The sequence below is a fragment of the Mesorhizobium shangrilense genome, assembly GCF_040537815.1.
Lineage (GTDB): Bacteria > Pseudomonadota > Alphaproteobacteria > Rhizobiales > Rhizobiaceae > Mesorhizobium > Mesorhizobium shangrilense.
Map to the genome: position 1 here is coordinate 56,299 of NZ_JBEWSZ010000009.1, position 56,291 is coordinate 112,589.

Genomic DNA, 56,291 nt, shown 5'->3' on the forward strand with positions numbered 1-56,291 from the left:
CGCACGGCAAAAGCGTCCTGGTCGGCGCGCGAGATGGAAAAATCCTCGGCGACATTCTCGCCGGTTTCCGGCATTGAATCGACGCCATACTGCTTCTTCATCAGCGGATTGACGAAGCGCCAGCCGATGGTGGTGTCGTAAATCTCGGCATTGCGCGAAAACGCGGTGTCGGCCTTGGGCATGACGAAGGGCGCGCGGCTCATCGATTCGACGCCGCCGGCGATCATCAGTTCCGCTTCGCCGGCCTTGATGGCGCGCGCCGCGATGGTCAGCGCATCCATGCCGGAGCCGCACAGGCGATTGACGGTCGAGCCCGGAATCTCCTTGGGCAGGCCGGCCAGCAGCAGCGCCATGCGCGCCACGTTGCGGTTGTCCTCGCCGGCCTGGTTGGCGCAGCCATAGACGAGATCATCGATCCCCTGCCAGTCGATGCCGGCATTGCGCTCGACCAGCGCCTTCAGCGGGACGGCACCGAGATCGTCGGCGCGCACCGAGGACAGCGAGCCGCCGAAGCGGCCGATGGGCGTGCGGATGTAGTCGCAGATATAGGCTTCGGCCATTAGGCAGCTTTCTCTTTTCCGGTCCCCTCATGCGCCGCCTTGGTGCGGGCCTGCAGGTCGCGCAATGTCTTGAGTTCGAGTTCGCTTGGCGCCGGTGTTTCGTCAAGCGCCTCCGCGAACTTTACCACCCAGCCACAGGTCTCCTGCACCTGTTGCCGCGAGACGCCCGGATGCAACGACACGACGGTGAACTCCTTGGTCACAGGATCCGGCTTCCAGATGGCGAGATCGGTGATCAGCAAGGTCGGGCCAGCGGTGTCGATGCCCAGACGCTTGCGATGATCGCCACCGTTGCCATGACCGAAGGAGGTGAAGAAGTCGATCTTCTCGACCATGCCGCGCCTGGTCTGCGCCATGGTGATGTAGACCTCCTTCGACGATGTCGCGATCTCCGGCGCGCCGCCGCCGCCGGGCAGCCTGGTCTTGGGATGGAAATAGTCGCCAATGACCGTGGTGTTGATGTTGCCGAACTTGTCGAGTTGGGCCGCACCCAGGAAGCCGATCGAGATGCGGCCGCCCTGCAGCCAGTAGCGGAACATTTCCGGCACCGCGACTGTGGTGACGGCGGTCTCGCACAATTCGCCATCGCCGATCGACAGTGGCAGCACGTCGGGCGCGGTGCCGATCGTGCCGCTTTCATAGATCAAGGTGATATCCGGCGCGTGCGTCAGCCGCGCCACATTGCAGGCTGCGGACGGCGCGCCGATGCCGACGAAGCAGACATCGTCATTTCTAAGCGCGCGGCTGGCGGCGATCGTCATCATCTCGTTGGGTGTGAAGCCCAAGGGGCTCTGGTTATCGCTCATGCCGCTTTCCTCAGATGCTCGACTCTATCAGCGAAATCGTCGGCGCTCTTTTCGATGACGTTGGCCTGCATCCACGCCTGGAATTTTTCACGGTCGGCGGCGATCTCGTCCCATTCCAGATAGGCGGCATTGTCGCGCGCATAATAGCCATGTGCGTAGGACGGATGCGATCCGCCGGGCACGACGGAGATCGCTGCTATCGTCCAGCGCGGCAGCACGGTCAGGTTGGGGTGGAGATCGTCGAAATTGTCGACCACTTCCTCCACCGTCACCACGGCGCGCTTGGCTGCCAGCACCGCTTCCTTCTGGATGCCGATGATGCCTTCGACCAGCACATTGCCTTTTCTGTCGGCTTTCTGCGCATGGATGAAGGTGACATCCGGCCGGATCGCGGGAACGGCGGCCAGCACCTCACCGGTGAACGGGCAGGTGATCGATTTGATGTTGGGATTGACCGCCGCGAGCCCCGCGCCGCGATAGCCGCGGAACACCGCGCATGGCAGGCCGGCAGCGCCCGCCTCATAGGCATTGGCCATGCCGGCATGGCTGTGTTCCTCGACCTCGATCGGCCGCGGAAAGCCGTTCTCGATGGCGTCGCGGGCGCGCCGCAACAGGCCGACGCCGGGATTGCCGACATAGGAGAAGACGATCTTCTTCGCCATGCCCATGCCGATCATCTGGTCGTAGATCAGGTCCGGCGTCATGCGGATCAGGGTCAGGTCGCGAAATCCCTGGCGGATCGCCTCATGCGCCGCTGCAGTCGGGATCAGATGGGTGAAGCCCTCGAAGGCAACCGTGTCGCCGTCCTTGAGATTCTCGGCGACGGCCTCTTTGAGCGGCAGGAACTTGACCATCCAACATGCTCCGGGATTCAAAATGTTCGTATTGCGAACATATGTTTTATATGCGATACTTTCTACATCGAATGAAAGTGCGGAGTCAATCCTGGCGACGATGCCGCTCCGAGGAGGTGAGATGGACGAAGAAGCCGCTTCCCGTGACCATGTCGGCTCGCTTGAGCGCGGTCTTGCCGTCATGGAGATTCTGGCCCGCCATCCCGCGGGCATGACGCTGACCGAAATGGCTGACGAAGCCGGCCTGACCCGCGCCGGCGCCCGCCGCTTCCTGTTGACGCTCGTCGCCACCGGCTACGCGACTCAAGCCGGCCGCGTATTCTCCCTGTCACCACGCCTGCTGACCGTTGCCCGCACCTGGCTCGGCGGCGGCTCGCTGTGGAGCTTCGCCGCGCCCATCATGCGCACGGTTGCCGCGCAGTTGAACGAGGCCTGCTCGGCGGCCATTCTTTCAGGTCAGGATGTCGTCTATGTCGCCCGCATTCCCGGCCGCCGCATCCTCAGCGTCTCGCTGGATATCGGCACCAGGCTGCCGGCCTATTGCACCTCTATGGGACGCATCCTGCTTGCCGGGCTGACGCCGGGGGAACTCGACGCATTCCTCGACCAGGCGACGATCGAGAGGCGAACGCCGAAGACGATCACCGACATCAGGCTGCTGGCCGATGCCATCGGCAGGGCGAAGGCTGACGGTTTCGCCATCGTCGACGAGGAACTGGAGCTCGGCCTGCGCTCGATCGCCGTGCCGATCCGCGACCGGGCGGAACGCACGGTCGCGGCCATCAACGTCTCGACGCAGTCGGCGCGGTTTTCGGTTGCGGAGATGGAGCGGGAAATCCTGCCGGCGCTGCTTGAGGCCAGGCAGCGCATAGAGGATTTCTTTGTCGTCTAGCAATCGCACATGAGCAAGTGTCCCCTCACCCGGATTGCCAACCGAATTGCAAAGGGCAATTCGGGACAATCCGACCTCTCCCCTCGGGAGAGGAGATCGCCAGCGTTGATGACAGCCTCTTCTCCCTTCGGGGGAGAAGGTGGACGCGAAGCGGCCGGATGAGGGGGCCTCTCATACGCGATAGCCCAGCTGACGAATGCTCCTCTAATGCTTGATGCGGTCCCGCATCGCGTACCACAACATCCCCAGCACATAGAGCGGACCGCGCAACGCGGTACCACCGGGGAACGGCATCGGGGTCAGCGTCGAGAACAGGTCGAGCCTTGAGGCATCTCCCGTGATCGCTTCGGCCAGCAGCTTGCCCGACAGCGTCGACAGGATGACGCCCTTGCCGGAATAGCCATGCGCGAAATAGACCTCGCCATAGTGCCCGACATGCGGCAGCCGCGATGTCGTCACCGACACCAGCCCGCCCCAGGCATGGTCGATGCGGCAGCCCTTGAGTTGCGGAAAGGTGGCTTCCATGTGCGGCCGCACGAAGCCGGCGATGTCGACCGGTGGCGATGGCGTGTAGCGCTCGCCACCGCCGAACAGCAGGCGGCCATCCGCCGACATGCGGTAGTAGTTGACGACGAAGCGCGTGTCGGACACGGCGACATTGGCCGGGATGACATTGCGCTTGCCTTCCAGCGGCTCGGTGGCGACGATGTAGTTGCCAACGGGCATGATGCGGCTGTTGACGCGCGGCTCCAGCCCATTGAGCAGCGCATCGCCCGCCAGCACGACATGCTCGGCCCGCACCGACCCCTTGGCCGTCGAGACCCGGATGGAAGGCTCGCGCTCCAGCCGCGTGGCAACCGAATTCTCGTAAATGGTAACGCCGGCGGCGACCGCAGCGCGGGCAAGGCCCAGCGTGTAGTTGAGCGGATGCATGTGGCCGCCAAGTGGCTCATACATCGCGCCGTGATAGGGCGTGTCGACCTTGGCTCGCGCGTCTCCCGCCGACAGGATCTCGACGTCCCGAAATTTCATCACGCTTTCCAGGCACCTGGCCTCGTCTTCCAGATCCTTGAGATCGGAGCCGTTGACCGCGCCGACCAGATGGCCGGTCTGCCGGAGATCGCAATCGATGGCATGGCGCTCGATGATATCGAGCACCAGCCCGCGCGCCTCGAAGGCAAGATCGAACAGCGCCTTCGCCCGTTCGGGTCCGTAGAGCTTGACCAGCCCCTGGGCGCCCTTGCGCAGGCCGGGGATCATCTGGCCGCCATTGCGGCCTGATGCGCCCCAGCCGATCTTGCCGCCTTCGAGCAGCACCACCTTCAGGCCGCGCTCGGCGGCGTGGAGGGCGGCGGACAGGCCGGTACAGCCGCCGCCGACCACCACCAGGTCGGCGTCGACATCGCCCTGCAAGGCGGGATGGTCCGGCGCCGGATTGGCGGTGGCGACATAGTAGGATTTGCCGATATTGAGGCCCGAATTGAAACCCGTTGAACTGGAAGCCATGATCACACCTTCAGCAGCAGGTGGTCGCGTTCCCAGCTCGTCACCACGCCCTGGAACAGGTCGAGTTCGACGCTCTTGACGCGCAGATAGGTCTGGAAGAAGTCCTCGCCGAGCAGTTTTCGCACCGGGTCGCAAGCCTCGAAACGATCGAGCGCCTCTTCCATGGTCTTCGGCAGCGTGCTCTTGATCTTGTAGGCATTGCCCGACGCCTCGGCCGACCTCGCCAGCTTCTGTTCGACGCCGAGATAGCCGGCGAGCAGCGAGCCGGCGATCGCCAGATAGGGGTTGGAATCGGCACCCGGCAAACGGTTCTCCACCCGCCGCGCCGCACGACCGCCGGCCGGCACGCGCAGGCCGCAGGAGCGGTTGTCATGCGACCATTCGATGTTGGCCGGCGCGCTGTGGTTCGGCCGGATGCGGCGGTACGAATTCACGTTGGGCGCGAACAGCGGCATGATTTCCGGCACATATTTCTGCAGGCCGCCGATGAAATGGCCGAACATCTCGGTGTCGGCATCGTCAGCGCCGGCAAACAGCGTGTTGCCGGCATCGTCGATGACCGACATATGCAGGTGCATCGAGCTGCCGGCCTGTGCGGCGATCGGCTTGGCCATGAAGGTGGCGTGCATGCCGCATTGCTGCGCGGCCTGGCGCGTAAATCGCTTGAACAGCAGCACCTGGTCGGCAAGCGGCAGCGCATCGCCGTGCAGCAGATTGATCTCAAGCTGTGCCGTGCCCGACTCATGGATCAGCGTGTCGAGCGGCAGGCCGGCCGCAGCGGCATAGTCGTAGATACGCCGGATCACCGGCTCGAACTCCTCGAGCGCGGCCATGTCGTAGGGATGCTGCACCCCCTCGGCGCGACCATTGGCGCCGATCGGAGCCGTCAGCGGCTGGTCCGGATCGGGATTGGGCGCGGTGAGATAGAATTCGAGCTCAGGCGCCACCACCGCGCGCCAGCCACGCTGACGGTAGAGATCGAGCACGGCGCGCAGCACATGGCGCGGCGAGGCCATCCACGGCCGGTCGTCCATATGGAGCGCATCGGCGAAGACATAGGCCTTGCCCACAGCGGCGGGCGCCAGACAGAGTGTCGAGACATCAGGCACCATGCGCATGTCCGGGTCCGAATAAGCGAAACCCTCGTCGATCGAGCCGGAATAGCGGCCGTCGATGCTGACCAGGAAGGCGCTGCTCGGCAGATAGAGCGCGCGGTCTTCCAGCGCTTTGAGGAATTTTGCCGTCGGCAAGGCCTTGCCACGCAGCACGCCGTTCATGTCCGGCACCAGGCACTCGACCTCGTTGATGCCGTGCTGGGCCAGCCAGGCCTTGGGGTCGGTGCCGTTGAAGAGAGACGTATTTATGTGCTTATCGAGCATTTCGTTCATGTCCGTATCAAAGAGAGTATGGCCTGCGCGGCCACATCCGTTCCGGGTTTCAGCGCCATCTGGGCTGCATTGTCCCTGAGGCGGGCGCGCATGGCATCGTCGGCCAGCAGGCCGAGAATGGCTCTCTCCAATACTCCTTCGGTCCAGGCGTCCCGGCCGATATGGTCGCCGACGCCGGTTTCTCCAGCACGTTGCGCGTTGTCGTGCCCGTCCCAGCAATAGGGCATGATCAGCGACGGCACGCCGAAGCGCAGCGCTTCGCAAAAACTGTTGTTGCCGCCGTGATGGATGAACAGGTCGGATTTCGCCACCACCGACGGCTGCGGAAACCAGGCGTCGAGATAGACATTGTCGGGCACCGCGCGATAGGCGTCGCGCAGGCCGCCGGCATTGACGATGAAGCGAGCCGGAAGCCTGTCGAAGACCGCAAGCATGCGCTTGATCAGCCCGACATCCATGGCGCCGAGGCTGCCGAAGCTCATATAGACCAGCGGCCCCTTGTTGCGCGGAAACACCGGCACTTCGAACGGCCCTTCCGAGCGCACGCAGCCTTCGAGATAGACGAAGCGATCCGGGTCGAGCGGCGCGGCGCGCTCGCGGCGCACGATCGACGGCGTCAGCAGCAGATTGAGGTCGGGCGATGTTTCGAGGAACAGGCCCTTCGGCAACGTCGCCAGGCCGGCATCCGTCCGAAAACGGTTGAAGCGGTCATGCGCCGGCGCCGACGCCGCCAGATAGCGGGCCTCGAACGTCGCGCGTTGCGGATCATCAGCGCCAAGCCCCGACAGATAGGGCGGCACTTGCATGTCCGGCAGTTCCGTTTCGGCGCAGGAGACGACGCGCACCCATGGGCAGCTTGCGGCGGCGATCGCCGGGAACATGATGACATTGTCCAACACCACCGCGTCCGGCTTCAGCCGCGCCAGCAATTGGCGCAGCGGCGCCTCGGCATTGATGGCGGTGTCGACGATCGCTTGCCAGGTCGGCGCGACATAGGTTTCCAGCTGGTCGATCGGGCTAAGCCTGAAATGCGGCAGGTGCCGGCGCACGAAGGCCTGCCAGTAGCTCTGGCGCTCGCTGTCGCTCAGCGGCTCGTCGGTCGGCAGCTGGTATTCCTGGAAACCATAGTCGGCAAAGACGCCGGAAAAACCGGCATGGCAGATGAAGACGGGCCGGGCGCCCTGGGTGCGCAACGCCTGCGCGATACCGACGCAATTCAACGCCGCGCCGAAGCTTGCTTCGGGAAACAGCGCGATGGTCGGGCTGGCTTTACGCGTCAATTATTTCCTCTTCAATCGGGCCGGCTGATCATGCCGAACAGTGCGGGGGCGCCGCGGCTGGCCGCTTGCGGTCGCTGGCTGCGGGACAGCCGCAGGTGGATACGAAGCAGATCGGCAGCCACCTCATACTGCCGGTTTTCGAGATGGTCGAGTATGTTCAGGTGTTCGCGCAAAGATTGCTTCAGGCGGAACACATTGACCCCGGCATAGATGCCCGGCAGCCGGCGCAACCTTAGATGATCCGACAGCGCGTCGGTGAGGAAACGATTGGCACAGCCGTCGGCGATCATGCCGTGAAAATCGATGTCCAACCGCTGGAACTCGCGCGTGTCGAACGCGGCGTCCGGCAGCGCCGCCAGCGCCTCCATGCCCTGGCGCAACGCCACTGCCCGCGCGCCGTCCAGCCGGAAGCCGGGCGCCAGGATGGCGGCGGGTTCCAGCAGCAGCCGGAACTCATAGCTTTCGCCCTGCGCCTCCGGATCATCGGGCGCCCGCCGAAAAAGCCAGGATTGACCGGGTGCACGGTCCAGCAGATTCTCTTCAGCCAGTTTATTCAGCGCTTTTAGTACCGTCTTTCGCTCAGCGCTGTACCGCCGCATCAATCCCGCGACGGTTACCGTCTGGTCCAGCCGCCGCGCCGACCGGTCGCGCAGGATCGCTTCGGCAAGTTCGTCTTCCTCGGCAGCAGGCAGTTCGGCGGCAACAGAAGGCTGCGCGGTTAGGTCGATGGCAAGATGGTATCCAGTATCCGCCTCCCAGCGCACGACGCCCTGCTCCGCGAGCAGGCTGAGCGCCGCCCGCACCGGTGTGCGCGAAACATTGCAAAGCGAAGCGATCTGCTGCTCGGGGAGGTGCGCGCCGGGCTCGAAGCCGCGCTGCCGCGCCACATCCAGGATGCGCTGCGCCAGGTCGAGATGGTTGGTGCGAGGTCGTCGGGCTGCGGTTTGCATGACTGGTCTCGTGAACGGCGTGACCTTCATCGTTGACCGATCAGCCTCACGGACGCAATCGGCCAGATTCCTCGGCCAGTTTTCAAATTATGGATTGACGTACTTTTTTCTGCAATAGTACTGTCTGCGCAATCGGCAATAAAAAGACCGAGGGAACAGGATCGGAGCTGCGGCACATGTCGCGCCGGTCCAACAAGAATTCGACGATCAACCGAATGGGAGTCTGTCATGACCGCTACCAGCCTGCCGCGCCGTACGCTGAGAACGTCTTCTATCGCTCTCGGGCTTGCGCTCACGCTGTCCGCGCCGGCGATGGCCGCCGACCTCGTCATTTCCAACTGGGACGGCTACATGGCGCCCGACGCCATGGCCGCCTTCAAGACCGCGACCGGCGTGTCCGGCGAAGTGGTCGTGCACGCCACCAATGAAGAGATCATGGGCAAGCTCATCGCCGCCGGCGGCAAGGGCTATGACGTGGTCTTCGTCTCCTCGCCCTTCGCCGAGGTGCTGAACAAGCTTGGCCTGACCGAGCCGATGGACCACGCCAAGATCCCCAATCTCGCCAACCTCTATCCGGAAGCGACCAAGCTGCCGCATGATGTCGGCAACACCTTCTCCGTGCCCTACACCTGGGGCACGACAGGCCTTTGCTACCGCTCAGACCTGGTGAAGGTGGCGCCGACGAGCTGGAGCGACCTGCTGGCGCCTTCCGACGAGTTGAAAGGCAAGACCACCATGCTGGCGACCGACCGCTGGCTACTGGCCGCCGGCCAGCTCGACAAGGGCTTTTCGGTCAACGAGACCGATCCGGCCAAGCTCGCCGAGGTCAAGGACCTGCTGATATCCGCCAAGAAAACCCTGCTCGCCTATGACGACACCACCTTCTATTCGAAGCTGGTTTCCGGCGAGGCGCTGATGGTGCAGGCCTGGGACGGGTGGTGCAATTACGGCATCGCCGAAAAGCCCGAGATCAAATACGTCATCCCCAAGGAAGGTTCGGACCTCTGGGTCGACACGATGGTGGTGATGAAGGCATCCGAGCATAAGGACGACGCCTTCAAGTTCATCAACTTCATGCTCGACGCCAAGAACCATGCCTGGGCGGCGCAGAACATCGACTACAAGGTGCCGAACAAGCCGGCGATGGAAAGCCTTCCCGCCGATTTCCTGGCCAAATTCCCCAACATGGCAATGCCGGTGGCGGACCTTGTCAAGTTCGAGCAGTTGCGCGACGTCGGCGAGGCCCAGCGCGACTATTCGAAGATCGTCAGCGAGATCAAGGCCGCGCAGTAGGCACAGTTCCAACAGCATCTTGGAAGCAAGCGTGCGTTCCGTCGCGCCCCCCTCTGGCCTGCCAAGCCCCGGCCCTTCGCTGTCGTTCCGGGCGGCGTTCGTCGTTCGGAAAGCCAAGCAATTGGCTTTCCGTCCGCTACGCGGACCACGCCTCACCCCCCTCATCCGGCCGCTTCGCGGCCACCTTCTCCCGGTGGGGGAGAAGAGGCTGGCGTCAGCGCTGCCCACCTCCTCTCCCCTAGGGGAGAGGTCGGATTGCCCCGAATTGCCCTTTGCAATTCGGTTGGCAATCCGGGTGAGGGGGCAACTGCCGAGACCCCATTTCGTTGAGATGCCCGGCGGGCCAGAGGGCGGTACTTCGTGAAATACGTCCCCTCCCGCTCTTCCCTGCTGATGGCCCCGGCGCTGGTCTGGTTGGCCGCGCTGATGGTGATCCCATGCGCGCTGGTGCTGGCGCTCGCCTTCTTCCGGCGCGGCATCTATGGCGGCATCGACTACACCTTCACGCTGGAGAATTTCGGGCTGGTCTTCGACCCGCTCTATGCCGGCATCTTCCTCAAATCGGCGCGCATCGCCGGCACCGCCACGCTGATCGCGGTGGTGATCGGCTATGCCGCCGCCTATGCCATCGCCGCCGCGCCGCGCCGCTGGCAGCCGGTGTTCCTGTTCTTCGCCGTGCTGCCTTTCTGGTCCAACTATTTGATCCGCACCTATGCCTGGATCGTGCTGCTCAACCGTGAGGGCCTGATCACCCAGCTCTTGCGCTGGTTCGGCTACACCGGCGAGCCGCCATCGATGCTCTACACCGAAGGCGCGGTCATCGCCGGCCTCGTCTACAACTACCTGCCCTTCGTCATCCTGGCCTGCTACGCGCCGCTGTCGCGCCTCAACCCGGAATTGGCGGAGGCCTCGCGCGACCTCGGCGCTTCGGCCATCACCACATTCCGCCGTGTCATCCTGCCGCTGACCGTACCCGGCATCGCCGCCGGCGCCGTTTTCGTCTTCGTGCTGTCGATCGGCAATTTCGTCACGCCCGCCCTGCTCGGCGGCGGCCGCTTCCAGATGATCGGCAACCTCGTCTACGACCAGTTCCTGACCGCCAATGACTGGCCGTTCGGCGCGGCACTGGCCATGGCGCTGATCGCCATCATGCTTTTGGTGCTGATGGCACAGGCGATGGCTGCCAATCGCGCCTCGGGGCGGGCGGCAGGAGGCGCCAATGGCTGAGCGTAAGCTTTCTTCCTTCTCCCCGTTTACGGGGAGAAGGTGCCCCGAAGGGGCGGATGAGGGGCGGCGCCAACCTTTGCGACGCTTAGCGCTGCCCCTCATCTGCCTGCCGGCATCTTCTCCCCGTGAACGGGGAGAAGGACGCTGGTCGCCGGTTTGCCCTTCACTCACCGGAGCGCAGCGATGAACCAGCCTCTTGCCCGCACCCTCGGCATGCGAACGATCCTCACCCTCGTCTTCGCCTTCCTCTACATCCCCATCGCCGTTCTGGTGGCGCTGTCCTTCAATGAAGGCGGATTGCCGACGGCATGGTCCGGCTTTTCGCTGAAATGGTATGTCTCGCTGGCCCACAATTCCGCCATCCTTTCCGCCGCGCTCAACACGCTGATCGTGGCTGTTGTTTCGACAGCCATCGCCACCCTGCTCGGCACGCTGCTGGCGATCGGCGTCGAGATGCGCCGGCAGTATGGCAGGGGGATCGAGGCGCTGATCTTCGCGCCGATGATCATTCCCGACATCGTGCTGGCGATCGCCCTGCTGTCGTTCTTCTCCATGCTCAACCTGACCATGGGCCTGCACACCATCATCCTCGCCCATGTCGTCTTCAACCTTGCCTTCGTCTGTTCGGTGGTGCGCGCTCGGCTGAAGAGTTTCGACTGGTCGATCGTCGAGGCATCCGCCGATCTCGGCGCTTCCGCCGTCACCACCTTCCGGCGCGTGACCTTGCCAGTCATCCTGCCGGCGGTCATCGCCGGCGCGCTGCTTGCCTTCACGCTGTCGGTCGACGAATTCATCATCGCCTTCTTCACATCCGGCGCCGGCCGCGCCTCGACCACGCTGCCGATGCAGATCTACTCGATGATCCGCTTCGGCATCACGCCGGAGATCAATGCCCTGGCGACCATCGTCATGGCGGTCTCCATCACCGCGCTAACCCTGTCGCAGCGGCTCAATCGAGGGATCATCGGCCAATGAGCGAACCACGCACGCTGCTGGCCATCGACAAGGTGTCGAAGAATTTCGGCCGGGTCACCGCCGTCGACGGCATCTCGCTCGATATCCGCGAGAATGAGTTCTTCGCTTTGCTCGGCCCTTCGGGATGCGGCAAGACCACGCTCTTGCGCATGCTCGCGGGCTTCGAGACTCCGAATGCCGGCCGCATCCTGCTCGATGGCCGAGACATCGCCCGGACCCCACCCAACAAGCGGCCGGTCAATCTGATGTTCCAGTCCTACGCGCTGTTCCCGCATATGAGCGTCAGGGCCAATGTGTCCTACGGCCTTGAGATGGAGAGTTTGCCGACTAAGGAAATCCGCTCGCGCGTCGATGCGATCCTGGCAACGACTGAACTCGTCAACTTCGCGCACCGCAAGCCGGAGCAATTGTCGGGCGGCCAGAAGCAGCGTGTCGCGCTGGCCCGGGCATTGGTCAAGCGGCCACGGCTGCTGCTGCTCGACGAGCCGCTCGGCGCGCTCGACAAGAAGCTGCGCGGCGCCATGCAGCTGGAGCTGAAGCGCCTGCAGCACGAGGTCGGCATCACCTTCGTCATCGTCACCCACGACCAGGAAGAATCGCTGGTCATGGCCGACCGCATGGCGGTGCTGAAAGACGGCAAGCTCTTGCAATGCGACACGCCGCACGCGGTCTACGAACATCCCGCCGACCGCTTCGTCGCCGACTTCATCGGCGTGATGAATTTCGTGCCGGGCAAAGCCGCCGCCGATGGCGTGTTGGCCGCAAATGGCACTCGGATCGCCGGCAAGGTTCCCGCCGCGCTGTCAGCCGGAGCGCCCGCCGTCGCGTCGGTGCGGCCCGAGCGCATCCGGCTGTTCCCTTCGGCTGAGACTGCCAACCGCACCACAGGCACGGTCGAGGCACTGGCCTATCAGGGGCTTGACCTGCAACTGCATGTCCGCACCGCTCTGTCGCCAAAACCGTTCCTGGTGCGCGTCACCGCCGATGCCGCCGACCGCCGGCCGGTCGCCGCTGGCGATGCCGTCGAGCTCGGTTGGGACGCCGCCGACACCCGTATTTTCGCAGATTGATTGGAAGGAGAAGCTAGATGGCGCAGAAGACGATCGCGTTTTTTCCGGAAGCGGCCTACGGCCCGGCGCTCAATTCCGTCGGCATCGCCCAGGCGGTCGAGGCGCGCGGCCACAAGGCCGTGTTCCTGTCCGATCCCGGCTTTGTCGAGGTCTACAGGGGTTACGGTTTCGAGGCCCATCCGGTGAACCTGTCCGAGCCTATGCCGCCCGAGCAGATGGCCAAGTTCTGGGAGGACTTCATCAACGGCCACATCCCGAATTTTCGCAAGTCGCCCTACGACCAGGTCGACAATTACGTCAGGGATTGCTGGACCGCGATCGTCGACAGCGCCAAATGGGCGCAGAAGGATCTGCCGCGCGTTCTGGCTGCCATCAAGCCGGACGTCATCTGCGTCGACAACGTCATCCTGTTCCCGGCGATCAAGCAGTATGGCAAGCCCTGGGTGCGCGTCATCTCCTGCTCGGAAAACGAGATCGAGGACGAGGACATCCCGCCGCACCTCTCGGGCTGCGGCGAGAGCGACCATGCCGGACACCAGCGCTACCGCGACCATTTCAACGCGGTGATCAAACCGATCCATGACGACTTCAACGGCTTCCTTACGGCCAACAACGAGGCGGCCTATCCGGTCGGTCAGTTCTTCGAGGCCTCGCCCCATCTCAATTTGCTGCTCTATCCGGAAGCAGCGAAATTCAAGCGCCGCCAGGCGCTCGATCCCGCAAAATTCCAGTATCTGGAAGGCTGCGTGCGGCAGGAGAAGCCCTACACGGTGCCGACCTTCGCTGGGAATAATGACGGGCCACTGCTCTACGTCTCCTTCGGCAGCCTGGGTGCCGGCGATGTCGACCTGCTGAAGCGCATCGTCGCGACGCTGGGCAAGACGCGCTATCGGGCGCTGGTCAATGTCGGCGGCTACAAGGACCAATACACCGACGTGCCCGGCAACGTCATCGTCGACAGCTGGTTTCCGCAGCCTTCGGTCATCCCGCAGGTCGATGCCGTCATCCACCATGGCGGCAACAACTCGTTCACCGAGTGCCTCTATTTCGGCAAGCCGGCCATCATCATGCCCTATGTCTGGGATGGCCACGACAACGCCACCCGCGTCGAGGAAACCGGCCACGGCTTCGGCATGCCGCGCTACGACTGGAGCGATGCCGAGCTGGTGGCCAGGATCGAAGCCTGCCTGACGGACCCGAAGATGAAGGCCAAGCTGGCGAAGACATCGGCACAGATGCGCGCGCAGAACGGCCCGGAGAAGGCGGCGGGTTTGCTGGAGACGCTGCTGTGATCGAGTTGGTAGGCATGGCATTCCTTCGCGCGCCCCTCTGTCCTGCCGGACATCTCCCCCACTTGGGGGGGAGATCGGATGTCGCGACCGCCTTCGCCAATTTTCAACGCAGAAGAATGGGCGCCGAAGCCGAAACTGCCAATCTCCCCCCAAGTGGGGGAGATGTCCGGCAAAACAGAGGGGGGCGCCGTAGAGCGAAGCCTTATCAACCGTCACACCATCAGAGCCTCAGCATGACCTCTTCCGCCCCGCATCTCCACCAGGCCTCCACCCGCACTGACCTCGTCGACTGGGGCGTCCAGCCGGATGCACTGGAAGGCGCTTCGCATTCCACCGGCAAACTCGTGCACAAGGGACCGAACAACCAGCCGGAATCGGGTATCTGGGTGTGCACGCCCGGCCGCTGGCGGCTCTCGATCCCGCGCGATGAACTGTGTCATTTCGTTGCCGGCCGGGCGACCTACCGGTCGGATGTCGGCGAGGTGATAGAAGTTTCCACCGGAACCGTGGTCATGTTCCCCGCCGGCTGGACGGGCGAATGCACGGTGCATGAGAGCATGCGCAACGTCTACATGCTGGCCTGAGAGCATGATCCCGAAAAGTGGGAACCGGTTTTCGGACAAGATCATGCTCAAGCAGGACCACACCAACGGAGCTACACGACATGTCGACACCACACTGGCCGAAAGCCTCGGCCATGGAACTGGAGGATTGGGGCGCGGGCAGCAACACGCTCGCTGGCTCACCGCGCGCCTCGGGCAAGATCCTGTTCCAGCATCCCGACGGATCGAGCGAATGCGGCCTGTGGTCGTGCACGCCGGGCACGCGCAAGGTCACCTTCCAAGCCGACGAGTTCTGCCATTTCCTGTCGGGACGCGGCAGCTATGTCCACGACAATGGCGAGCAGATCCCGGTCGAGGCCGGCACGCTCGTCTTCTTCCCCGCCGGCTGGACCGGCACCTCCATAATCACCGAAACGCTGACCAAGGCCTTCATGTGCCGGTGAGCACTTTTCCAAGGAAATCCATATGACCACGCCGATCATGCAATCGCCGCTCGCCATCACCGACCTCGTCGACTGGGGCGTCATCCCCACCATGATCGAGGGCCAGTCCCACACCTCGGGCAAACTGCTGCACAAAGGCTCGGAAGGCCGTTCCGAATGCGGCCTGTGGGTCTGCACGCCGGGCAAGTGGCACTGCCATGTCACCCGCGACGAATTCTGCCACTTCCTCGAAGGCCGCTGCACCTATGTGCATGAATCCGGCGAAGTGATCGAGATCGAGCCGGACACGGCGGCGTTCTTCCCGCAGGACTGGAAGGGCGTCTGCACCGTCCATGAGACCATCAAGAAGGTCTACATGATCCGCTGATCGGATCTGAGAGGATATCCATGCACTTCTCCCCTGACCGGCCGACCTTCTTCGTCAATCCGGACTACCGGCCGATGGCCTGCGCAAACAAACTGGTGGTCGATCCGGCGACGCTGGAAACCGTCGGCGCGATCGCATCGGCCAGCGACGGTGAGATCGACGCCGTGCTCACCGCGGCGATCAAGGCACAGGTCGCCTGGAAAAAGCTCGACGCCAAGAGCCGGGCAAAACAGCTCCATGCCGTCGCCAACGCGATCGAGGCAGCGGACTTCACACGTTGCGCCGAACTGATGGTGCGCGAGATGGGCAAGCCCTACCCGGAAGCTATCGGCGAGATCGCCAATTGCGCGCCGATCTTCCGCTACTATGCCGAAATGGCGCGTGACGATGCCGGCAAGGTCGCCGGCACGACGCAGGCCGGTTCGTTCCAGTATGCGCGCTACGAGCCCTATGGCGTCTCCGTCCACATCATGCCCTACAATTTTCCGATCCTGTTGATGTGCTGGACCGTCGCGGCCTCGCTTGCCGCCGGCAATGCCTGCATCATCAAGCCGGCGGAGGCGACGACGCTGTCGACGCTCGACTACATGAGCGTGTTCCGCTCGCTGCCGGAAGGGCTGGTCTCCTGCCTCCCCGGCGGCGCGGCGACGGCACAGGCACTGATCACCTCCGATCGCACCCATGCGGTTGCCTTCACCGGCTCTGTCGCCGCCGGCAAGGCGGTGGCGGTGGCCTGCGCCGAACGGATGAAGCCTTGCGTCATCGAGGCTGGCGGCAGCGATCCGCTGATCATCAGCCAACACGCCCCGCTCGACGTCGCTGCCGCTGGCAGCGTCACCGCCGCCTTCCACCTCACCGGCCAGGTTTGCACCTCGGCCGAGCGCTTCTTCGTGGTTGATTCGGTGCATGATCCCTTCGTCGAACTGTTCGCGGCGAGGACACGCGCGCTGCGCATCGGCAACGGCATGGACAAGACCGAGATCGGCCCGCTGGTCAGCGAGGCGGCGCGAGCCAAGGTGATGCGGCTGGTCGACGACGCGGTGCGCGATGGCGCCGTTACGGTCACCGGTGGGCGCATCCCGCCGGCACACGCCACCGGCTGGTTCTACGAACCGACCATCCTGACTGGCGTGACCCCTGACATGGCGATCGTGCGCGAAGAGTGCTTCGGGCCGGTCGCCGCCATCTGCCGTGTCAGGGATTTCGACGAGGCGATCCGACTTGCCAATGACAGCCCGTTCGGGCTCGGCGCCTCCGTCTTCACCACGGATCTCGCCGAAGCGCATGAGGCGGCCGAACGCCTCGAGGCCGGCATGGTCTGGGTCAACAACCCACTGATCGACAATGACGCCCTGCCCTTCGGCGGCTGGAAGGCATCAGGCCTCGGCCGCGAACTCGGCCGCCAGGGGCTCGACGCGTTCCGACGCTCGAAAATGGTCATCATCGACCACAGACCGGCGATCCAGGAATGGTGGTATCCCTACCCCGACAGCTGGTTTCGCGAAACCGGCGGCCGCAAGCACGTTTAATTCGCTCCGAGGAGCGGCGCGGTCGCGCCGCTCGCCAAAGCCTTAGGCCTTGATCGCTTCGACCAACGCGCGTGAGACGGAAGCGATCGCTGCGTTGCGCTTTGCCAGCACCTCTTTCGTGCCTGTCAGGTAGACCGACATCACAATCGGATTGCCGGACGCCGGCCAGATGACGGCTGCATCATTGGTGCTGCCACGGTCGCCCGTGCCGGTCTTGTCTCCGCACTTCCATCCCTGAGGCAACCCAGCCCTTATGCGCTCGCCGCCGGTCTTGTTGGCCACCAGCCATTCGACAAGCTGCGCCCGGCTTTTCTGCGAGAGGCTGTCGGCGAGGGTAAGTCGCTCGACCGTCTCGGCCATGGCGGCGGGAGAGGTCGTGTCGCGCTCGTCGCCCGGCAGCGATTCGTTCAGATCCGGCTCGATCCGGTCCAATCTGGTCACCTTGTCGCCTAGGGAACGCAGATAGGCCGTCAGCGCAGCCGGTCCGCCAAAGGACTCCAGCATCAGATTGCCGGCACCATTGTCACTGACCGTGACCGCGGCTTCGCAGATCTCCGCCACCGTCATCTCGCCGCCGGCATGGTTCTTCGTCACCGGCGAATTCGCGACCACGGCAGTGCGCGGGACCTTGACGCGGCGGTCCAGCTGCTCGATGCCGCCATCGACACGGTGCAAGACAAGCGAGGCCGCCAGCATCTTGAAGGTGCTGCACATGGGAAACAGCTCCTTCTCGCGGTAACCGAACTGCTCGCCTGTTCCCGAAATCCGGCATGTGACGCCGAGCCGTCCACCGCTTTCCGTCTCGATCCGCCTTATTTTCGGCGTCAGCCCATCAAATTTTGTCGGGCTCGTCGCTGCCCTCGCAATCGCGCCAAGGCTGACCGGCGCCGCCAAGACCACAGCGAGACCGCCGATGAAATTGCGTCTGTTTGTCATGTCCACACTCTCTTTTGCCCGCGCCGCAGAACTGGACCAGATCCAGCGCGATCACAAACGAGTAAACATCGCCTCCGTCATAAGAAAAACTAGGGCTCGATTTCCATGAAACGGTCGCATCTTCCGCTGAACGGTCTGCGGGCTTTCGAAGCCTCTGCACGCCATCTCAGCTTCACCGGCGCCGGCCTTGAACTGCGCGTTACGCAAGCCGCCGTCAGCCATCAGGTCAAAGGGCTGGAAGAGGTCCTCGGCGTCCGGCTTTTTCGCCGATTGCCGCATGGTCTCGCCTTGAGCGAGGAGGGCGAGGCCCTGCTGCCGGTGCTGAGTGACGCCTTCAACAGGATCAGCGTCACGCTCGACCGCTTCGAGGGCGGCCGCTTCAACGACATCGTCACCATCGGCGTCGTCGGCACCTTCGCTTCCGGCTGGCTGATCCCCCGGTTGCCGCTGTTCCACAAGGCCTATCCGGACATCGAGCTGCGCATCTCGACCAACAACAACCGGGTCAATCTCGCGGCCGACGGCCTCGACTTTGCCCTCCGCTTTGGCGACGGCTCCTGGCCGGGGACCGAGAACACCCCGCTGCTGCCTGGCTCCTTCTCGCCGGCCTGTGCGCCCGACATCGCCGCGCGTCTGCGCGACCCCTCGGATCTCGCGGGTGAAACGCTGCTGTGCTCGTACAGGGAAGACGAATGGCTGCGCTGGTTCGAGGCGGCGGGGCGCCATTGCCCGCCGATCAAGGGCATTGTCTTCGATTCGTCGGTCACCATGGCCAATGCCGCCGTCCAGGGCGCCGGCGTGGCGCTGCTGCCGGTCTCGATGTTCAGCCGCGAACTCGGTTCCGGCCAGCTGGTCCAGCCCTTCGATTGCACGGTCGATGTCGGCCGCTACTGGCTGTCGGCGCGGCGCAGGCGCCAGAACTCGCAAGCGATGATCGTCTTCGCCGATTGGTTGAAGGCGGAGACGGCAGCCAGGAGTTGAACCGAGCCTCAGGCGAGCCCGAACCGCTCCACCGCCCGCATGATGCCGCGCAGTTCGGCCAGACCTTTCAGCCGGCCGATCAGCGAATAGCCGGGGTTGATCCTGGTCTTGCCGATATCGTCGGCGAGCAGGTGGCCATGGTCCGGACGCATGGGTATGCGCCAGTCGGCCCTGCCCTCCGCACGACGGCGCGTCTCCTCCTTCATCAGCGCCAGGATGACTTCAGCCATGTCGGTGGACCCCTCCAGATGCTCCGCCTCGAAGAAGGAGCCATCCTCCTCGCGCGTCACGTTGCGCAGATGCGCGAAATGGATTCTTGGGGCGAATTTCCTGATCATCGCGACAAGGTCATTGTCGGCGCGCACACCGTAGGAGCCCGTGCAGAAGGTCAGGCCGTTGGCCGGACTGTCGACCGTTTCCAGGATGAAGCGCGCGTCATCGGCGGTCGAGACGACCCGCGGCAATCCGTAGAGCGAGAAGGGCGGATCGTCTGGATGGATGCACATGCGCGCGCCGACGTCCTCGGCAACGGGAATGATTTGCTTCAGGAACCAGGCAAGGTTGGCGCGCAGCTCGGCCGGACCGATCGCCTCGTAGTCAGCCAGGGCCGCGCGCATGCCATCCCGATCGTACTTGCGTTCGGTGGCCGGAAGCCCGGCAATGAGGTTGCGCTCTATCTTGTCGATGCGCTCGTCGCTTAACGTCTTCAGCCGCGCTTCCGCCTCCTTGAGACGCGCCGGGCTGTAGTCGGCCTCGGCATTCCTCCGCTTCAGCACGAACAGATCATAGGCGGCAAAGTCGATCGCATCGAAGCGCAGGGCATAGCCGGTGGTCGGCAGCCGGTAGGCGAGATCGGTCCGGGTCCAGTCCACCACCGGCATGAAATTGTAGCAGATGGTGGCGATGCCGGCCTTTGCCAGCGCCCGGATCGTGTCCTTGTACCAGCCGACATAGCGCTCCCTTTCCGCCGAGCCGGTCTTGATCGAGTTGTGGACGGGGATGCTCTCCACCACCGACCAGTTCAGCCCGGCGGCCTCGATGACGCGCTTGCGCTCGAGTATGTCGGCGAGCGGCCAGGCGCTGCCGTCATAGATGTTGTGCAGTGCCGAAACGACACCTGTGGCTCCGGCCTGTTTGACATGATCGAGCGTGACCGGATCGTCCGGACCGTACCAGCGCCAGCATTGTTCCATGATTGTCTCTTGAGTGGTTGCGAGGAGCCATATTGTCGGACAACAATGGCGAGTCAAATCGGAGCTTCGCAATGAAGGATTTCGACGGCAAGGTTGCCCTGGTGACGGGAACGACCGGCATCGGCCTGGCAAGCGCCCGGCGTCTGGCGGCGGGCGGGGCGGCGATCCTTGCCTGCGGCATCGACAAAAGCGCCAACGCGGCCATGCAGGCCGAGCTCGATCACTCGGGCGCCGCAGCCCTGGTGATGACGACGGACGTCTCCGTTCCGGATGAGGTGGCCAAGGCGATCGCCGCCGGCGTCGCGCGCTTCGGCGGGTTGGACATCATCGTCAATTCGGCCGCCGTGCACCCCTATGGCACGGCGACGACGACGAATTTCGAGACCTGGAACCGGACGATGTCCGTCAATGTCGGCTCGATCTACCTCACGGCCCGTTTCGGCATTCCCGAAATGATCAAGCGGGGCGGCGGCGCCATCATCAACGTGGCTTCCGTGCAAGGCCACGCCTGCCAGGAGAACGTCGCCGCCTACGCCACGACCAAGGGCGCGATCCACACGCTGACACGCTCGCTGGCGCTCGACTACTCACGCCAGGGTATCCGCGTGAATTCGGTCAGTCCGGGATCGATCCGCACACCCATCCTCGAGCGGGCGGCGCGCGGTGACCATGGCACGGATGCCGACGTCGAAGCGGCCTACAGGCGCTTTGGCGAAGCGCATCCGATCGGCCGCATCGGCGAGCCCGAGGAAGTGGCCGAGCTCATTGCATTCCTGTGCTCGTCCAAGGCGGGCTTCTGCACCGGTGCCGACTACAAGATAGACGGCGGACTGACCGCCGGCATCGGCGTGAAATGAAAGGCAGGGCGCCGATCCCGCCAAGAGCCGTTCTTGCGGCTATGCGCGGTTCGCGGGCGTCAGCCGATGCTTTCGCCGCCGTCGATCACCAGCGCCTGGCCGGTCATGAAGGATGAGCGGTCCGAGACCAGGAACAGGATTGCTTCGGCGATCTCCTCGGCGCTGGCCCAGCGCCCCATCGGAATCTTGGTGCGGACATAGCGCTCGATCGCCTCGCGTCCGCCCATCTGGGCGATGAACGGCTCATTGAACGGCGTATCGACCCAGCCCGGGCAGAGCGCGTTGACGCGGACATTGTGCCTGGCATAGTCGAGCGACATCTGCCGGGTCATCGCCACCACCGCATGTTTGGACGTGGCGTAGGCGATCATCTCGCGGTCATAGAACACGCCCGAATTCGAAGCCGTGTTGAGGATGACACCGCCGCCCTGCGCGATCATCGACGGCATGACGATCCTGGCCGCCAGGAACTGGGCGCGGACATTGACCCGCCACGACGCATCCATGCCGTCGACATCGACCTCGGTCAGCGTGCCGCCGACCTGGATGCCGGCATGGTTGTGCAGGATGTCGATCCGCCCGTGCTTCTGGATCGTACCGGCAATGAGCTGCTCGACGGCCGCGTCCTCGTTGACATCCGTGGCGATGGCCTCGGCTTGGCCACCGGCCGTTCGGATGGCGCCAGCCGTCGCTTCGCCGGCGGCGGCATCCCTGTCGGCAATGACGATCGTCGCGCCTTCCTTGCCCATGATGATGGCGCCGGCACGTCCGATGCCGGAACCGGCGCCTGTCACCACGGCGATGCGGTCTTTGAGGATCATGATGCGACTTTCAGTTTGATGGCTTGCGCTGGCGCAGCTGCCATTGGGCAAGCACCACGAGCAGGACGGAGGCAACCAGCACGATGGTCGCGATGGCGTTGATTTCCGGCGTCACGCCACGCCGGATCGACGCGAAGACATAGATCGGCAGCGTCGTCTGCGCGCCCGCGACGAAGAAGGCGATGATGAAATCGTCGAAGGAGAAAGTGAAGGCGAGCAGGAAGCCGGCGACCACCGCCGGCATGATCTGCGGCAGGACAATCGAGCGGAACGTCGTCAGCGGCGTGGCATAGAGATCGCTGGAAGCCTCGACCAGATTGCGGTCGAGGCTGCCGAGCCGCGTGCCGACGATCATCGTGACCAGCGCCATCGAGAACAGGCCGTGCGCCGCGATGATCGAGCCATAGCCAAGCGACAGCCTGGGCGGCTGATCGCCCGGCCAGATCGAGGCGAGGAACGGATTGACGACCGCGAACAGCTGGACGAGCGCGACCAGCGTCGAGATGCCGATGACGACGCCGGGAACGACGATCGCCGCCCCAAGCAGTGCGTCGAACACCGCGCGGGTTCGCACCCCGACGCGTGCCAGGCCGAGTGCGGCGGCGGTACCGAACAGCGCGGCCAGCAAGGCGCTGGTGGTGGCGATGAACAGGCTGTTCTTCAGCGCCTCGACCAGGAACGGGTTCGACAGCGCCTTGCCGTACCATTGCACCGAAAAACCGGTGAACTCGCTGGCATGGTGCCCCGCGTTGAAGGAGAACAGCACGACAAGCGCGATCGGCAGATAGAGGAAGGCGAAGACGGCAATGACGAAGGCGCGCATCAGATCAGATCCACCCGGCGGGCGCCCGAAACCCGGGTCGAGATACGGTTGGCGGCAATCAGCACCACCACGGAGACCAGAACCAGCGTGATGGCGATGGCCGATCCGAACGGCCAGTTGCGCGACTGCAGGAACAGGTCAACCAGCGCATTGCCGATGAAGAACACCTTGCCGCCGCCAAGCAGCGTCGGGATCAGGTATTCGCCAAGCAGCAGGATCATCACCAGCGAGAAGCCGGTCATCACGCCCGGCAACGACAGTTTTAAGGTCACGCCCAGGAATGTGGAGAGCGGCGTCGCGCCGAGATCGGCGGAGGCTTCCAGCAGCCGACGGTCGAGCCGCTCGAGGCTGACATAGATCGGCAGGATCATCAGCGGCAGGTAGCCATAGACGATGCCGAGCAGGACCGCGCCCGGCGTGTTGATCAGCCTGACATCCTCGAAGCCGATATAGGCGAGCAGCGCCGGAATGCCGCGCCCGCCCAGCACATACATCCAGGCGTAGGTTCGCATCAAAAGGCTGGTCCAGAACGGAATCACGACGAGCGCAAGCAAGATCAGCCGCCACCGTGCAGGCGCGCGCAGCGCAAGGTAATAGGCGACCGGATAGGCGACGAGCAGACAGGCGAGCGCGCCGACCGGCGCCAACAGCATCGTGTTCCAGAAGGCTGTCGCCCGTGCCGGAAGGTTGGCGTATTGCGCGAAGGTGAAGGCAGCCTGGTAGCCGCCCTCCGGCGCCCGTTCGCCGACGCTGAACACGGCGATGGCGATGAACGGCAGCACCAGGAACACCACCAGCCACGCTGTCGCCGGCGCAAGCAGCAGCGCGGTCAGGAAATTATGACGAAATTTGTTGCCGTGCATTGAAACCGCCCCGATACCGGCGGACACGTGCCCGCCGGTCAATTGTCCGCGTCAGGCTGACCCTCAGGCCGACTTGAAGCGTGCCATCAGTTCGGCACGGCCAGGATCGGTCAGCGTTGCCGCCGCGCCGAATTCCAGTGGCGTCAAAAGGTCGGCGGCCGGATAGAGGATCGGGTTGTCCAGCACTTCCTTCGGCAGCAGTTTGTTGACGCGCGCGTCGGTCGAGGGCGCGCCATTGGCCAGGTGCTCCTTCACCGCGACCTGCGGGTTCATCAGGTAGTTGAGCAAGGCATAGCCGGCCGGCTTGTTCGGCGCGTCCTTCGGAATGGCGTAGAAATCGGTCCAGATCTCGCCGCCTTCCTTGCCCAGCACATAGGCGATCTCGGGGATGTCGCGATGCAGCTGCGCGCCGTCATTGGTCCAGCACATGGTCATCCAGGCGTCGCCCGCGCGCATTCCCGGCTGATAGTCGGACGAGACCGCGAACAGATGCGGCTTGACCTTCAGCAGCAGTGCCTCGGCCTTGGCCAGTTCATCCTGCTTCAGCGAGTTGAACGAGTAGCCGTAATATTTCAGCGCATTGCCGATGGTTGTCAGCTGGTAGTCATGCACCATGGTGCGGCCATCGCCCTCGGCCATCGCCGTGTCCCAGAACTCCTTCCAGCTCGTCATCGGCTTGGCGAGTTTCTTGGTGTTAACGGCAAACCCTGTGGTGCCCCAGTTCTTCGGCACAGCGTAGGTCACCTTGTCGATCGTGCCTTCGGCGGTGAAGCGCGGATCTTCCTGCGTGCCGTCGAAATTGGGCAGCTTCGCCATGTCCAGCGGCTCGATGATCCCAAGCTTCTTGTAGGTCGAGATCGTGTAGTTGGTCGGCACGAACAGGCTCCAGCCCGACGCACCGGCCTGCAGCTTGGCCAGCATCTCCTCGTTGGAGCCGAACACGTTGACCTCGACGGCGACGCCGGTGTCCTTCTTGAAGTTCTCGAAGGTCTGCGGGTCATGGTAGTTCGGCCAGGTGGCGATCGACATGCGATCGCCGAGGCTTTCGGCGGCAAAGGCCGGCGTCGGCATGATGCCGATCTCGCGCGCCATCACTGCGGTCGCAATTCCAAGGCCGGTCAGGCCAAGAAAATCGCGGCGGCCGATCGAGCCGCGCTTGAGGCGCATCAGCTGGTCGACGAACTTCTCGGGGCTTATCGGCAGTCCATCACGATATGATTTCGACATGTTTGTTTACCCTCTGGTTGGTCCCGTTGTTCTTGGTCTCCGGAAACGCCAGCGGCGTCCCGTTGGCAAAGCCGATGGCGACGGGTTCACCCGGCTTGAAGAGATTTCCGTGGCCGATCACATGGTCGGCCTTGGCGAGCAGCGTCCCCAGACCCTGGACCTCGATGGCGTATTCCGCCGTCGAGCCCAGGAATATCCGGTTGCGGACGACGCCCTTGAACGGGCCGCCTGTCGGCGCGCCGAGACTGAGTGTTTCGGGACGCAGGCTGACCGACACGGCCTCGCCTTGGCGCAGGGTTGTCCGCTTGCGCGCCGCGATGACGGTGCCGTCGGCCAGCGCCACTTCAACGAGGTCGCCGGAATGCCCGGCGACGGTGCCGCTCAACAAATTGGTCTTGCCGACGAAGTCGGCGACGAACAGGTCGGCCGGCTCGTCATAGATCTCGCTGGGTTGCCCGAGCTGGACGATGCGCCCGCCATTCATGACGCAGACGAAATCGCTCATCGACAGCGCTTCCTCCTGGTCGTGGGTAACGAGGACAAAGGTGATGCCGATCTCGCGCTGCAGATTCTGCAGTTCGATCTGCATGTCTGTGCGCAGCTTCTTGTCGAGCGCGGCAAGCGGCTCGTCGAGCAGCAACACGGCCGGCTTGTTGACCAAGGCGCGCGCCAGCGCGACACGCTGCTGCTGTCCGCCCGACAGTTCATGGATCTTGCGGCGGCCATAGCCGGCGAGCCGCACCATTTCCAGCGCCTCGCCCGCCCGCGTGCCGATCTCGCGTGACGACAGCCTCGGCCTTGCCTGGCGCAGGCCATAGGCAACGTTGTCCTCGACATCCAGATGCGGAAACAGCGCATATTGCTGGAACACCATGTTGACCGGCCGCCGGTACGGCGGCGTGCCCGCCATGTCCTGTCCACGGATCAACACCTGGCCTTCGCTCGGCTGCTCGAAGCCGCCGATCATGCGCAGGCATGTGGTCTTGCCGCAGCCGGACGGCCCGAGCAGCGCGACAAAGGCAGAGGGCGGCACGGCAAGGTCGATGCCGCTGACCGCGGTCACCGCGCCATAGCGCTTGGTGACGCCGCGAAACTCGATGTCGGGCACTGCGGTCAAAGGCTGCGGGCTCCAGCGACAGGGCAATTTCAAGACGCTACCAGAGCCAATACCTGCTAGTATATACCTCGCGGGTGGTATATCTGATCTATATTATCGTTTGAAGGGGTATGGCTGAGCGTGTCCCGCAGCGACGAATACAACCAGCTCGCCACGCTTGTCGCCGCGACCCGGGAGACGAGCGGCGATCTCTTCGGCAAGGCGATGGTCGATTGGCTGAGGCAGCATGTCAGCTTCGACCATTGCGTGATCTTCGGCTATCGCGGTGCGGCACGCCCGCCGCTGCTGTTCGAGACCTTCTCGCCAGCCGAAAGCCACGTCTTCGTGGCGCTCTACCAGGAAGGGCCGTATCTTCTGGACCCGTTCCACCATGCGGCGGTCGAACGAAAGGAAGGTTTCTGGCGCATGCGCGAACTGGCGCCGGACCGCTTCTATGCCAGCGAATATTTTCGCTCCTACTACAGCCAGACAAGGCTGGCCGAGGAGGTCGGCTTCTTCGTGCCGCTGCCGGACAAAGACGCGCTGGTTATCTCCCTGATGCGGTTGCGCGCGTCAGGCACCTTCGGAACCGCCGATGCCAGGCTGTTGCGCGACATGGCGCCTGCGGTGATCAGCCTGGCTAGGCTGCGCTGGCCGGGCCTTCCGACAGATGAGCCTACCGGAACCAAGCAGGACGAAGCGATTGCCCCGGTCAACGAGTTCGACCGCGCGCATATCTGGCAGAGCCTGTCGCTGACACCGCGCGAAAAACATGTCGTCGACCTAGTGCTGCAGGGCCATTCCACGGAATCGATCGCCAGGGCCATGCGCATCGTGCCGGGAACCGTGAAGGTCCACCGGCGCAACATCTACCGCAAGCTCAAGATCAAGTCGCAGGCCGGCCTCTTCGCCCGCTTCGTCGAGATCATCGACGCGCGGATAAGGTAGCCGGCGAACAATGTGCCGGCCGGCCTTTCAGATGGAGGCGCCGGCTTCCCACGAACCGGTCTCGGCCATTGCCTTGAGCAGCGGAGCCGGCTTGAAGACATCCTTGGCCGTTCGGTCATGCCAGTACTCGAGCCGCTCGATGATCTTGGCCGCACCTTCCAGGCCGGCCCAGAACATCGGTCCGCCCTTGCCCACGGGAAAGCCGTAGCCGTTGACCCAGACGACATCGATGTCGGACGAGCGGGCCACTATCCCTTCCTCCAGGATTTTCGCGCCCTCGTTGATCATCGGATAGAGCGTGCGCTCGATGATCTCCTCGGCGCTGATCGCACGCGGCGCGATGCCCTTCTCGGCCGCTTTGGTGCGGATCAGCGCCTCGACCTCGGGATCGGCAATCGGCGTGCGCGCGTCGGCTTCGTAGAGATAGAAGCCACGGCCGGTCTTCTGGCCAAAACGGCCCTGTTCGCACAGCGTGTCGGCGATGACAGCCGTCAGGCCGCGCGCCTTGCGATTGCGCCAGCCAATGTCGAGGCCGGCGAGATCGCCCATCTGGAACGGACCCATCGGCCAGCCGAAATCGGTGAACGCCTGATCGATCTGGCTGGGCGTCGCGCCCTCCAGCAACAGCGCTTCGGATTCCGAGCCACGCGCGGCCAGCATGCGGTTGCCGACGAAGCCATGGCAGACGCCGACGACGACAGCCACCTTGCCGATCCGCCGCGCCATATCGACGACGGTGGCCAGCGCATCGGGCGCGGTCTTGTCGGCGCGCACGATCTCCAGCAGCTTCATGACATTGGCCGGCGAGAAGAAATGCAGGCCGAGCACGTCCTGCGGCCGCGAGATCGAGGCGGCGATTTCGTTGATGTCGAGATAGGAGGTGTTGGTGGCAAGGATGGCACCGGGTTTGGCCACGGCATCGAGCTTGCCGAACACCTCCTTCTTGACCGCCATGTCCTCGAACACAGCCTCGACGATCAGGTCGCAGTCGGCGAGGTCGGCATAGTCGGTGGAGCCTTTGAACTGGGCGAGCCGCTGCCGCTTGGCGTCTTCGGTCAAGGAGCCGCGCGTGACGGAAACGGCGTAGTTCTTCTCGATCGTGCCGAGCCCGCGCTGCAGCGCCTCCTGGCTGGTTTCCAGCAAGGTGATGGGGTAGCCGCCATTGGCGAAAGCCATGGCGATGCCACCGCCCATCGTGCCGGCGCCGATGATCCCGACGCGGGTGATCCTGCGCTTGACGATGTCCTTGGCCGAGGTCTTGGCCGCCTCACGTTCGGCGAAGAACAGATGGCGCTGCGCCCGTGACTGGTCACTGGCGACGAGTCTTACGAACAGCGCGCGCTCCGCCGCCAGTGCTTCGTCGAAAGGCATCGTGACGGCATTGCGCACCGCTTGCGCACAGGCGATCGGCGCCTCGAGGCCACGCGCCTTCTTGGCGAGGGCCCCAGCCTCGGCGTCGAAGGCCGCCAGGTCGGTTTCCTCGAGCCCATCATCGCGATCGCGCACGGGCGTGTAGGGACCACCCTTGCGGGCTATTTCCCTGGCGAAGTTTACTGCATGCGCGGTCAGGTCGCCTTCAAAGACGGCATCGACCAGGCCGGCGGCATGCGCTTCGGTGGCACCGATCGGCGAACCGGAGACGATCATCCTGAGCGCCTTCACCGCCCCGACAAGACGCGGCAGCCGCACCGTGCCGCCGCCGCCCGGCAACAGGCCGAGTTTCACCTCGGGCAAGCCGAGCTTGGCGCCGGCATCAGCGACGCGGAAATGGCATCCGAGCGCTAGCTCCAGGCCGCCACCGAGCGCGGTTCCATGGATGGCCGCGACCGTCGGCTTGGCGATGGTCTCGAGCGTTGCGATCAGCGCGCGCAGATCGGGCTGTTGCACAGGCTTGCCGAATTCCGTGATGTCGGCGCCGGCGACAAAGGTCCGGCCGGCACAGGCGATGACGATGGCCGCGACCGATGGATCATCCCGCAGGGAGACCAGCGCCTGCAGCAGCGGCTCGCGGACATGAAAACTCAGCGCGTTGACCGGCGGATTGTCGATGGTGACGATGGCGACATCGCCGTCCCGGCTGACCTTCACGAAATCGGACAAGCAAAACCTCCCAGCAATGGTGAGCGGCTAGCCGCCGCGCGAACGGGATTTACAGCGCCATGACGCCGATGGGAACTGGCTCGGCACAATGATTAGCGCCGGACGGCAGCCACCGCCGCAACCAGTTCTGGTATCGCGGCATCCACAGTGCGCCCGCCACGCCAGGAGGCAAAAGCCGCGACGAGATAAAGAAGTGCCGAGAAGGTGAAGGCGAAAACGAGGCCATGCTTGAACGGTCCCGACATCAGTTCGGGGAAGAAGGCGTGGCCGGTCAGCGTATCGATGCTCTGCTGCGGCAGCGCATGCAGGACGTCTGCCGGGATCAGTTCCCCCATCGGATTGTAGCCGAGGAAGGCGGCGAACAGGCTGGCGACCGGCGGCATGTTGGCGATCTGATGGGCAATGGCTTGCGGCACGTGCTGCGCCAGCAGGCCGGTCTCCATGCTTTGCGGCAGGCTCGCGGCGAGGCCGACGATCATCAGGCTGAAGAACAGGCCGATCGACAGCACCTGCCCGGCATTGGTGGTGGTGGCGCGCATGCCCGAGGCCTGGCCACGTTCGCGCGCCGGCACCGAGTTCATGATCTGCGTCGAATTCGGCGCCACGAACAGGCCGGAGCCAAGGCCATTGAGGAACAGCAGTGCTGCGAAGGCAGTGTAGGAAAAGTCGGCCGGCAGCGCCATCAGCGCCACGAAGCTGGCCGCCCCCACGACCATGCCACCGACCGCGAAGGGCACGCCGCCGACCCGATCCGAGAAGTAGCCGGACACCGGCCCGGCGATCAGGAAGCCGATGGTCAGCGGCAGCATGAAGATCGCCGACCACAGCGGCGTCTCTTCGAACGAATAGCCATGCAGCGGCAGCCAGATGCCCTGCAGCCAGACGATGAGCATGAATTGCAGCCCGCCGCGCGCAATGCCCGAAGCGAGGTTGGCGATGTTGCCATAGGCGAAGCCGGGGATGCGGAACAGTTTGAGATCCAGCATCGGCTTGGCGACGCGCTGCTCGATGAAGATGAAGGCGATCAGCGAGATGAAGCCGATGGCGAACAGGGTCAGCACCTTGGGGCTGGTCCACGCCATGACCTGGTCGCCATAGGGCTGCAGGCCGTAGGTGATGGCGGTGAGGATCAGCACGAGGCCAAGCCCGAAGCTGATATTGCCCAGCCAGTCGATCGTATGCGTGGAGCGGTTCGGCGCGTCATGCAGCTTCAGATACGCCCAGACCGTGCCGACCAAGCCGAACGGCACGTTGATCCAGAACACCAGCCGCCAGTCGGTATCGGCGAGCAGGCCGCCGATGAGCAGGCCGATGAACTGACCGCCGATGGCCGCCACCACATTGATGCCCAGCGCGAAGCCGCGTTCGTTTTCCGGAAAGGCGTCGGTCAACAGCGCAGTGGAGTTGGCCATGATCAGCGCGCCGCCAATGCCCTGGATGATGCGCACCGATATCAGGTACATCGCGGCGAAGTCGCCCTGCCCGGGCAGCAGACTGAGCGCGATCGAGGCCGCGGTGAATATGGCGAAGCCGAGATTGTACATCCTGGCCCGGCCGAACTGGTCGCCGAGCCGCCCGAAGGCGACGACGAGCACCGCCGTGGCGATCATGTAGCCGATGATCGCCCAGAGCAGGTAGTTGATGTTGCCGGGGTCGAGCGCCTTGAGGCCGATGCCTCGAAACACCGCTGGCAAGCTGATCAGCAGGATCGAGCCGTTGATGGCGGCGGCCAGCATGCCAAGCGTGGTGTTGCTCAGAACCATCCATTTGTGGCTCTGTGGGCGATCGGATGCGGCGGCATTCATGGTGGAAGCTCTCGAAGGTGTTGGCGTGGTCGTCGCCAACGCTATATATGAGGATAGTCTCAGGTTTGGAAATATGAGGATGACCTCGGAAAAAGCAAGAGCCTCGGTGTCAAATCCGCGTGCACCGCAGCAGAAAAGAGGGCGCCAGCGGGTCGCGGCCCTGATGGCGAGCGCAGCGCAGTTGTTCGTCGAGAAGGGTTTCGACGCCACGACAATGACCGAGATCGCCGCGCGCGCCGGGGCAGCGATCGGCACGCTCTATCTGTTCTTCCCGACCAAGGAGGCGTTGGCCGAGGCCATTCTGGCCGAGCATGCGGAAAGCCTGTCCACCCAACTCGACGCCTTGCAGGAACGCGCCAAAGGCCTCGCGCCGGCGGCGATCGCCGATGCACTGTTCGATGTGCTCGGCGCCTTCCTCGCTGCGCATCCTGCCTATTCGGCGCTCCTCGACCTTCCCGGTGACGATGGCTGGCGGCGCGCAATGCGCGCGAGACGGCGGACCCAGATCGCCGCCCTGTTCGCGCGCGCCGAACCGCCGCTGCCGGCAGGCCAGGCCGAACGTCTGGCCGTCATCGTGCCGCAGTTGATGCGCATCCCGCTGGCGCTGGTCGGCGAAAAAAGATTGCGCGACGGGGTGCTGGAGGAATTGCGATTGATGCTTGCCCGGCATCTGCGCCAAGTGGGAACGGAACGGTGAAAGTTACCGGACTGCCTTCTGCCCACCCGCCGCCGTGATCACCCCGACGATGATCAGCCCTGTCAGCAACAGCCGAACGCCGGCACTGACGCCGAACGTGTTGAGCATGGTCAGCAGCAGCACCAGGAATAGCGCCGCGCCCCAGACGCCTGGGACATTGGCCTTGCCGCCGGCGACCGACGTGCCGCCGATGACGACAACGGCGATCGAGGCCAGCAGATATTCATTGCCGATATCGACATTGGCGCCACGGAAATAGCCGGCGAGCAGCGCGCCGTCGATACCGCCGAGCGCTCCCGACAGCGTGTAGGTGAGGAAGCGGATGCGGCCGACATTGACGCCAGCGAGCCATGCGGCGCGGATGTTCTGGCCGATCGCCAGCACCGAGCGACCATAGATCATGCGCTGCAGCGCGATCGCCGCACCGATGGTGAACAGCACGGTGAGGATCGCCAGCACCGGGATGCCCAGAACCTGCCAGTTGGCGAAATCGGCGAAGCCGGGCGGCGGCTTGATCTGCAGGCCGCGCCCATAGCTGATGTCGATCGACTGGATGATGAAGCTGGCAGACAGCGTGGCGATGATCGGCGGAATACGCAGCGCCCAGATCAGCAGATAGTTCACGGCGCCTATGGCCGCGCCACAGGCAAGCGCCGCCAGTAGCCCTACCACGATCATCGAGTCGTTGCCGTCCATCACCTTCATGGCGACGGCGCTGGCGAGGCCGATATTGGCCGGCAACGACAGGTCGACATTGCCTGGGCCGAGCGTGATGACGAACATCTGCCCGATACCGACAATGACGGTGAACACAGCAAGCGAAAGTGCTGCCGTGATCATGCCGCCCGCGCCATAGCCGCCGGTGAAGGCAATCGTCGCCAGCCACACCAGCAGCGCGCCGAGGAACGACCAGATCCAGGGTTTGGCAATCAGCGATCTCACCAACGCCATTGCTCACCTCTCCCTGCGACTGATCAGCACCCGCGCCGCCAGCACGATGATCAGGATGGCGCCGTTGGCGGCCACCTGCCAGTCGGGCGGGATGTGCATGAAGGTGAGCAGCGGCGAGGCTGCCAATGCCAGCGTCAGCGCGCCGATCACCGCGCCGATCGGCGACACCCGGCCGCCAACGAATTCACCGCCGCCCAGGATGACACCGGCAATGGCCAGCAGCGTATAGCCATTGCCGATATTGGCATCGGCCGAGGTGGTGATGCCTATCAGTGCCATGCCGGACAGCACGCCGAAGACGCCGGCCAGAGCGAACAGCACGATCTTGGTCTTGAGCAGCGACCAGCCGGCGCGCCCGAGTGCGGCCGGATTGCCGCCGGAGCCGCGCAGGATGACACCATAGGAGGTGCGCATGAGGCCGAAATGGACGATGAGGCCGATCAGCAGCGCGGCGATGATTGGGAACGGGACGAGAGGCGGTTTGAATGCCATGATCGCTAGCAGCCAGTCCGGCGCCTTGCCGCCAGGTTTCGGCAGGACGAGAATGGCAAGCCCCTGCCAGACGAAGCTCATGCCCAACGTCACCACGATCGAAGGCAGGTTGCGCAAATGAATCAGCGCGCCGAGCAGCGCATAGACGCCGATCGACCCGAGCAGGATGGCGACGCCGACAAGCGGCGCATCCTTCAGCCATGTCGCGGTGACGCAGCCGACGAAACCGACAAAGGTGCCTATCGACAGGTCGAGTTCGTTGCCGGTGATGACGAACATCTGCGCGATCGTCGCCAGCGCGATCGGGATCGCCAGGTTCAGCATCAGGCTGAAGCCGAAATAGCTGATGGCGCGCGGATTAAGCCAGGCGATGGCGATGAGCACAATCGCCAGCGACAATGCCGGCAGCAGCCCGCGCAGCAGGCGGGCGCGAGCCAGCGCGCCACGCTCGGCGGAATTCCTGGCCGTGGTGTCGAGGCTGGCAGTCGTCATCTCAGGCCGCATCCGAAGGAAGACTGAATGATCTTCTCTTCAGTCAGTTCGTCGCGACGCAGATTGGCAACGATCCGGCCGTTCTTGAAGACATAGATGTGGTCGCAATTGTCGAGCTCCTCGGTTTCCGTGGTGTACCAGAGGAAGGTGCGGCCGTGGCTGGCCTCTTCACGCACCAGATCATAGACCTCAAGCTTGGTGCCGATATCGACGCCGCGCATCGGATCGTCCATCAGCACGATCTGTGCGTCCGAGCCGAGGGCGCGGGCAAACAACGCCTTTTGCTGATTGCCGCCCGAAAGCGAGAAGATATTGTTGTTCATGTCCGGCGTGCGGATGCCGATCTTCTTTTGCCAGAACCAGGCAAGTTCAGCCTCGCGTTGCGGCGAGATCAACAGCCCGTTGCGCAGGCGTGCCAATGAGCGGATGCCGATGTTCTCGGCGATCGACCATTGCGGGAAGATGCCATCCGACTGGCGGTCTCCGGCCACCAGCGCCACGGGTGCGGTGACCTCGACGCCGGGCCGGGCGCGTGACGCGGCCGAGAAGATCGCCAGCAGCAGGTCCGTCTGGCCGTGGCCCGCCAGCCCGGCGAGGCCGATGATCTGGCCCGCATACGCCACAAGCTCCTTGCCGTCCTCCTGGCGGGCCGGCCGGGCCTTGACCCTGAGCACAACGGTCTCCGGCCGGCCGGCCGCAATCTCGGCCTGCTTGCGGGCCTCGGCTCCGCCCATTGCCGTCACGAGCTTGTCGCGATCGAAGGCATCAGCCGCGGCGGCGGCCACGATCTTGCCGTCGCGCATCACCACGATGCGGTCGGCATTGCCGAGCACCTCGCCCAGCAGATGCGAGATCAGGATGCAGCTGCGTCCGCTGGCGACGAAGCGCCGGACGAAAGCCAGCAACTGCCCCGCCGTATGCGCATCGAGCGACGACGTCGGCTCGTCGAGGATGACCAGTTCGAGCGGATCGTGCGTGACGGTGAAGGCCCGTGCCACCTCCACCATCTGGCGCCGGCCGATCGAAAGGTCTCCGGCTATGTCGGCCGCGGAAATGGTGTGGCCGGGAAAGATCTCGTCCAGCTTGGCGGTGATCAGATCGGCCGCCTTGCGCCGCCAGCCAAAGCCGCGCAACGAGGGATGGTTGATGCGCGTATTCTCCGCGACGCTGAGGTTGGGACACAGCGACAATTCCTGGAAGACGCAGCGTATGCCGAGCTTCTGCGCGCGAGGCACGGAGTAGTTTTGCTCCATGCCGCCGCGCACCGCAATCTGGCCGCTGTCGGGCAATAACGTGCCCGCCACCATATGCATCAGCGTCGACTTGCCGGCACCATTGTGGCCGACGAGACCAACACACTCGCCGGAACGAACGCTGAAGTCGACGCCGTCAAGCGCGCGGACAGCGCCGAAATGCTTGGCGGCGCTGCCCAGTCTGATGATGTCCGCACTGCTCCCGGCCCGTGTTTCAGTCATGCTCAACGGTATCCGGTTGGCTATGCGGACGGCAACGGTCGCCCCAGGCTCACTTGATGTTGGATTTAATGGCCGCCATCGCGTCAGCTTGCGTGTATTCATGGCTGGCCACGCCGCCCTTCACGATCTTGGGCAGCTCGGCCTCGAAATCGTCCTGGGTGAAGGCGAGATACGGCACCAGCAGGTCGTGCGGAATGTCGGTGCGGCCGTCGAGGACCTGTTGCGCCACCCAGAAGGCAAGCGACGATACGCCCGGTGCGATGGAAGCCGACCAGGTCTTGTAGCCATCCTTGTCCTTCTGTTCCTTCCACCACTGCAATTCGTCCTGGCGATTGCCCATGATGATCGTCGGGCGTGGCTTGCCGGCGGCGGCGAAAGCCTGTGCCGCGCCATAGCCGTCGCCACCCTGATCGACGATTCCAACGACATCCGGCAGCGAAGGCAGGATCGTCGCAACGGCCTTCTGGGCCGTGGTCTGGTCCCAGTCGCCGGTGACCGAACCAACGATCTTGAACTCGGGATGAGCCGCGATGCCTTCCAGGATTCCGGCATGGATGGCATCGTCGATCGAGGTGCCGGCCAGGCCGCGGATTTCCAGCAGATTGCCGCCCTTGGGCTGGAACTTGGCCATCTGCTCGACTTCCTGCTTGCCCATGTCCTTGAAGTCGACGACGACGCGATAGGCGCAGGGTTCGGTCACGGTACCGTCAAAGGAAACCACGACGATGCCGGCGGCGCAGGCCTGCTTGATGGCGCCGTTGAGCGCATCCGGTGAAGCGGCATTGATGACGATCGCGTCATAGCCCTGCAGGATGAGGTTCTGGACCTGGGCTGCCTGGGTCGGCACTTCCTTGTCGGCCGTCGTGAAGATGTCGGCGGCCGCGACGATCTTGTCGGCAACCGCCTTCTTGGTGACGATCGCATAGCTGTCGAGCATGGCCTGCCGCCAGGAATTGCCTGCATAGTTATTTGAGAAGGCGATCTTCTTGCCGCTGGTATCCGCGAATGCGGTGCCTGATGCGAGCATGGCGGCAAGGGCGCCCAAGACGAATAGTTTCTTCATGTCATACTCCTCCCATGAGTTTGTTGGTGGCTGACTTTTTTGGTGGCTGATGCGGTTGCGTCCCTGTTTTTTATCTATTGTCAGACAAATGCAGATGATCACGCTTGTCAACTGCGATCGGCGACAGTTTGACGATCAACTTGCGGTGCGACGATTGAAAAGACTTCGCGTACTGGTCTAGGGATGGCGCAGGAGACCGAAATCAAGATGGCAGAAACGCCAACCGTTGCTCTGGGCGCCCCGGGAATTCCGGCGCGTTGGACGTCAAGCGCCAAGAGCGGCGTCGGAACGGCGTTTTCGCCGGCCGGCCGTGTCTGGTTCACGATCAGCCATGGCATCCTCAACGAGATCTACTATCCGCGCGTCGACAGCGCCTGCACCCGCGACATGGGGCTGCTTGTGACCGGCCCCGGCGGATATTTCTCCGAAGAAAAACGCGACGCCGAGCACAAGATCGAACCCTTCGAGGACGGCGTCCCCGCCTACAGGCTGGTCAACACCGCTGCCGATGGCAACTACCGGATCGAAAAGCGCATCCTCACCGACCCGGCGCGCCCCGTGCTGCTGCAGGAGATCGAGTTCACGCCGCTCAAGGGCGACGCCGGCGACTACCGCGTCTACGCGCTGCTGGCGCCCCATTTGGTCAATGCCGGCATGGGCAACACGGCCTGGGTCGCCGAGCACAAGGGCCAGCCGATGCTGTTCGCATCGGGGCGCGGTACGTGCCTGGCGCTTGCTTCCTCCTTGCCCTGGGGGGAATGCTCGGCGGGCTATGTCGGTGTCTCCGACGGCTGGCAGCAACTCCAGCATGCGGGCCGGCTCGATCCGGCTTCGCCACGGGCCGAAGACGGCAATGTGGCGCTGACCGGCGAGATCGGCTTTTCCGCAGGGAAGACCAAGGCCGTGCTGGCTTTGGGTTTTGGCGCGACGCCCGAGGACGCCGCCGACAATGCCCTGGCCAGCTTGAAGCGGGGCTTTCCAGCTGTGGCGAAATCCTATGTCGAACAGTGGCGCAAATGGCAGAAAAGCCTGCTGCCGCTCGACCGGCACGCGGCATCGGGAATCAATGCCTACCGCGTCAGCACCGCGGTCCTGGCGACGCACCGGTCATCGGCAAAACCCGGCGCGACCGTCGCCAGCCTGTCGATTCCCTGGGGCTTCAACAAGGGCGACGACGATCTCGGCGGCTACCATCTGGTCTGGCCGCGCGATCTGGTCGAAACCGCTGGTGGCTTCATGGCCGCGGGCGACCTCGACGAAGCGCTGCAGATCCTCGCCTATCTTCGCACCATCCAGGAGGCCGACGGCCATTGGCCGCAAAATGTCTGGCTGGACGGAACCGCCTACTGGCCGGGCATCCAGATGGATGAATGCGCCTTCCCGTTGCTGCTCGCCGACGCGCTGCGCCGCGCCGGCCATCTGCCTCGAGCCAAATTGCTCACCTTCATGCCGATGATCGAGAACGCGGCGTCCTACATCGTCAAGAACGGTCCCGTAACGGGTGAAGACCGCTGGGAAGAGGATGCCGGCTACAGCCCTTTCGCACTGGCTGTCGAGATCGCCGCGCTCCTTGCCGCAGCCGACATGTTCGACGTGTGCGGCAAATCAGAGCCGGCAAACTATCTGCGTGAAACCGCCGACAGCTGGAACGACCAAATCGAGCGCTGGACCTACGTGACCGGCACTGCCCTCTGTGCCGAAGTCGGCGTCTCCGGCTATTATGTCCGCATCGCACCGCCCGACACGGCCGACGCCGCCTCGCCGAAGGACGGCTTTGTGCCGATCAAGAACCGGCCGCCCGGCGACGCCGACCGGCCGGCCGAAGCCATCGTCAGCCCGGACGCGCTGGCGCTCGTCCGCTTTGGCCTGAGGGCCGCCGACGATCCGCGCATCATCGATACCGTCAAGGTCATCGATGCGCGGTTGCGCCGCGACCTGCCGCAAGGGCCGCTCTGGTACCGTTATACCGATGACGGCTATGGCGAACATGAGGACGGCGCCCCTTTCGACGGAACCGGCAAGGGCCGGCCTTGGCCGCTGCTGGCCGGCGAACGCGCTCACTACGAACTGGCTGCGGGCAACAAGGCCAGGGCGGAAAGCCTGCTCAAGACGCTGGAGGCTTCAGCTGAGCCCGGCGGCCTGCTGCCGGAACAGAGCTGGGATGGCCCCGACATGCCGGAGCGTGAATTGCGATTGGGCGGACCGACGGGCAGCGCCATGCCGCTGGTATGGGCGCATTCCGAGCATATCAAGCTCTTGCGCTCGCTGCGCGACGGCGCCGTCTTCGACATGCCGCCGCAAGGCGTGAAGCGCTACATCGAGGACAAGACCGTGTCACCGCTACGGACGTGGCGGTTCAACAACAAGCTGCGCACGATCCCATCCGGCAAGCTGCTGCGCATCGAACTGCCGGCCCGGGCCGTGATCCACTGGAGCATCGATGGCTGGGCGACCTCGACCGACAGCAACACGGCCGGGAATGCCTTCGGCATCCATCTGGCGGACCTGCCGGTAGCCTCGACGCCGTCCGGAACAACCCTCGCCTTCACTTTTCACTGGCTCGATGCCGGCTGTTGGGAGAATGTCGACTTCTCCGTCGTTATCGAAGACCAGAATCCCTAGGACATCCTTAGATCCTCCCTCAAGAAACCAGGACGAGAACATGCAGATCGGAATGATGGGACTTGGCAGGATGGGCGCCAACATGGTTCGGCGCCTGATGCGTGCCGGCCACGAATGCGTCGTCTACGACATCAACACCGCCAGCGTCGCCGCGCTGGTCAAGGATGGTGCGTCCGGCGCGGCTTCGATGGAGGAATTCATCGGCAAGCTCGCCAAGCCGCGCTGCCTCTGGCTGATGCTGCCGGCCGCGATCACCGGCAAGGTTGTCGATCAGGCGGCCGGGTTGATGGAGCCCGGCGACATCATCATCGACGGCGGCAATTCCTACTATCATGACGATGTCGACCGGGCCGCGAAGCTCCAGTCGAAAGGTCTGAACTATGTCGATGTCGGCACCAGCGGCGGCGTCTGGGGCCTCGATCGCGGTTATTGCCTGATGATCGGCGGACCGGACGGCGCGGTCCAGCATCTCGATTCGATCTTCGCCACGCTGGCGCCGGGCGCCGATGCTGGCGCGCCCGCTCCCGACAAGGCCGCCGGCACGGCCCCCTTCGGCTACCTGCATTGCGGTCCGAGCGGCGCCGGCCACTTCGTCAAGATGATCCACAACGGCATCGAATACGGTGTCATGGCGGCCTATGCCGAGGGCATGAACATCCTCAAGGCCGGCAATTCCGGCAAGGTGAAGCGCGAAGCGGATGCCGAGACCAGTCCGCTGCAGAACCCGGAATACTACCAGTTCGATATCGACCTTCCCCAGGTGGCCGAAGTCTGGCGGCATGGCAGCGTCATCGGCTCCTGGCTGCTCGATCTGACGGCCGGCGCGCTCAAATCCGATCCGTCGCTGGCGAATTTCGGCGGCCGGGTCTCGGATTCCGGCGAAGGACGCTGGACGCTGAAGGCGGCGATCGACACCGGCGTGCCGGCTCCGGTGCTGTCCTCGGCCCTGTTCGACAGGTTCTCCTCGCAGGGCGAATCCGAATTCGCCGACAAGCTGCTCTCGGCCATGCGCTACGCCTTCGGCGGCCATCTCGAAAAGCCCAAGGCCGGCTCGTGACGGCGGACAGGGAGACACGCTCATGAGCCAGGAACGTTCCGACACGCTGGTGCTCTTTGGAGCGACCGGCGATCTCGCCCACAAGAAGATCTTCCCCGCGCTGTACGCCATGGTCGCCAAGGGAACCCTCACCGAGCCGGTGATCGGCGTTGCCTTCGACCCGTGGGACGTGAAGCAGTTGCAGGCCCGCGCCCGCGACGGCATCGTCAATGCGCTTGGCGGTATCGACGAGAAGGTCTTCGCCAAGCTCGCTTCCCTGCTTCGCTACGTCAGTGGCGACTACAAGGATCCCGGCACGTTCGAGAAGCTGAAGAGCGCGCTCGGGACCGCGCAGCGGCCGCTGCACTACATGGCGGTGCCGCCGAACATGTTCGAGATGGTCGTCCAGGGGCTGGAGCAATCGGGCACGGCGCACGGCGCGCGTCTGATGGTGGAAAAGCCCTTCGGCCACGATTTGCAATCGGCGCGCTGGCTGAACCGCGTCCTGCATCTGGTGTTCGACGAACAGTCGATCTTCCGCATCGACCATTATCTCGGCAAGGAGGCGATCCAGAACCTGCTCTATTTCCGCTTCGCCAATTCCTTCCTCGAGCCGATCTGGAACCGCAACTTCGTCGAAAGCGTGCAGATCACCATGGCCGAGGATTTCGGCGTCGAGGGACGCGGCCGCTTCTATGACGAGGTCGGCTGTATCCGCGACGTCATCGAGAACCACCTGCTCAACATCCTCCTGCTGCTCGCCATGGAGCCGCCGGTCGGCCGCTCCGCCGACGACCTGATCGACGAGAAGGTGCAGGTGCTCCGGGCGATCCGCACGCTGACCAAGGACGATGTCGTGCGCGGCCAGTTCAAGGGCTACCTCCAGGAACCCGGCGTCGCGCCGAATTCGCCGGTCGAGACCTTCGCGGCGGTGCGTTTCTTCGTCGACACATGGCGGTGGCAGGACGTGCCGTTCTTCATCCGCGCCGGCAAGAACATGCCGGTGCACGTCACCGAAGTGGTGGTGCGGTTGAAGCGGCCGCCGCTGGACGTCTTCGATCCGATCAAGCCCGCCGACCAGAACTATGTCCGCTTCCGCATCGACCCGCAGGTGATGATCGCCATCGGCGCGCAGCGCAAGGCGCCCGGCGACGACATGATTGGTGAACAGGTCGAACTGACAGCGCTGGATAGCAGCAAGAGCGACATGCCGCCCTATGAACGGCTGATCGGCGACGCCATGAACGGCAACGGCCAGCTGTTCACCCGCCAGGACGCGGCCGAACTTGCCTGGCGCATCGTCGGGCCGGTGCTTGGCGACGCCACCCCGCCGCATCTTTACGAGCCGAAAACGTGGGGCCCGGCGGTCGCCATGGCCGGGTTCGGACCACCCAATGGCTGGATCGATCCGGCAAAATAGTCTTTCGGAGGGGAGAAACCATGAAAAGTCCGGCAAAGACCGCGTCAACCGACGGGAGGATCGTGCTCTCGATCGATATCGGCGGATCGCACGTCAAGATCCTCACCAGCGCCGGCGGCGAGGAGCGCCGGGCCGACTCCGGGCCCGGCCTCACGCCCAGGCAGATGATCGATGCGGTGAAGCAGCTCGCCGAAGGCCTGCCATACGACGTCATCTCCATGGGCTATCCCGGCCCTGTCCGCGACAACAAACCGTTGAAGGACCCCTTCAATCTCGGCAAGGGTTGGGCCGGCTACGATTTCGCCGCGCAGTTCGGCAAGCCGGTGAAGGTCGTCAATGACGCCATGATGCAGGCCATCGGCAGCTATGAGGGCGGGCGCATGCTGTTCCTGGGACTAGGGACGGGCCTCGGCGCCGCGATGGTCCTGGTCAATGTCGCCCAGCCGATGGAGCTCGCGCATCTTCCCTACAGGAAGGGCGGCAGCTTCGAAGATTACATTGGCGAACGCGGGCTTGAAAAACGCGGCAAGAAGAAATGGCGCAAACATGTTTTCGACATAGTGGACAGGCTTCGCGCGGCCTTGCAGCCGGACTATGTGGTCATCGGCGGCGGTAATGTCGATAAGCTCGACGTACTACCTCCTGATTGCAGGCGCGGTGATAACACACGCGCCTTCGAAGGCGGATTTCGACTGTGGCGCGACAACGCGCCGGTCGTCTGATATTATTACGGATTAGTATAGTTGTTCAAAATTGCGTGTGTTGCAGCACTAATCATTGCGTTGCCCAGATTTGCCGACTAGGAATCCGCCTGCCCCCTGGACGGAGAAAATAGTTTGGCCGACGATAGCAACAACGCTCGCAAAGATATCGACCTTCTCGAGCTGACCGCCCATATCGTGTCCGCCTATGTCGAGAAGAACCGCTTGCCCGCCTCCGGCCTGGGTGAACTTATCGCCAGCGTCAGCGCTTCGATAACCGGGCTTGGAAAGCCGGTGGAACCGGCGCCGGTGCCGCTGGTACCCGCCGTCAATCCCAAGCGATCGGTAACGCCGGACTACATCGTCTGCCTGGAAGACGGCAAGAAGTTCAAATCCCTGAAGCGCCATCTGGGCGTTCATTTCGGACTGACGCCGGACGCCTATCGCGCCAAGTGGGGCTTGCCTTCCGACTATCCCATGGTCGCTCCCAACTATGCCGCGTCGCGCTCGGAACTGGCGAAGTCGATCGGCCTCGGCCGCAAGATCGAGCCGGTAGTACCGCCCGCCAAGGCGAAGGCACGCAAGGCCAAGGTTCCGGCCTGAGCGACACACTAGGTCGACAGACATCTGCTTTTCTTGCTGGCCCGATGCATCGCATCGGGCCAGCTCTATCTTTTGCTTGCATCGCCCCATACAGAACTGACTTCAATCCAGAACAGCTCCGGGGGGCGCGATCATGAACTACACCAGGATGGTGATCGAGAAAGAGGCACCTGAGGAATACGGCTACGACCGCATCCGCTACAACCTCTCCGAAAGCTCCATCGCCGACCAGAAGCTCTCCGACATTGGCCTGTCGCTGCCCGATCTCACGCTTTTCTATGGCGAGCACCGTGGCGACAAGGAGTTGCGGGCGCTGATCGCCGCGCAGGACGAGACAATCTCGCCCGATGATGTGCTGGTCACCGCGGGTGCCGCGGGTGCGCTGTTCATCATCTCGACTTCGCTGTTGTCAGAGCGCGACCACCTTGTTGTCATCAGGCCCAACTATGCCACCAACATCGAGACGCCCCGCGCGATCGGCTGCGCCATCAGCTATGTCGATCTGGCTTTCGAAGACGGTTTCGCGGTCGATGTCAGCCGTGTCGCGGCGGCGATGCAGCCGGACACCAAGCTGATCAGCGTCACCTGCCCGCACAATCCGACCGGCACGATGATGGACCGGGCCGACCTCGATGCGCTGGTGGCGCTCGCTGAAAGCCGCCAATGCCATTTGTTGGTCGACGAGACCTATCGCGATCTTTCCTATGGAAGGCGGCTGCCATCGGCCGCGTCGCTGAGCACACGGGCGATCAGCGTGTCGTCACTGTCCAAGGCGTTCGGCATTCCCGGTATCCGCATCGGCTGGCTGGTCACCCGCGACGAGACGCTTCAGGAACGGTTCCTGGCCGCAAAGGAGCAGATCGGCATCTGCGGCAGTGTCATCGACGAGGGCATCGCACGCGGCATGCTCGAACGCCGCGACAGCTTCCTGGGGACGCTGCTGCCCCAAATGGCCGGGCGACGCGACATCGTCCAGGCCTGGATCGACCGCGAGCCGCTGGTCGACTGGGTGCGGCCCGAAGGCGGCGTTGTCGGTTTCCCCCGCCTGAACGTCGATCCCGGCTTCGACCTTGACCGGTTCTACACGAACCTCCTGGAAAACCATGGCACCTATGTCGGACCTGGTCACTGGTTCGAAATGTCCAAGCGTTTTTTCCGCGTCGGCTTCGGCTGGCCGACGGAAGCCGAATTGCAGGGTGGTCTTGACGCTATCTCCGCCGCGCTGCGCCAGTAAATTCGCCATGCGGCCGGCCAGGCGAGCCGAAAATTCCTGATCCGGCGCTGATTTTGGCACACACCGCGCCGCGAACTTTGCTAAAGTTTCCCTGGCCGGAACAGCACCCATCCGGGAAGTGCCCCGCCGGCCATCGCAACGGGGCCTGCATTTCGTGACATCAGAATCAGTATCGCCGGACCAGCGCTACGCCGCCTTCCGGCACAGGGCATTCCTGAGCTATTGGGCGGCGCGTTTCCTCACCACATTCGCCACAATGATCGTGTCCGTCGCGGTCGGCTGGCAGATGTATGACCTGACCCGCGATCCTCTCGATCTTGGCCTGGTCGGTATCGTCCAGTTCCTGCCCTCGCTGTTGCTGGTGCTGGTCACCGGCGTCGTCGCCGACCGCTTCGGCCGCCGCCTGATCATGGCACTGGCGGTGGTGGTGGAGGCAATGTGCGCGCTGGCACTGCTCGCCCTGGCGCTGCATGGCATCAGCGGACCATTGCCGATCTTCGCCGTGCTCGCCATGTTCGGGGTCGCCCGCGCTTTCTTCGGCCCGGCCTCGGCCTCGCTCTTTGCCAATCTCGTGCCGCCTCAGGATTTCGCCAACGCCATCGCCTGGAACTCGTCTGCCTGGCAGACGGCGACCATCGTCGGCCCGGTCGCCGGCGGCCTGCTCTATGGCGTCTCGGCGGAAGTGGCCTACGGCGCGGCCGCTGTCCTGATGCTTGCGGCCGGGTTGCTGATCTTCACCATCCCCAAGCCCTCGCAGCGCACGGAGACCGACAAGCCGACGATGCAGACCCTGTTCGGCGGGTTCAGCTACATATGGAGCGAGAAGATCGTGCTTGGCGCCATCTCGCTCGACCTGTTCGCCGTACTTTTGTCCGGCGCCTCGGCGCTGCTGCCTGTCTACGCGCGCGACATTCTTCAGCTTGGTCCCTGGGGTCTCGGCCTGCTGCGCTCGGCGCCCAGCGTCGGCGCTATCGTGGTGGCGATCTGGCTGGTCGGCCATCCGATCCGCAACCATGCGGGAATGATCATGCTGGGTTCAGCGGCGGCGTTCGGCGCCTTCACCCTGCTGTTCGGTCTGTCGACCATCACCTGGCTGTCGATCCTCGCCCTGGTTTTCCTTGGCGCCACCGACATGTTCAGCGTCTATATCCGCGAGACGCTGATCCAGCTCTGGACGCCGGATCAGGTGCGCGGCCGCGTCAACGCCGTCAACCAGGTCTTCGTCGGCGCCTCCAACGAGCTGGGCGAATTCCGTGCCGGCACGATGGCGGCGCTGATCGGCACGGTTCCGGCTGTCGCGATCGGCGGCGTCGGGGCCATCGTGGTCGCCGGCCTGTGGGCGATGCTGTTCCCACAACTACGCAAGGTGCGCCATCTCAGCGGGCGAGACTGACCCTTATCGCGAGGCCTTGCCGAAGATCAGCTGCAGGAATTCGCCAAGCCAACGCTTGAGGTGCATGTCCCAGATCAGCCGGCCGCCAAGGTGATCGCGGCCGGGCTGGGCACCAGGCAATTCGAAACGTTGCGCGCCGTGCACCACCCAGCGCTGCATCATTGCCCGGGTCAATTCGCCATGAAACTGGATACCCCAGGCATTGTCGCCATAGCGGAAGGCCTGGTTGGGATAGGTTTCGGCGGTTGCGAGAAGCGTCGCCTCTTTCGGAAGCGAGAAGCCTTCACGGTGGAACTGGTAGACCATCTCCGGCCAGTGCATCAGCTTCTTGCCCGCCTCGGTCGCTTTCAGCGGATACCAGCCGATCTCGACCAGACCTTCGTCATGCCCCTCGACCTTGCCGCCGAGATGGTTGACGAGCATCTGCGCCCCCAGGCAGATGCCAAGAAACGGCCGGTTCTCCTTCAGGGGGATATCAAGCCAGGCCGTTTCACGGCGGACAAACTCATCCCCGTCATTGGCGCTCATCGGCCCGCCGAACACCACCGCGCCGGCGTGGCCCTCCAGCGTTTCCGGCAAGCCGTCCCCAAGCGGTGGACGACGGATGTCGAGCTCGAAGCCCGCCTCCAGCAACATGTGGCCAACACGGCCGGGGCTCGAAGTCTCCTGATGCAGGACAACCAGAATTGTTGGTCTCGAACGCGGTGTTGTCGGCAAGCGAACCTCGTCTCGCTCTATTCGTCGCTCGACGTTCCGGTGGCGCCCGGCGCATCCGCGGCGGCCTTGCGGCGCGCCTCGACGCGGTCGCGGCGCTCGACGCCGATCAATTCGGCCACGCGCCAGACAGTGTTGTCTTCCAGCTCATGCAACTCGCCATCGGCATAGACGATCTCCCACATCAGGCCGATGAACGCCTTGCGCGCATCGGCATCGAGGTGGCGTTTCAAAACGCTGGTGAAGGCATAGAGGTCGATCGCCTCATTGTCGGCGCGTTCTCCGGCCGCCGCCAGCGCCTCGAGCTCGGCCCCGCTGATCGAATAACTTTCCGCCAGTACCGCCTTGAACCGCTCCCATTCGACATCCTGGCGCACGCCGTCGGCGCTCATCACATGATAGAGCAGCGCCGAGGCGGCAACGCGCGGATCGTCGGCGCTGGGACGGGCACCGGCACCTATCGGCAATTCCTTCAGAAACGACAGAACGCGTTCGAACATCAAGCACTTCCCATTCGCCCAAACCTGCCTTCAGGATCGGGTCCCATCAAAACAAGCGAAACCGGCGCGGTGACTTTTCCGCCTCGTCGTCCGGATCGACGCCGGGATCGTCGGGCAGACGGGCCAGTTCCTCCGCTGGTTCGACGGCCTCCGCATCGCTCGGCACGGCGGCAAAGGCGGCCGCGGTCACTGGCGTGACGTGATCCCTGTCGGCGGTCTCCGCTTGCCCCACCGTCCCCGCGGAAGAAACAGTTGCATGATCGATCACCTCGGGCGCGCTTTCGGCCGCTGTCGGTGCGGCGATCGCGGGCGCCGACACGTCTCGAATATCCTCGTGGCTGTCGATCAGCTGGCCGAGGCGTTCCATCGGCGCGCGCCATTCGAAAGCGTCGAGCTTGCCGGTGACTGGAGACACCGGCGCCCAGTGTTCGGAGATGACGCCGTCGGTGACCCAGGCCGGATCGCGCGGCGCCCGCACCGCCTTGGACAGGAGCTGCCGTACCTTGCCCTGGTCACCGGTTTCCGCTTCCTCGATATCGGCCAGCAGCAGATAGGCGCCTTCGCGGCGGTCCATCCTGATCGCCGCCTCCACCTCGCGGCGCGCCGTCTTGTAGTCCTGTGCGTCAAATGCCGCGCGCGCCACCGTCAGCGAGGACTCGGCATGATTCTTCTTCAGCTCCTGCAGCTTCTTCGCCCGGTTCAGCCGGTCGAGCACCGCGTCGCCGGGGCGGGCATGGGTATAGAGTTCGGCGATCTCCGGGTGCGGTTCGGCCTTCCAGGCCGTTTCGAGGATCTTGGAGCCCTTGCGCACGTCGTTCTGGCGAAACAGCGCCTTGGCCGCGATGACCGCCGCTGGCGCGAAATCCGGGCGCAGCCTGTTGGCCTCGACGGCCGCGGCCTTGGCCCCGTTTGGATCACTGTCGATCAAGGCGTGCGCCTTGGCGGTGAGCAGCACGGCGCGGCGCCGGTTGGCGGCGTCGCGCTCGATCTGCCGCGTCGACTTCTGCGCGTCGACCAGCTTCAGCGCGCCATCCCAGTCACCGCGCTGGGTCAGCTCTTCCAGCGTCGATTCGGCGGCCCAGGCCAGTTGCGGCGCCATCACCGCCGCACGGCCGGCATAGTGGCGAGCCGCATTGCGGTCGCCGAGGCGCTCAGCCTCGAGATAGAGGCCGCGCAGACCGAGCAGCCGCATTTCGGGATCGTCGAGCATGCTCTCGAATTTTTCGCGGGCGCCCTCATGGTCGCCTTCAAGCAACGAGGCCTGCGCCTCGAGCAGGTGGATAAGCGGTTCCTGGTCGGAGCGGATGAGCTTTGCCGCTTCCTTGGTCTTCTTGCGCGCCAGTGCCCCGTCGCCGGCGCCGGCCGCGATCATGCCGGTCGACAGCGCCTGGTAGCCACGGTCGCGGCGGCGCACCCGGAAGTAGCGCGAGATGGTGTAGGGGCTGTTCCACAGCGACTTGACCAGCCACCAGATGATCATCACCGCCGCGACCACGGCAACGACGGCCACGGCGGCCACCATCAGGCTGACCTGGTACTGATAGCCGTTAAAGGTGATGAGCATGTCGCCGGGCCGGTCGGCCAGCCAGGCAAAGCCCAGCCCAAGCGCGAAGACGACGACGAGGAAGATGAGAATTCGGATCATCGTCAGCTCCTCACGCCTTCATCGCGCCGGCGATCAGCGCCTCGATCTGCGTCTCGACCTCGATGCGTGCCTTCAGTTTGCCGGCAAAATCAGCGCCCGCCGCCTTGGCCGCGTCGGGCAGCGTGCCATACTCGCCGAGCGCCTTGGCATAGTCGCCCTGGGTTACAGCCACTTCCATGCGCGCGACAGTCTGCGGAACGCCGGTGCCTTCGACGGCGCCGACCGGCCTGACCTTGACCAGCGATTCGGCACTGGACATCAGGTTCTGGAAGAAACCGGCATTCTGGTCGACGGGCTTCGCGGCGGCAATCATGGCGTTGGCGGCCGCATCCGCCCCGGCGGCGATCTCGGCCCGGGTCGGCACCCCTTTTTGCGCGTAGCCGCGCAGTGTGGCGAGCTGCGGTGCGTCCGGCGCGATCGCGGCGAAGGTCTCCAGTTCGGCATTGAAGGGCGCGCCACGGTCCAGCGCCGACTTCAGCGCCGAGGCGGCGATGGCAAGCGCGATCTTCGGCTGCGACGCCTGCGCCTCGACCTTGCCGGATAGCTGCGACACCGATTGTTCCAGCGCCGCAAGACGGCCTTGCTGGGCAGTCGCCGTGTCACCGGCGGACTTCACCAGCGCATCGAGCCCCGCGATCTTCTCGTTGAGCGGGCCAAGATCGACCGGCGCCTTGTTGCCGGCCTGGTCAAGTGCCGCGACAGCCGTTTCGACCTGCTTGACCTTGTCGCCCAGCGCCGCAAGGGCTGCGCTGTCGCCCGCATTGCCGGACCCCGCGGCCGATTTCAGCGCCGCGACATCGGCCTTCACCTGGTCCAGGGCCGACGTCAGGCCGCCCACCTTGGCCAAAACGTCTGCGTTGCCGCCAGCCTGCTTGGCCCCCGCGATCTCGGACCTCAGGGCGGAGATCTGACTGTTGACACCATCGAGCGAAACGCCACCGGAACCCGGTGCGCCAAGCACGCCGGCGAACTGCAGGCCACCCGCGCCAACCAGCGCGATGACACCACCGATGATGCCGGCGGCGATGCCGTTGATGCCGCCACGCTTCGGCTGCGTTGCCATGCTCTCGTCCCTCGTGCTGGATCTTGGTGGCGCGGCGGAGGCGGGGCCGGCCTTTGCGGTTGCATCCTCGAAACTGTAGTCGAATGTGCTCGTCCGGTCGGACGGTGCTTCCGATCCGGTCGGATAGGTAGGCTTCGAATCATCGCCGCCTTCGGACGCCGCGGATTTCTGCCCGTCGGACCGCGCGGCAGCGTCGGTATGTTCCCACGGCTCCAGATCGGTCTGGTCGGCATGGACGGGTTCTTCGGGCACTTCCGGCTGCGAACCATCCGCGACCTGGCCAGTCCTGGCATCCTCGACCTGAGCCTTGCCGGCATCCTGGTCGACGATGCGCGAGACGGCGCCGGGTTCGAGTTCGATCGTCACCGGCTCGCGACGGCTTTTCGAATGTCGCATCTTCGGCGTCTTGACCATGCTTGGGCTCCGCAAAACTCGCTTCGGGATGGTTCAAAAAGGGTCTATCACATCACCAAGCGGTGAAAAGGGGCGGTGTGATGACGCGGGTCAACGCCAACCCCGCAAAAGCTCAAGCAAAGCCTCCTCATCGGGTTCCGCCGCGACCCGGATTTTTTCGCTGGCAGCCTCATCGAGAACAGCGGCAATACGTCGAGATAGGGCGAAAACCCGCGTCTTTTCAAAAAGATCATGCAATGCCGGCCGACGGGCCAGGGCCTGCATCGTTGCGGCGGCCTTGGCCGAGTAGAGCAGCACCGCATCGACCGGCAGGCCGGACAGATGTCCGATGACAGCCGCGTCCGAATAGGCCGGCGCAACCGTGTCATAAGTCTCGATCGGGTGGACCCAGACTCCCGCCGCCTTCAGCCGCGCCTCGAATGCCGGGAACCGCACGCGACCGCACAGATAGATGACCGCCTTTCCCGAAAGCCGGTCGGCCAGCATATCGGCCAGCGCCTCGGCATTGCCAGGGCCCTCGTTGACAGTCAGGAATCCAGCCGCGCGCGCGGCCTCCGCCGTTCGCTTGCCGACGGCATGGCACGGCAAGGCCGCCAGCGCGGCGATGATTTCCTTCGGGGCATGGCGGATGGCATTGGCGCTGGTGATGAGAACGGCAATGGCATTCTTCGCAACAAGCCCGGTTTCGACCGGCAGCGCCACCGTCTTGGTCAACGGCAGCAGCACCGGCTGAAAACCCGTCTCCTGCAGTCGCCGTGCCGTGCGGGAAGCGCCGGGTTCCGGTCTCGTCACCAGAACGCGGACCACCGTCAGGCCCAGCCGTCGAAGAAGTCTTCGCCAGCCTTCGCCCGCACCGCGCGCGCTGCTTCATCGCCGATGCGGGCCGCCTCTTCGGGGTGGCCTTCGGCCTTGATCTCATGCGATTGCGTTCCGTCCGGCGATATGATCAGGCCGGCGAAGACAAGCCTGTTGTCCGTGATCACCGCATGGCCGGCGATGGGCGTGCGGCAGGAACCGTCGAGCGCCGCGAGGAAAGCACGTTCGCAGGCCAGCGCCTGCCCGGTCGGCACGTCGTGGATTGCCGTCAGCATCGTTTCCACATCGCGGTCGCCGATGCGGCTTTCAATGCCGATAGCGCCTTGCCCAGGTGCTGGCGGAAAAGTGTCGAGCGGCATCAGGTCGGTTATCACATGCTCGAGCCTGAGCCGCTTCAGCCCGGCATAGGCGAGGATGGTGCCGGCGGCGACACCCTCGTCCAGCTTGCGCAGGCGCGTCTGTACATTGCCGCGAAACATCACCACGTCGAGATCCGGCCGCAGCCGGCGGATCAATGCCTGCCGCCGCAGCGACGACGAGCCGACCTTGGCGCCCTCCGGCAGCTCGGCAATGGCGCGTGCGGCCTTGCCGATAAAGGCGTCGCGAGCGTCCTCGCGTGGCAGGAAGGCGGACAGCTCCAGGCCGTCGGGCAGTTGCGTCGGCATGTCCTTGGACGAGTGCACGGCAATATCGATGCGGCGCTCCAGCAGCGCTTCCTCGATCTCCTTGGTAAACAGGCCCTTGCCGCCGGCTTCCGACAATGGCCGGTCCTGGATGCGGTCGCCGCTGGTTGTGATGACGACGATCTCGAAGGCGTGTTCCGGCATGCCATGCGCGGCCATCAGCCGCGCCTGGGTTTCGCGCGCCTGTGCCAGCGCCAGCGGGCTGCCGCGTGTTCCGATTCTCAAGAATGTTTGCATGGCGCCCGGTCCGTGATAACCCCCCGGCAAGCGAGGTTTTGCTGGGCCTTTCCTAATGAGGAATGGCCGGCGACACAATCATCGAGGACAGCGACCAATTGATCCGCGTTCTGGGTATCGAGACGAGTTGTGACGAGACCGCCGCCAGCGTCGTGACGCTGGACGGCGATGCCGCGCCAGAAATCCTGTCCAACATCGTGCTCAGCCAGATCGAGGAACATGCCGCGTTCGGCGGCGTCGTGCCGGAGATCGCCGCGCGCGCCCATGTCGAGGCGCTGGACGGCATCGTCGCGGCGGCCCTGGCCGATTCGGGCATTGATCTCGCCGATATCGATGCGATCGCCGCAACCGCCGGGCCCGGTCTTGTCGGCGGCCTGATTGTCGGGCTGATGACGGCCAAGGCGATTGCGGCTGCGGCAGACAAGCCGCTGATTGCCATCAACCACCTGGAGGGCCACGCGCTGACGGCACGGCTGACCGACGGGCTGGCCTTCCCCTATCTGCTGCTGCTGGTCTCCGGCGGTCACACGCAGATCGTCGCCGTGCGCGGCGTCGGCGACTACCAGCGCTGGGCGACGACCATCGACGACGCGCTTGGCGAGGCCTTCGACAAGACGGCCAAGATGCTGGGTCTGCCCTATCCGGGCGGACCCAATGTCGAGAAGGCCGCCAAGAGCGGCGACGCCAGGCGTTTCGCCTTCCCCCGCCCGATGAAGGGCTCGGCGCAGCCGGACTTCTCCTTCTCCGGGCTGAAGACCGCCGTGCGCCAGGCGGCGACGGCGATTGCCCCGTTGAGCGATCAGGATGTCGCCGACATCTGCGCCTCGTTCCAGACGGCGGTGGCCGACGCGCTGGGCGACCGCGTCTCAAAGGCGCTGGCACGTTTTCGCGAAACATTCCCTGATGCAAACAATCCGGCTCTCGTCGTTGCTGGCGGCGTTGCCGCCAACCACACCATCAAGGCGACGCTGGAAGCCCTGTGCAGCGAAAGCGGCTTCGCCTTTGTCGCGCCGCCGCTGAAGCTTTGCACCGACAACGCGGCGATGATCGCCTGGGCCGGCATAGAGCGGCTGCGGGCGGGTCTGGCGGATGAGAACGGCCGGGATTTCGTGCCGCGCTCGCGCTGGCCGCTGGACAGTATTTCAGCACCGATGGTGGGCTCTGGCAGACGCGGAGCGAAGGCATGAACCGCCGCGATTCGGTTGGATGGCGCGTTGCTGTCCTGGGCGGTGGCGCCTGGGGCACGGCCCTGGCCCTGGCCATGCTGCATGCCGGTCATTCGGTCCGGCTGTTCGCACGCGACGAGGAAACCGTGGCGTCGATACGCCGCGGCGAGAACCCGCGCTATCTGCCCGGCATCGCCATCGAGCCCGGCATCGAGGCGACAAGCGACGTCAAGACGGCTCTCGATGGTGCGGACTGTGTGCTGGCGGTGACACCGGCGCAGTCGCTGCGCGCGGTGCTGGCTGGCGCGAAGCCTCATATGCCCAAGGGGGTTCCGATCGTTCTTTGCGCCAAGGGCATCGAGCGCGACACCGGCGCGCTGCTTTCGGCCATCGTCGAGGAAATCCTCCCCGAAAATCCAGTCGCCGCCCTGTCGGGCCCAAGCTTTGCCACCGATGTCGCCAAGGGCTTGCCGACGGCGGTGGTGGTCGCCGCCCGCGACAACGGCATGGCCGCGAACCTCGCCGCCCGCTTCTCTGCCCAGAACCTGCGCTGCTATTCGAGCGACGATCTCATTGGTGTCGAGATCGGTGGCGCGCTGAAGAATGTCTTTGCCATTGCCGCCGGCGCGGTCTCCGGCGCCGGGCTTGGCGCCAGCGCCCAGGCGGCGATGGTGACGCGGGGCTTCGTCGAGCTGCGCCGCATCGGCGCTGCCTTCGGCGCCAGGCCTGAAACACTGATGGGGCTTTCCGGCCTCGGCGACCTGATGCTGACCTGCTCGTCGGCACAATCGCGCAACTTTGCCTATGGGCTGGCGCTCGGACAGGGCAAACCGCTGGCTGGCCTGCCGCTGGCCGAAGGCGTGCCGACAGCGGGGATTGCCGCTCGCATCGCCGCCGAGCGCGGCATCGACGCCCCGATCATCGCCGCGGTATCGGCGATACTGGACGGCACCATCACGATAAGCCAAGCTGTGTCGACATTGATGACCCGGCCGCTGAAGACCGAAACCGACGCTTGAAGCATGATCCCGAACCACAGGTTCGGATCTGCTCTGCCTTACACGATGGGAGTTTTAGAGAATGCTGTTTGCTTTGCTGTGCAAGGACAAGCCCGGAAGCCTGCAGGTGCGCCTCGATACGCGGCCCGAGCACGTGGCCTTCCTGGAAGGATTGAACGGCGAAAAGAAGCTCGCCTTTGCCGGTCCGTTCCTTGACGCCGACGGCAAGCCCAACGGCAGTCTCGTCGTTGTCGAGGCTGCCGACATGGCCGCAGCGAAGGCCCTGTCCGCCGCCGATCCCTATGCCAAGGCGGGCCTGTTCGAGAGCGTCGAGATCCGGCCGTGGAACTGGACCTTCAACAAGCCGGCATGACGCCTTGTCAAGCCGGCATGACGCTTTGTTGCGCCGCCTCGGGCGGCAGCCGTGAAGCCCAGAAAATGACGACAGGACGACAAAGATGAATTACTGGCTGTTCAAATCGGAGCCGTTCAAATTCTCCTTCGAGATGCTGAAGGCGAAGGGCAAGGACGGCACGCAATGGGACGGCGTGCGCAATTACGCGGCGCGCAACAACATGAAGGCGATGCAGATCGGCGATCTCGGTTTCTTCTACCATTCCAACGAAGGACTGAACGTCGTCGGTATCGCCGAGGTCTGCGCCCTTGCCCATCACGACACCACCAGTGACGACCCGCGCTGGGAATGCGTCGATATCCGCGCCGTCAAGGATGTGCCTACCCCGGTGACGCTGGAACAGGTCAAGGCCAATCCAAAACTTGCCGAGATGGCGCTGGTCCGCCTCGGCCGGCTTTCCGTGCAGCCGGTGACGCCGGACGAATGGAAGGAAGTCTGCCGCATGGGCGGCCTGACACCCGCTCCGTGACCGTACTCACCCCGATAAGCGCGAAGAAATTCATCCTCGACAACACGGCGCTGATGGCGCCGCCGCATGTGCCGGAAATCCTCCTGCATCTGGCCGACGAGGCCCATGATCTGTGGCAACGCACGGAGGATGAACTGGTTGAGATCGGCCTGCCGCCGCCCTTCTGGGCGTTCGCCTGGGCCGGCGGGCAGGGTCTTGCCCGCTATATCATCGATCATCCCGAGACGGTGCGGGGAAAGCGCGTTCTCGATTTCGCGTCCGGCTCCGGCCTGGTCGCCATTGCCGCCGCCAGGGCCGGCGCTGCCGAGGTGATCGCTTCGGACATCGACCCGTTCTGCGAGACGGCGATCCGCCTGAATGCGCAGGCCAATGCCGTCGGCATCGGATTCAACGGCAAGGACTGCATCGGAACCGATGCCGGCTGGGACGTGATCCTGGCCGGTGATGTCTTCTACGACAAATCCTTCGCCGATCTGCTGATGCCATGGTTTGCGACGCTGAAGACGCGCGGCGCCGAGATCCTCGTTGGCGATCCCGGGCGCTCCTACATGCCGAAGGCAGGGCTGGAACCGCTTGGCGTGTATGAAGTGGCAGTGACGCGGGCGCTGGAGGATTCCCTGGTCAAGCGCACGACCGTCTGGCGCTTTGCTTGACGCCACCGCCGAACAGGCGTTCCATCCCCTGGCATCTGGAGGGGGAAGCTCATGGATTTTTCAGCGGTCAACTGGCTGGCGGTCGTTATCGCCGCCGTCGTGGCGTGGCTGTTCGGCGCCGCCTGGTACGTGGGCCTGAGCAAGCCGTGGCTCAAAGCTGCAAAGCTCGACCCATCGACTATGAAGAAATCGCCGCTGCCCTTCGTCATCAGCTTCATCGCCGAACTTGTCATGGCATGCATCATGGCGCTGGTCGTCGGCGCGATGACCGGCGGCGAACCAACGCTGGTCGCGGGACTTGTCTTCGGTTTCGTGCTCTGGCTGGGGTTCGTCATCACAACGCTCTCCGTCAACCACCGCTATGAGGGATTCGGCTGGGGCCTGACCCTCATCGATGGCGGCCACTGGCTCGGCGTGCTGCTGATCATGGGCGCGGTGATCGGCTGGTTCGGAGCGGCGGCAGCGGCCTGATCAGGTTCGCGTTTTGGCGACTTCCTCGAGAATCCACTCGCGGAAAGCCACGATGCGCGGATCGTTCGCCTCGGTCTTGGGATAGACCAGGAAATAGGCGAACTCCGCCGCGACCTTGATGCCGAGTTGAAAAGGCCGGACGAGACGACCCTCCGAAAGGTCGTTTGCCACCATGGCAAAATCAGCGAGCGCCACGGCATTGCCATCGAGAGCGGCCTGGACAGCATCGGTGGAGGTCCCGAACACGACGGTGCGGCTGTCGTCGAAATCGTCGATGCCGGCCGCGGCCATCCACATGCGCCAGTTCGGCCATGTCACCCCCTGCCGTGCCCATTCGATATGGGCAAGCGTGTGGTGAAAAAGATCGCGTGGCTCGTTGAGCGGCGGACCGGACGCCAGCAGGCTTGGGCTGCACACCGGAATGATGATGTTGTCGAACAGGCGGTGGGCGCAAAGGCCCGGATATTTGCCGGCGCCGAAACGGATGCCGACATCGACATCGTCGAGATCGAAATCCCGCAGCCCGTAGGCGATATCGAACCGCAGCTCGATGCCCGGCTTCTGCTTGCGAAAGTCCTCGACACGCCGCATCAGCCACTTCGCCGCGAACTGCGCGTCCAGCGTTACCTTGAGGAAGGACGTGCCGCGCGTCATCTTGTGCGCCCGCGAGACGGCCCGGCCAAGCAGGTCGAGTGCCTCGGTCGAGGCCTCGAACAGCACCGCGCCGGCCTCCGTCAGCCTGATGGTCCGGCTGGTACGGGTGAACAGCACGATGCCGAGCTGATCCTCGATTTCCTTGATCTGGTGGCTGACGGCGGCGGGCGTCAGGCCGAGCTCGTCGGCGGCGCGGGTGAAATTGAGATGCCTGGCCGCTGCTTCCAGCGTCCGCAGGGCACGCGTTCCCGGCAGCAGGCGGGCCATCAGGGCTGACCCATGTCGAGGAAAATCACGTTGCCACCATCTTCAAAGGAAACTTGATAATCCGCCAAGAACTACTCGTTTCCCGTTTGAATTTCAATCGACCATGATGAGGCAATCGAAACACCATCAAACCGGATTTGATATCCGGACGAAACGGAAAACATCATGACCCACATCGCTCTGAGGCTAGGAAATGTCCAGCCGAACCGTCTGAACGCGGTGTTTGAGTGGCTCCGGCAGGCAAAGGTTGCCGCCAGCCTTCCCCGACAGGATGTCGAGGATCTGTCGGATCGCCAGTTGCG

General features: G+C 64.3%; 55 protein-coding genes (2 of these 55 only partly in view). 28 read left to right on the plus strand and 27 right to left on the minus strand.

Features of this window, described 5'->3' with window-relative positions:
• The 3 genes in view from pcaF to ABVQ20_RS36070 are tightly spaced (each overlapping or abutting the next) and all read right to left on the minus strand, a layout consistent with a single transcriptional unit that may run on beyond the window.
• Positions 1–560 carry the beginning of a 3-oxoadipyl-CoA thiolase gene (gene pcaF / locus ABVQ20_RS36060; RefSeq protein WP_354464589.1) on the minus strand. 646 nt of this gene lie to the left of the window's left edge, so 560 of the gene's 1,206 nt are visible here — the first part of the coding sequence; its start codon is at positions 558–560; its stop codon lies off the left edge, out of view.
• Positions 560–1,366 carry a CoA-transferase subunit beta gene (locus ABVQ20_RS36065; protein WP_354464590.1) on the minus strand — a complete coding sequence of 269 codons (807 nt, stop codon included), beginning with the start codon at positions 1,364–1,366 and terminating at the stop codon, positions 560–562. Before ABVQ20_RS36065 ends, pcaF begins: the two co-directional genes overlap by 1 nt.
• Positions 1,363–2,220, minus strand: coding sequence for a CoA transferase subunit A (locus ABVQ20_RS36070; RefSeq protein WP_354464591.1), 858 nt, complete (start codon positions 2,218–2,220; stop codon positions 1,363–1,365). The genes ABVQ20_RS36065 and ABVQ20_RS36070 overlap by 4 nt, the downstream gene beginning before the upstream one ends.
• Before the next feature lie 121 nt (positions 2,221–2,341).
• On the opposite strand from ABVQ20_RS36070, the gene ABVQ20_RS36075 reads away from it, so the two are divergent.
• Positions 2,342–3,112 (plus strand): IclR family transcriptional regulator domain-containing protein, encoded by a 771-nt coding sequence (locus ABVQ20_RS36075; protein WP_354464592.1) that lies wholly within the window; start codon positions 2,342–2,344, stop codon positions 3,110–3,112.
• Positions 3,113–3,316: 204 nt separating this feature from the next.
• Here the strand turns inward: ABVQ20_RS36075 and ABVQ20_RS36080 are convergent, their stop codons facing one another.
• Genes ABVQ20_RS36080 through ABVQ20_RS36095 form a run of 4 tightly spaced genes read right to left on the minus strand, consistent with a single transcriptional unit; the run spans position 3,317 to position 8,236 of the window.
• Positions 3,317–4,618 carry an NAD(P)/FAD-dependent oxidoreductase gene (locus ABVQ20_RS36080; RefSeq protein WP_354464593.1) on the minus strand — a complete coding sequence of 434 codons (1,302 nt, stop codon included), beginning with the start codon at positions 4,616–4,618 and terminating at the stop codon, positions 3,317–3,319.
• A gap of 2 nt (positions 4,619–4,620) precedes the next feature.
• On the minus strand, positions 4,621–5,997 hold the full coding sequence (locus tag ABVQ20_RS36085) for a glutamine synthetase family protein (RefSeq protein ID WP_354464670.1): 1,377 nt from the start codon (positions 5,995–5,997) through the stop codon (positions 4,621–4,623).
• A 5-nt stretch (positions 5,998–6,002) separates the two neighbouring features.
• The gene (locus tag ABVQ20_RS36090; RefSeq protein ID WP_354464594.1) at positions 6,003–7,286 is read right to left on the minus strand and encodes a glycosyltransferase; all 1,284 of its coding nucleotides are present in this window, start codon (positions 7,284–7,286) and stop codon (positions 6,003–6,005) included.
• Positions 7,287–7,297: 11 nt separating this feature from the next.
• Positions 7,298–8,236, minus strand: coding sequence for a GntR family transcriptional regulator (locus tag ABVQ20_RS36095; RefSeq protein ID WP_354464595.1), 939 nt, complete (start codon positions 8,234–8,236; stop codon positions 7,298–7,300).
• Positions 8,237–8,464: 228 nt separating this feature from the next.
• Between ABVQ20_RS36095 and ABVQ20_RS36100 the strand changes: the two genes are divergently transcribed.
• From ABVQ20_RS36100 to ABVQ20_RS36140, 9 genes are all read left to right on the plus strand, one after another.
• Positions 8,465–9,529 (plus strand): polyamine ABC transporter substrate-binding protein, encoded by a 1,065-nt coding sequence (locus tag ABVQ20_RS36100; protein ID WP_354464596.1) that lies wholly within the window; start codon positions 8,465–8,467, stop codon positions 9,527–9,529.
• Positions 9,530–9,922: 393 nt separating this feature from the next.
• Positions 9,923–10,756, plus strand: a complete 834-nt coding sequence (locus tag ABVQ20_RS36105) for an ABC transporter permease (protein WP_354464671.1) — start codon at positions 9,923–9,925, stop codon at positions 10,754–10,756.
• Positions 10,757–10,939: 183 nt separating this feature from the next.
• Complete coding sequence (locus ABVQ20_RS36110; RefSeq protein ID WP_354464597.1) at positions 10,940–11,731, plus strand: ABC transporter permease; 792 nt, start codon at positions 10,940–10,942, stop codon at positions 11,729–11,731.
• Positions 11,728–12,801 (plus strand): ABC transporter ATP-binding protein, encoded by a 1,074-nt coding sequence (locus tag ABVQ20_RS36115; RefSeq protein ID WP_354464598.1) that lies wholly within the window; start codon positions 11,728–11,730, stop codon positions 12,799–12,801. Before ABVQ20_RS36110 ends, ABVQ20_RS36115 begins: the two co-directional genes overlap by 4 nt.
• A gap of 17 nt (positions 12,802–12,818) precedes the next feature.
• Positions 12,819–14,093 carry a glycosyltransferase gene (locus ABVQ20_RS36120; protein ID WP_354464599.1) on the plus strand — a complete coding sequence of 425 codons (1,275 nt, stop codon included), beginning with the start codon at positions 12,819–12,821 and terminating at the stop codon, positions 14,091–14,093.
• Positions 14,094–14,326: 233 nt separating this feature from the next.
• Positions 14,327–14,677 (plus strand): cupin domain-containing protein, encoded by a 351-nt coding sequence (locus ABVQ20_RS36125; RefSeq protein WP_354464600.1) that lies wholly within the window; start codon positions 14,327–14,329, stop codon positions 14,675–14,677.
• An 80-nt stretch (positions 14,678–14,757) separates the two neighbouring features.
• Positions 14,758–15,099, plus strand: coding sequence for a cupin domain-containing protein (locus ABVQ20_RS36130; protein ID WP_354464601.1), 342 nt, complete (start codon positions 14,758–14,760; stop codon positions 15,097–15,099).
• A gap of 22 nt (positions 15,100–15,121) precedes the next feature.
• Positions 15,122–15,466 (plus strand): cupin domain-containing protein, encoded by a 345-nt coding sequence (locus ABVQ20_RS36135; protein ID WP_354464602.1) that lies wholly within the window; start codon positions 15,122–15,124, stop codon positions 15,464–15,466.
• 20 nt (positions 15,467–15,486) lie between these two features.
• The gene (locus tag ABVQ20_RS36140) at positions 15,487–16,995 is read left to right on the plus strand and encodes an aldehyde dehydrogenase family protein (protein ID WP_354464603.1); all 1,509 of its coding nucleotides are present in this window, start codon (positions 15,487–15,489) and stop codon (positions 16,993–16,995) included.
• Between the two features lie 42 nt (positions 16,996–17,037).
• On the opposite strand, the gene bla is transcribed toward ABVQ20_RS36140, so the two are convergent.
• Positions 17,038–17,931, minus strand: a complete 894-nt coding sequence (gene bla / locus ABVQ20_RS36145) for a class A beta-lactamase (RefSeq protein ID WP_354464604.1) — start codon at positions 17,929–17,931, stop codon at positions 17,038–17,040.
• A gap of 105 nt (positions 17,932–18,036) precedes the next feature.
• On the opposite strand from bla, the gene ABVQ20_RS36150 reads away from it, so the two are divergent.
• Entirely contained in the window at positions 18,037–18,912 is an 876-nt protein-coding gene (locus ABVQ20_RS36150) for a LysR family transcriptional regulator (RefSeq protein WP_354464605.1), read from the plus strand.
• 8 nt (positions 18,913–18,920) lie between these two features.
• On the opposite strand, the gene uxuA is transcribed toward ABVQ20_RS36150, so the two are convergent.
• Complete coding sequence (gene uxuA / locus ABVQ20_RS36155; protein WP_354464606.1) at positions 18,921–20,105, minus strand: mannonate dehydratase; 1,185 nt, start codon at positions 20,103–20,105, stop codon at positions 18,921–18,923.
• Positions 20,106–20,176: 71 nt separating this feature from the next.
• On the opposite strand from uxuA, the gene ABVQ20_RS36160 reads away from it, so the two are divergent.
• Positions 20,177–20,962: an SDR family NAD(P)-dependent oxidoreductase gene (locus tag ABVQ20_RS36160; RefSeq protein ID WP_354464607.1), complete on the plus strand. Its 786-nt coding sequence runs from the start codon at positions 20,177–20,179 to the stop codon at positions 20,960–20,962.
• Positions 20,963–21,021: 59 nt separating this feature from the next.
• On the opposite strand, the gene ABVQ20_RS36165 is transcribed toward ABVQ20_RS36160, so the two are convergent.
• The 5 genes from ABVQ20_RS36165 to ABVQ20_RS36185 all read right to left on the minus strand — a co-directional run bounded on the left by ABVQ20_RS36165 (position 21,022) and on the right by ABVQ20_RS36185 (position 25,813).
• Positions 21,022–21,783, minus strand: coding sequence for an SDR family NAD(P)-dependent oxidoreductase (locus ABVQ20_RS36165; protein WP_354464608.1), 762 nt, complete (start codon positions 21,781–21,783; stop codon positions 21,022–21,024).
• Between the two features lie 10 nt (positions 21,784–21,793).
• Positions 21,794–22,606: an ABC transporter permease gene (locus ABVQ20_RS36170; protein ID WP_354464609.1), complete on the minus strand. Its 813-nt coding sequence runs from the start codon at positions 22,604–22,606 to the stop codon at positions 21,794–21,796.
• Positions 22,606–23,469: an ABC transporter permease gene (locus ABVQ20_RS36175; RefSeq protein WP_354464610.1), complete on the minus strand. Its 864-nt coding sequence runs from the start codon at positions 23,467–23,469 to the stop codon at positions 22,606–22,608. Before ABVQ20_RS36175 ends, ABVQ20_RS36170 begins: the two co-directional genes overlap by 1 nt.
• A gap of 63 nt (positions 23,470–23,532) precedes the next feature.
• Positions 23,533–24,696 (minus strand): ABC transporter substrate-binding protein, encoded by a 1,164-nt coding sequence (locus tag ABVQ20_RS36180; protein WP_354464611.1) that lies wholly within the window; start codon positions 24,694–24,696, stop codon positions 23,533–23,535.
• The gene (locus tag ABVQ20_RS36185; RefSeq protein ID WP_354464612.1) at positions 24,677–25,813 is read right to left on the minus strand and encodes an ABC transporter ATP-binding protein; all 1,137 of its coding nucleotides are present in this window, start codon (positions 25,811–25,813) and stop codon (positions 24,677–24,679) included. The genes ABVQ20_RS36180 and ABVQ20_RS36185 overlap by 20 nt, the downstream gene beginning before the upstream one ends.
• Before the next feature lie 120 nt (positions 25,814–25,933).
• Between ABVQ20_RS36185 and ABVQ20_RS36190 the strand changes: the two genes are divergently transcribed.
• The gene (locus tag ABVQ20_RS36190; RefSeq protein WP_354464613.1) at positions 25,934–26,740 is read left to right on the plus strand and encodes a helix-turn-helix transcriptional regulator; all 807 of its coding nucleotides are present in this window, start codon (positions 25,934–25,936) and stop codon (positions 26,738–26,740) included.
• 27 nt (positions 26,741–26,767) lie between these two features.
• Here ABVQ20_RS36190 and ABVQ20_RS36195 read toward each other — a convergent pair whose 3' ends face one another.
• Positions 26,768–28,840 carry a 3-hydroxyacyl-CoA dehydrogenase NAD-binding domain-containing protein gene (locus tag ABVQ20_RS36195; protein ID WP_354464614.1) on the minus strand — a complete coding sequence of 691 codons (2,073 nt, stop codon included), beginning with the start codon at positions 28,838–28,840 and terminating at the stop codon, positions 26,768–26,770.
• 92 nt (positions 28,841–28,932) lie between these two features.
• Positions 28,933–30,645: an MFS transporter gene (locus ABVQ20_RS36200; RefSeq protein ID WP_354464615.1), complete on the minus strand. Its 1,713-nt coding sequence runs from the start codon at positions 30,643–30,645 to the stop codon at positions 28,933–28,935.
• Positions 30,646–30,724: 79 nt separating this feature from the next.
• On the opposite strand from ABVQ20_RS36200, the gene ABVQ20_RS36205 reads away from it, so the two are divergent.
• Positions 30,725–31,342 (plus strand): TetR/AcrR family transcriptional regulator, encoded by a 618-nt coding sequence (locus tag ABVQ20_RS36205; protein ID WP_354464616.1) that lies wholly within the window; start codon positions 30,725–30,727, stop codon positions 31,340–31,342.
• A gap of 3 nt (positions 31,343–31,345) precedes the next feature.
• Here ABVQ20_RS36205 and ABVQ20_RS36210 read toward each other — a convergent pair whose 3' ends face one another.
• Genes ABVQ20_RS36210 through ABVQ20_RS36225 form a run of 4 tightly spaced genes read right to left on the minus strand, consistent with a single transcriptional unit; the run spans position 31,346 to position 35,815 of the window.
• Positions 31,346–32,293 carry an ABC transporter permease gene (locus ABVQ20_RS36210; protein WP_354464617.1) on the minus strand — a complete coding sequence of 316 codons (948 nt, stop codon included), beginning with the start codon at positions 32,291–32,293 and terminating at the stop codon, positions 31,346–31,348.
• 3 nt (positions 32,294–32,296) lie between these two features.
• On the minus strand, positions 32,297–33,277 hold the full coding sequence (locus ABVQ20_RS36215; RefSeq protein ID WP_354464618.1) for an ABC transporter permease: 981 nt from the start codon (positions 33,275–33,277) through the stop codon (positions 32,297–32,299).
• Entirely contained in the window at positions 33,274–34,752 is a 1,479-nt protein-coding gene (locus ABVQ20_RS36220) for a sugar ABC transporter ATP-binding protein (protein ID WP_354464619.1), read from the minus strand. The genes ABVQ20_RS36215 and ABVQ20_RS36220 overlap by 4 nt, the downstream gene beginning before the upstream one ends.
• Before the next feature lie 49 nt (positions 34,753–34,801).
• The gene (locus ABVQ20_RS36225; protein ID WP_354464620.1) at positions 34,802–35,815 is read right to left on the minus strand and encodes a substrate-binding domain-containing protein; all 1,014 of its coding nucleotides are present in this window, start codon (positions 35,813–35,815) and stop codon (positions 34,802–34,804) included.
• Positions 35,816–36,022: 207 nt separating this feature from the next.
• Here ABVQ20_RS36225 and ABVQ20_RS36230 point away from each other — a divergent pair, with 207 nt between their 5' ends.
• The 7 genes from ABVQ20_RS36230 (at position 36,023) to ABVQ20_RS36260 (ending at position 44,824) form a co-directional block, all read left to right on the plus strand.
• Entirely contained in the window at positions 36,023–38,437 is a 2,415-nt protein-coding gene (locus tag ABVQ20_RS36230) for a glucan 1,4-alpha-glucosidase (protein WP_354464621.1), read from the plus strand.
• A gap of 40 nt (positions 38,438–38,477) precedes the next feature.
• Positions 38,478–39,494 carry a phosphogluconate dehydrogenase (NAD(+)-dependent, decarboxylating) gene (gene gnd / locus ABVQ20_RS36235; protein ID WP_354464622.1) on the plus strand — a complete coding sequence of 339 codons (1,017 nt, stop codon included), beginning with the start codon at positions 38,478–38,480 and terminating at the stop codon, positions 39,492–39,494.
• 22 nt (positions 39,495–39,516) lie between these two features.
• Positions 39,517–40,893 carry a glucose-6-phosphate dehydrogenase gene (gene zwf, locus ABVQ20_RS36240; RefSeq protein WP_354464623.1) on the plus strand — a complete coding sequence of 459 codons (1,377 nt, stop codon included), beginning with the start codon at positions 39,517–39,519 and terminating at the stop codon, positions 40,891–40,893.
• 20 nt (positions 40,894–40,913) lie between these two features.
• The gene (locus ABVQ20_RS36245) at positions 40,914–41,615 is read left to right on the plus strand and encodes an ROK family protein (RefSeq protein ID WP_354464624.1); all 702 of its coding nucleotides are present in this window, start codon (positions 40,914–40,916) and stop codon (positions 41,613–41,615) included.
• A 114-nt stretch (positions 41,616–41,729) separates the two neighbouring features.
• Positions 41,730–42,197 (plus strand): Ros/MucR family transcriptional regulator, encoded by a 468-nt coding sequence (locus ABVQ20_RS36250; protein WP_354464625.1) that lies wholly within the window; start codon positions 41,730–41,732, stop codon positions 42,195–42,197.
• Between the two features lie 133 nt (positions 42,198–42,330).
• Positions 42,331–43,431, plus strand: a complete 1,101-nt coding sequence (locus ABVQ20_RS36255) for an aminotransferase class I/II-fold pyridoxal phosphate-dependent enzyme (RefSeq protein WP_354464626.1) — start codon at positions 42,331–42,333, stop codon at positions 43,429–43,431.
• Between the two features lie 154 nt (positions 43,432–43,585).
• Positions 43,586–44,824 (plus strand): MFS transporter, encoded by a 1,239-nt coding sequence (locus ABVQ20_RS36260; protein ID WP_354464627.1) that lies wholly within the window; start codon positions 43,586–43,588, stop codon positions 44,822–44,824.
• A gap of 3 nt (positions 44,825–44,827) precedes the next feature.
• Here ABVQ20_RS36260 and ABVQ20_RS36265 read toward each other — a convergent pair whose 3' ends face one another.
• From ABVQ20_RS36265 to hemC, 6 genes are all read right to left on the minus strand, one after another.
• The gene (locus tag ABVQ20_RS36265; RefSeq protein ID WP_354464628.1) at positions 44,828–45,541 is read right to left on the minus strand and encodes a glutamine amidotransferase; all 714 of its coding nucleotides are present in this window, start codon (positions 45,539–45,541) and stop codon (positions 44,828–44,830) included.
• Positions 45,542–45,558: 17 nt separating this feature from the next.
• Entirely contained in the window at positions 45,559–46,038 is a 480-nt protein-coding gene (locus ABVQ20_RS36270) for a tellurite resistance TerB family protein (protein WP_354464629.1), read from the minus strand.
• A 46-nt stretch (positions 46,039–46,084) separates the two neighbouring features.
• Positions 46,085–47,683 (minus strand): heme biosynthesis protein HemY, encoded by a 1,599-nt coding sequence (locus ABVQ20_RS36275; RefSeq protein WP_354464630.1) that lies wholly within the window; start codon positions 47,681–47,683, stop codon positions 46,085–46,087.
• A gap of 10 nt (positions 47,684–47,693) precedes the next feature.
• Entirely contained in the window at positions 47,694–49,160 is a 1,467-nt protein-coding gene (locus ABVQ20_RS36280) for a COG4223 family protein (RefSeq protein ID WP_354464631.1), read from the minus strand.
• 90 nt (positions 49,161–49,250) lie between these two features.
• A complete protein-coding gene (locus ABVQ20_RS36285; protein WP_354464632.1) occupies positions 49,251–49,967 on the minus strand; it encodes a uroporphyrinogen-III synthase in 717 nt (238 codons plus the stop codon).
• A 2-nt stretch (positions 49,968–49,969) separates the two neighbouring features.
• The gene (hemC, locus tag ABVQ20_RS36290) at positions 49,970–50,896 is read right to left on the minus strand and encodes a hydroxymethylbilane synthase (protein WP_354464633.1); all 927 of its coding nucleotides are present in this window, start codon (positions 50,894–50,896) and stop codon (positions 49,970–49,972) included.
• 101 nt (positions 50,897–50,997) lie between these two features.
• Here hemC and tsaD point away from each other — a divergent pair, with 101 nt between their 5' ends.
• The 6 genes from tsaD (at position 50,998) to ABVQ20_RS36320 (ending at position 55,068) form a co-directional block, all read left to right on the plus strand.
• A complete protein-coding gene (gene tsaD, locus ABVQ20_RS36295) occupies positions 50,998–52,083 on the plus strand; it encodes a tRNA (adenosine(37)-N6)-threonylcarbamoyltransferase complex transferase subunit TsaD (RefSeq protein WP_354464672.1) in 1,086 nt (361 codons plus the stop codon).
• A complete protein-coding gene (locus tag ABVQ20_RS36300; RefSeq protein WP_354464634.1) occupies positions 52,080–53,081 on the plus strand; it encodes an NAD(P)H-dependent glycerol-3-phosphate dehydrogenase in 1,002 nt (333 codons plus the stop codon). The genes tsaD and ABVQ20_RS36300 overlap by 4 nt, the downstream gene beginning before the upstream one ends.
• A 61-nt stretch (positions 53,082–53,142) precedes the next feature.
• Positions 53,143–53,433: a YciI-like protein gene (locus ABVQ20_RS36305; RefSeq protein ID WP_354464635.1), complete on the plus strand. Its 291-nt coding sequence runs from the start codon at positions 53,143–53,145 to the stop codon at positions 53,431–53,433.
• A gap of 85 nt (positions 53,434–53,518) precedes the next feature.
• A complete protein-coding gene (locus ABVQ20_RS36310; protein ID WP_354464636.1) occupies positions 53,519–53,944 on the plus strand; it encodes an EVE domain-containing protein in 426 nt (141 codons plus the stop codon).
• On the plus strand, positions 53,899–54,597 hold the full coding sequence (locus ABVQ20_RS36315; protein ID WP_354464637.1) for a class I SAM-dependent methyltransferase: 699 nt from the start codon (positions 53,899–53,901) through the stop codon (positions 54,595–54,597). The genes ABVQ20_RS36310 and ABVQ20_RS36315 overlap by 46 nt, the downstream gene beginning before the upstream one ends.
• A gap of 51 nt (positions 54,598–54,648) precedes the next feature.
• On the plus strand, positions 54,649–55,068 hold the full coding sequence (locus ABVQ20_RS36320) for a DUF1761 domain-containing protein (protein WP_354464638.1): 420 nt from the start codon (positions 54,649–54,651) through the stop codon (positions 55,066–55,068).
• Here ABVQ20_RS36320 and gcvA read toward each other — a convergent pair whose 3' ends face one another.
• A complete protein-coding gene (gene gcvA / locus ABVQ20_RS36325) occupies positions 55,069–55,989 on the minus strand; it encodes a transcriptional regulator GcvA (RefSeq protein WP_354464639.1) in 921 nt (306 codons plus the stop codon).
• A 165-nt stretch (positions 55,990–56,154) separates the two neighbouring features.
• Here gcvA and ABVQ20_RS36330 point away from each other — a divergent pair, with 165 nt between their 5' ends.
• Positions 56,155–56,291, plus strand: partial view of a hypothetical protein gene (locus ABVQ20_RS36330; protein ID WP_354464640.1) — the 5' portion only. 100 nt of this gene lie beyond the right edge of the window; only the first 137 of its 237 coding nucleotides appear in the window; the start codon lies at positions 56,155–56,157; its stop codon lies off the right edge, out of view.

Bases quoted from the DNA above. Each gene is read 5' to 3' on its own strand.
- ABVQ20_RS36065 (WP_354464590.1), bottom strand. From the start codon at position 1,366: ATGAGCGATAACCAGAGCCCCTTGGGCTTCACACCCAACGAGATGATG.
- ABVQ20_RS36070 (WP_354464591.1), bottom strand. From the start codon at position 2,220: ATGGTCAAGTTCCTGCCGCTCAAAGAGGCCGTCGCCGAGAATCTCAAG.
- ABVQ20_RS36075 (WP_354464592.1), top strand. From the start codon at position 2,342: ATGGACGAAGAAGCCGCTTCCCGTGACCATGTCGGCTCGCTTGAGCGC.
- ABVQ20_RS36080 (WP_354464593.1), bottom strand. From the start codon at position 4,618: ATGGCTTCCAGTTCAACGGGTTTCAATTCGGGCCTCAATATCGGCAAA.
- ABVQ20_RS36085 (WP_354464670.1), bottom strand. From the start codon at position 5,997: ATGCTCGATAAGCACATAAATACGTCTCTCTTCAACGGCACCGACCCC.
- ABVQ20_RS36095 (WP_354464595.1), bottom strand. From the start codon at position 8,236: ATGCAAACCGCAGCCCGACGACCTCGCACCAACCATCTCGACCTGGCG.
- ABVQ20_RS36100 (WP_354464596.1), top strand. From the start codon at position 8,465: ATGACCGCTACCAGCCTGCCGCGCCGTACGCTGAGAACGTCTTCTATC.
- ABVQ20_RS36105 (WP_354464671.1), top strand. From the start codon at position 9,923: ATGGCCCCGGCGCTGGTCTGGTTGGCCGCGCTGATGGTGATCCCATGC.
- ABVQ20_RS36110 (WP_354464597.1), top strand. From the start codon at position 10,940: ATGAACCAGCCTCTTGCCCGCACCCTCGGCATGCGAACGATCCTCACC.
- ABVQ20_RS36115 (WP_354464598.1), top strand. From the start codon at position 11,728: ATGAGCGAACCACGCACGCTGCTGGCCATCGACAAGGTGTCGAAGAAT.
- ABVQ20_RS36120 (WP_354464599.1), top strand. From the start codon at position 12,819: ATGGCGCAGAAGACGATCGCGTTTTTTCCGGAAGCGGCCTACGGCCCG.
- ABVQ20_RS36125 (WP_354464600.1), top strand. From the start codon at position 14,327: ATGACCTCTTCCGCCCCGCATCTCCACCAGGCCTCCACCCGCACTGAC.
- ABVQ20_RS36130 (WP_354464601.1), top strand. From the start codon at position 14,758: ATGTCGACACCACACTGGCCGAAAGCCTCGGCCATGGAACTGGAGGAT.
- ABVQ20_RS36135 (WP_354464602.1), top strand. From the start codon at position 15,122: ATGACCACGCCGATCATGCAATCGCCGCTCGCCATCACCGACCTCGTC.
- ABVQ20_RS36140 (WP_354464603.1), top strand. From the start codon at position 15,487: ATGCACTTCTCCCCTGACCGGCCGACCTTCTTCGTCAATCCGGACTAC.
- bla (WP_354464604.1), bottom strand. From the start codon at position 17,931: ATGACAAACAGACGCAATTTCATCGGCGGTCTCGCTGTGGTCTTGGCG.
- ABVQ20_RS36150 (WP_354464605.1), top strand. From the start codon at position 18,037: ATGAAACGGTCGCATCTTCCGCTGAACGGTCTGCGGGCTTTCGAAGCC.
- uxuA (WP_354464606.1), bottom strand. From the start codon at position 20,105: ATGGAACAATGCTGGCGCTGGTACGGTCCGGACGATCCGGTCACGCTC.
- ABVQ20_RS36160 (WP_354464607.1), top strand. From the start codon at position 20,177: ATGAAGGATTTCGACGGCAAGGTTGCCCTGGTGACGGGAACGACCGGC.
- ABVQ20_RS36165 (WP_354464608.1), bottom strand. From the start codon at position 21,783: ATGATCCTCAAAGACCGCATCGCCGTGGTGACAGGCGCCGGTTCCGGC.
- ABVQ20_RS36170 (WP_354464609.1), bottom strand. From the start codon at position 22,606: ATGCGCGCCTTCGTCATTGCCGTCTTCGCCTTCCTCTATCTGCCGATC.
- ABVQ20_RS36175 (WP_354464610.1), bottom strand. From the start codon at position 23,469: ATGCACGGCAACAAATTTCGTCATAATTTCCTGACCGCGCTGCTGCTT.
- ABVQ20_RS36180 (WP_354464611.1), bottom strand. From the start codon at position 24,696: ATGTCGAAATCATATCGTGATGGACTGCCGATAAGCCCCGAGAAGTTC.
- ABVQ20_RS36200 (WP_354464615.1), bottom strand. From the start codon at position 30,645: ATGAATGCCGCCGCATCCGATCGCCCACAGAGCCACAAATGGATGGTT.
- ABVQ20_RS36205 (WP_354464616.1), top strand. From the start codon at position 30,725: ATGACCTCGGAAAAAGCAAGAGCCTCGGTGTCAAATCCGCGTGCACCG.
- ABVQ20_RS36210 (WP_354464617.1), bottom strand. From the start codon at position 32,293: ATGGCGTTGGTGAGATCGCTGATTGCCAAACCCTGGATCTGGTCGTTC.
- ABVQ20_RS36215 (WP_354464618.1), bottom strand. From the start codon at position 33,277: ATGACGACTGCCAGCCTCGACACCACGGCCAGGAATTCCGCCGAGCGT.
- ABVQ20_RS36220 (WP_354464619.1), bottom strand. From the start codon at position 34,752: ATGACTGAAACACGGGCCGGGAGCAGTGCGGACATCATCAGACTGGGC.
- ABVQ20_RS36225 (WP_354464620.1), bottom strand. From the start codon at position 35,815: ATGAAGAAACTATTCGTCTTGGGCGCCCTTGCCGCCATGCTCGCATCA.
- ABVQ20_RS36230 (WP_354464621.1), top strand. From the start codon at position 36,023: ATGGCAGAAACGCCAACCGTTGCTCTGGGCGCCCCGGGAATTCCGGCG.
- gnd (WP_354464622.1), top strand. From the start codon at position 38,478: ATGCAGATCGGAATGATGGGACTTGGCAGGATGGGCGCCAACATGGTT.
- zwf (WP_354464623.1), top strand. From the start codon at position 39,517: ATGAGCCAGGAACGTTCCGACACGCTGGTGCTCTTTGGAGCGACCGGC.
- ABVQ20_RS36245 (WP_354464624.1), top strand. From the start codon at position 40,914: ATGAAAAGTCCGGCAAAGACCGCGTCAACCGACGGGAGGATCGTGCTC.
- ABVQ20_RS36255 (WP_354464626.1), top strand. From the start codon at position 42,331: ATGAACTACACCAGGATGGTGATCGAGAAAGAGGCACCTGAGGAATAC.
- ABVQ20_RS36270 (WP_354464629.1), bottom strand. From the start codon at position 46,038: ATGTTCGAACGCGTTCTGTCGTTTCTGAAGGAATTGCCGATAGGTGCC.
- ABVQ20_RS36275 (WP_354464630.1), bottom strand. From the start codon at position 47,683: ATGATCCGAATTCTCATCTTCCTCGTCGTCGTCTTCGCGCTTGGGCTG.
- ABVQ20_RS36280 (WP_354464631.1), bottom strand. From the start codon at position 49,160: ATGGTCAAGACGCCGAAGATGCGACATTCGAAAAGCCGTCGCGAGCCG.
- hemC (WP_354464633.1), bottom strand. From the start codon at position 50,896: ATGCAAACATTCTTGAGAATCGGAACACGCGGCAGCCCGCTGGCGCTG.
- ABVQ20_RS36300 (WP_354464634.1), top strand. From the start codon at position 52,080: ATGAACCGCCGCGATTCGGTTGGATGGCGCGTTGCTGTCCTGGGCGGT.
- ABVQ20_RS36305 (WP_354464635.1), top strand. From the start codon at position 53,143: ATGCTGTTTGCTTTGCTGTGCAAGGACAAGCCCGGAAGCCTGCAGGTG.
- ABVQ20_RS36310 (WP_354464636.1), top strand. From the start codon at position 53,519: ATGAATTACTGGCTGTTCAAATCGGAGCCGTTCAAATTCTCCTTCGAG.
- ABVQ20_RS36315 (WP_354464637.1), top strand. From the start codon at position 53,899: ATGGAAGGAAGTCTGCCGCATGGGCGGCCTGACACCCGCTCCGTGACC.
- ABVQ20_RS36320 (WP_354464638.1), top strand. From the start codon at position 54,649: ATGGATTTTTCAGCGGTCAACTGGCTGGCGGTCGTTATCGCCGCCGTC.
- gcvA (WP_354464639.1), bottom strand. From the start codon at position 55,989: ATGGCCCGCCTGCTGCCGGGAACGCGTGCCCTGCGGACGCTGGAAGCA.